41 protein-coding genes and 1 tRNA gene are annotated in these 41,269 nt (G+C 39.1%); 19 read left to right on the top strand and 23 right to left on the bottom strand.

All coding sequences use genetic code 11. The annotated features are described in order from the left end of the window. The 4 genes from O3C63_03050 to O3C63_03035 all read right to left on the bottom strand — a co-directional run. A partial coding sequence (locus O3C63_03050; GenBank protein MDA0771900.1) for a hypothetical protein occupies window positions 1-331 on the bottom strand: 331 nt, incomplete at its 3' end. After that, window positions 331-927 carry a hypothetical protein gene (locus O3C63_03045; protein ID MDA0771899.1) on the bottom strand — a complete coding sequence of 199 codons (597 nt, stop codon included), beginning with the start codon at window positions 925-927 and terminating at the stop codon, window positions 331-333. The genes O3C63_03050 and O3C63_03045, both read right to left, overlap by 1 nt. Window positions 928-934: 7 nt before the next feature. Next, the gene (locus tag O3C63_03040; GenBank protein ID MDA0771898.1) at window positions 935-1,891 is read right to left on the bottom strand and encodes a 2-dehydropantoate 2-reductase; all 957 of its coding nucleotides are present in this window, start codon (window positions 1,889-1,891) and stop codon (window positions 935-937) included. A 45-nt stretch (window positions 1,892-1,936) separates the two neighbouring features. Beyond that, window positions 1,937-2,662: a transporter gene (locus O3C63_03035; GenBank protein ID MDA0771897.1), complete on the bottom strand. Its 726-nt coding sequence runs from the start codon at window positions 2,660-2,662 to the stop codon at window positions 1,937-1,939. 49 nt (window positions 2,663-2,711) lie between these two features. On the opposite strand from O3C63_03035, the gene O3C63_03030 reads away from it, so the two are divergent. Then, window positions 2,712-3,770 (top strand): mechanosensitive ion channel family protein, encoded by a 1,059-nt coding sequence (locus O3C63_03030; protein MDA0771896.1) that lies wholly within the window; start codon window positions 2,712-2,714, stop codon window positions 3,768-3,770. Window positions 3,771-3,812: 42 nt separating this feature from the next. After that, window positions 3,813-4,793: a hypothetical protein gene (locus tag O3C63_03025; GenBank protein ID MDA0771895.1), complete on the top strand. Its 981-nt coding sequence runs from the start codon at window positions 3,813-3,815 to the stop codon at window positions 4,791-4,793. On the opposite strand, the gene O3C63_03020 is transcribed toward O3C63_03025, so the two are convergent. The 5 genes from O3C63_03020 to tsaB all read right to left on the bottom strand — a co-directional run bounded on the left by O3C63_03020 (window position 4,786) and on the right by tsaB (window position 7,958). Next, a complete protein-coding gene (locus O3C63_03020) occupies window positions 4,786-5,649 on the bottom strand; it encodes a MotA/TolQ/ExbB proton channel family protein (protein ID MDA0771894.1) in 864 nt (287 codons plus the stop codon). The two genes, O3C63_03025 and O3C63_03020, sit on opposite strands and share 8 nt — an antisense overlap. Before the next feature lie 9 nt (window positions 5,650-5,658). Continuing rightward, on the bottom strand, window positions 5,659-6,132 hold the full coding sequence (locus O3C63_03015; protein MDA0771893.1) for a flagellar protein FlgN: 474 nt from the start codon (window positions 6,130-6,132) through the stop codon (window positions 5,659-5,661). 7 nt (window positions 6,133-6,139) lie between these two features. Then, window positions 6,140-6,457: a hypothetical protein gene (locus O3C63_03010; protein MDA0771892.1), complete on the bottom strand. Its 318-nt coding sequence runs from the start codon at window positions 6,455-6,457 to the stop codon at window positions 6,140-6,142. 132 nt (window positions 6,458-6,589) lie between these two features. Next, window positions 6,590-7,285, bottom strand: coding sequence for a hypothetical protein (locus O3C63_03005; protein ID MDA0771891.1), 696 nt, complete (start codon window positions 7,283-7,285; stop codon window positions 6,590-6,592). Between the two features lie 88 nt (window positions 7,286-7,373). Then, entirely contained in the window at window positions 7,374-7,958 is a 585-nt protein-coding gene (gene tsaB / locus O3C63_03000) for a tRNA (adenosine(37)-N6)-threonylcarbamoyltransferase complex dimerization subunit type 1 TsaB (protein ID MDA0771890.1), read from the bottom strand. 64 nt (window positions 7,959-8,022) lie between these two features. On the opposite strand from tsaB, the gene O3C63_02995 reads away from it, so the two are divergent. From O3C63_02995 to O3C63_02985, 3 genes are all read left to right on the top strand, one after another. Further along, entirely contained in the window at window positions 8,023-8,505 is a 483-nt protein-coding gene (locus O3C63_02995; protein ID MDA0771889.1) for a hypothetical protein, read from the top strand. Between the two features lie 147 nt (window positions 8,506-8,652). Further along, complete coding sequence (gene lexA / locus O3C63_02990; GenBank protein MDA0771888.1) at window positions 8,653-9,360, top strand: transcriptional repressor LexA; 708 nt, start codon at window positions 8,653-8,655, stop codon at window positions 9,358-9,360. Between the two features lie 220 nt (window positions 9,361-9,580). Beyond that, the gene (locus O3C63_02985; GenBank protein ID MDA0771887.1) at window positions 9,581-9,847 is read left to right on the top strand and encodes a hypothetical protein; all 267 of its coding nucleotides are present in this window, start codon (window positions 9,581-9,583) and stop codon (window positions 9,845-9,847) included. On the opposite strand, the gene O3C63_02980 is transcribed toward O3C63_02985, so the two are convergent. The 3 genes from O3C63_02980 to O3C63_02970 are packed head-to-tail and all read right to left on the bottom strand — an operon-like array spanning window position 9,831 to window position 11,820. Then, window positions 9,831-10,613 (bottom strand): hypothetical protein, encoded by a 783-nt coding sequence (locus tag O3C63_02980; GenBank protein ID MDA0771886.1) that lies wholly within the window; start codon window positions 10,611-10,613, stop codon window positions 9,831-9,833. The two genes, O3C63_02985 and O3C63_02980, sit on opposite strands and share 17 nt — an antisense overlap. Beyond that, on the bottom strand, window positions 10,595-11,161 hold the full coding sequence (locus O3C63_02975; protein MDA0771885.1) for a hypothetical protein: 567 nt from the start codon (window positions 11,159-11,161) through the stop codon (window positions 10,595-10,597). Before O3C63_02975 ends, O3C63_02980 begins: the two co-directional genes overlap by 19 nt. Before the next feature lie 20 nt (window positions 11,162-11,181). Beyond that, entirely contained in the window at window positions 11,182-11,820 is a 639-nt protein-coding gene (locus O3C63_02970; GenBank protein MDA0771884.1) for a hypothetical protein, read from the bottom strand. 225 nt (window positions 11,821-12,045) lie between these two features. Between O3C63_02970 and atpD the strand changes: the two genes are divergently transcribed. From atpD to O3C63_02955, 3 genes are all read left to right on the top strand, one after another. Next, window positions 12,046-13,476: a F0F1 ATP synthase subunit beta gene (gene atpD / locus O3C63_02965; GenBank protein ID MDA0771883.1), complete on the top strand. Its 1,431-nt coding sequence runs from the start codon at window positions 12,046-12,048 to the stop codon at window positions 13,474-13,476. Between the two features lie 27 nt (window positions 13,477-13,503). Further along, window positions 13,504-14,454, top strand: coding sequence for a hypothetical protein (locus O3C63_02960; GenBank protein ID MDA0771882.1), 951 nt, complete (start codon window positions 13,504-13,506; stop codon window positions 14,452-14,454). Window positions 14,455-14,537: 83 nt separating this feature from the next. After that, entirely contained in the window at window positions 14,538-15,257 is a 720-nt protein-coding gene (locus tag O3C63_02955) for a hypothetical protein (GenBank protein MDA0771881.1), read from the top strand. On the opposite strand, the gene O3C63_02950 is transcribed toward O3C63_02955, so the two are convergent. The 4 genes from O3C63_02950 to folP form a co-directional block, all read right to left on the bottom strand. Beyond that, entirely contained in the window at window positions 15,254-16,408 is a 1,155-nt protein-coding gene (locus O3C63_02950) for a hypothetical protein (protein MDA0771880.1), read from the bottom strand. The genes O3C63_02955 and O3C63_02950 overlap by 4 nt on opposite strands. A gap of 67 nt (window positions 16,409-16,475) precedes the next feature. Further along, window positions 16,476-17,621 carry an ATP-binding protein gene (locus tag O3C63_02945; protein MDA0771879.1) on the bottom strand — a complete coding sequence of 382 codons (1,146 nt, stop codon included), beginning with the start codon at window positions 17,619-17,621 and terminating at the stop codon, window positions 16,476-16,478. An 86-nt stretch (window positions 17,622-17,707) separates the two neighbouring features. Next, the gene (pheS, locus tag O3C63_02940) at window positions 17,708-18,754 is read right to left on the bottom strand and encodes a phenylalanine--tRNA ligase subunit alpha (protein ID MDA0771878.1); all 1,047 of its coding nucleotides are present in this window, start codon (window positions 18,752-18,754) and stop codon (window positions 17,708-17,710) included. 4 nt (window positions 18,755-18,758) lie between these two features. Then, complete coding sequence (gene folP, locus O3C63_02935) at window positions 18,759-19,619, bottom strand: dihydropteroate synthase (GenBank protein MDA0771877.1); 861 nt, start codon at window positions 19,617-19,619, stop codon at window positions 18,759-18,761. Window positions 19,620-19,774: 155 nt separating this feature from the next. Between folP and O3C63_02930 the strand changes: the two genes are divergently transcribed. After that, on the top strand, window positions 19,775-19,978 hold the full coding sequence (locus O3C63_02930; GenBank protein MDA0771876.1) for a hypothetical protein: 204 nt from the start codon (window positions 19,775-19,777) through the stop codon (window positions 19,976-19,978). A gap of 55 nt (window positions 19,979-20,033) precedes the next feature. Here the strand turns inward: O3C63_02930 and O3C63_02925 are convergent, their stop codons facing one another. Beyond that, the gene (locus O3C63_02925) at window positions 20,034-23,390 is read right to left on the bottom strand and encodes a phosphoenolpyruvate carboxylase (protein ID MDA0771875.1); all 3,357 of its coding nucleotides are present in this window, start codon (window positions 23,388-23,390) and stop codon (window positions 20,034-20,036) included. 35 nt (window positions 23,391-23,425) lie between these two features. Further along, window positions 23,426-25,378, bottom strand: coding sequence for a hypothetical protein (locus O3C63_02920; GenBank protein MDA0771874.1), 1,953 nt, complete (start codon window positions 25,376-25,378; stop codon window positions 23,426-23,428). 96 nt (window positions 25,379-25,474) lie between these two features. On the opposite strand from O3C63_02920, the gene O3C63_02915 reads away from it, so the two are divergent. After that, window positions 25,475-26,293: a DNA-protecting protein DprA gene (locus O3C63_02915; protein ID MDA0771873.1), complete on the top strand. Its 819-nt coding sequence runs from the start codon at window positions 25,475-25,477 to the stop codon at window positions 26,291-26,293. 113 nt (window positions 26,294-26,406) lie between these two features. Here the strand turns inward: O3C63_02915 and sepF are convergent, their stop codons facing one another. Both sepF and O3C63_02905 read right to left on the bottom strand, forming a co-directional pair. Continuing rightward, window positions 26,407-27,051, bottom strand: coding sequence for a cell division protein SepF (gene sepF / locus O3C63_02910; GenBank protein ID MDA0771872.1), 645 nt, complete (start codon window positions 27,049-27,051; stop codon window positions 26,407-26,409). Window positions 27,052-27,057: 6 nt separating this feature from the next. Then, the gene (locus tag O3C63_02905; GenBank protein MDA0771871.1) at window positions 27,058-27,735 is read right to left on the bottom strand and encodes a YggS family pyridoxal phosphate-dependent enzyme; all 678 of its coding nucleotides are present in this window, start codon (window positions 27,733-27,735) and stop codon (window positions 27,058-27,060) included. Between the two features lie 159 nt (window positions 27,736-27,894). On the opposite strand from O3C63_02905, the gene O3C63_02900 reads away from it, so the two are divergent. From O3C63_02900 to O3C63_02890, 3 genes are all read left to right on the top strand, one after another. Further along, window positions 27,895-27,979, top strand: a tRNA-Leu gene (locus O3C63_02900). 299 nt (window positions 27,980-28,278) lie between these two features. Next, the gene (locus O3C63_02895; protein MDA0771870.1) at window positions 28,279-28,434 is read left to right on the top strand and encodes a hypothetical protein; all 156 of its coding nucleotides are present in this window, start codon (window positions 28,279-28,281) and stop codon (window positions 28,432-28,434) included. Between the two features lie 34 nt (window positions 28,435-28,468). Then, entirely contained in the window at window positions 28,469-29,173 is a 705-nt protein-coding gene (locus O3C63_02890) for a hypothetical protein (GenBank protein MDA0771869.1), read from the top strand. Here O3C63_02890 and O3C63_02885 read toward each other — a convergent pair. Together O3C63_02885 and O3C63_02880 are read right to left on the bottom strand one after the other, a co-directional pair. Further along, entirely contained in the window at window positions 29,170-29,766 is a 597-nt protein-coding gene (locus O3C63_02885; GenBank protein MDA0771868.1) for a hypothetical protein, read from the bottom strand. The two genes, O3C63_02890 and O3C63_02885, sit on opposite strands and share 4 nt — an antisense overlap. A 52-nt stretch (window positions 29,767-29,818) precedes the next feature. Beyond that, the gene (locus O3C63_02880; GenBank protein MDA0771867.1) at window positions 29,819-31,048 is read right to left on the bottom strand and encodes a heme-binding domain-containing protein; all 1,230 of its coding nucleotides are present in this window, start codon (window positions 31,046-31,048) and stop codon (window positions 29,819-29,821) included. A gap of 125 nt (window positions 31,049-31,173) precedes the next feature. On the opposite strand from O3C63_02880, the gene O3C63_02875 reads away from it, so the two are divergent. The 4 genes from O3C63_02875 to rplW all read left to right on the top strand — a co-directional run bounded on the left by O3C63_02875 (window position 31,174) and on the right by rplW (window position 34,365). Then, window positions 31,174-31,668 (top strand): hypothetical protein, encoded by a 495-nt coding sequence (locus O3C63_02875; GenBank protein MDA0771866.1) that lies wholly within the window; start codon window positions 31,174-31,176, stop codon window positions 31,666-31,668. 72 nt (window positions 31,669-31,740) lie between these two features. Next, window positions 31,741-33,267: a F0F1 ATP synthase subunit alpha gene (gene atpA / locus O3C63_02870; GenBank protein ID MDA0771865.1), complete on the top strand. Its 1,527-nt coding sequence runs from the start codon at window positions 31,741-31,743 to the stop codon at window positions 33,265-33,267. Window positions 33,268-33,431: 164 nt separating this feature from the next. Next, window positions 33,432-34,088: a 50S ribosomal protein L4 gene (gene rplD / locus O3C63_02865; protein MDA0771864.1), complete on the top strand. Its 657-nt coding sequence runs from the start codon at window positions 33,432-33,434 to the stop codon at window positions 34,086-34,088. Further along, on the top strand, window positions 34,072-34,365 hold the full coding sequence (gene rplW / locus O3C63_02860; protein ID MDA0771863.1) for a 50S ribosomal protein L23: 294 nt from the start codon (window positions 34,072-34,074) through the stop codon (window positions 34,363-34,365). The genes rplD and rplW overlap by 17 nt, the downstream gene beginning before the upstream one ends. A 27-nt stretch (window positions 34,366-34,392) precedes the next feature. Here the strand turns inward: rplW and O3C63_02855 are convergent, their stop codons facing one another. Then, complete coding sequence (locus tag O3C63_02855; protein ID MDA0771862.1) at window positions 34,393-34,806, bottom strand: hypothetical protein; 414 nt, start codon at window positions 34,804-34,806, stop codon at window positions 34,393-34,395. A gap of 163 nt (window positions 34,807-34,969) precedes the next feature. On the opposite strand from O3C63_02855, the gene O3C63_02850 reads away from it, so the two are divergent. Together O3C63_02850 and O3C63_02845 are read left to right on the top strand one after the other, a co-directional pair. Further along, window positions 34,970-37,429: a DHH family phosphoesterase gene (locus O3C63_02850; protein ID MDA0771861.1), complete on the top strand. Its 2,460-nt coding sequence runs from the start codon at window positions 34,970-34,972 to the stop codon at window positions 37,427-37,429. Continuing rightward, window positions 37,426-41,196: an ATP-dependent DNA helicase gene (locus tag O3C63_02845; GenBank protein ID MDA0771860.1), complete on the top strand. Its 3,771-nt coding sequence runs from the start codon at window positions 37,426-37,428 to the stop codon at window positions 41,194-41,196. The genes O3C63_02850 and O3C63_02845 overlap by 4 nt, the downstream gene beginning before the upstream one ends. Window positions 41,197-41,269 lie beyond the last annotated feature (73 nt).

Here is a 41,269-nt window from a genome sequence, read left to right as displayed (position 1 = left end):
CGATATTAGTTGCAAGTATCTTTGCTTGAATTTGTGGATCAAAGAAATCAAAACTTTTGACTGTATTGTTATTCAACGGAGTAAAAACCCAATCGTTTACTTCATTTGAAAACAGAAAATCATCTCCATCCTTAATAACTAACTTGACATCAGAGTCTGAGTATCCATTATTAGTTTTAAAGAGAAGCCAGTTCTTATTACCAGCTTGCATCAAACCATCTGGTCTCTCCTTGGCTTCTTTATAATGCTGTTTAAACTCAGTGACAATGGCTTCAGGCAACGCGGCTGAAGCTGGGAGATATATAAGTAGTAGGGCTATTAATAAACACATTAATTCAATGGAGCCCCATTAGCATCAAGTCCACACAGACTCAGGTCAACTTTGTCATATTCACTATAAATACTACAAGGAGAACCAGTATAAGTATAAAAAATTGTTTGCTCATCTAGACTATCAAAATCTATCTGGTAACAATCATTTACTAAAACTGCTGCACAACCAACAATCGTAGTATCATCAGCAACAAAAATTCTTAGAGCTATGGTCTCCGTTTCTAGACCATCACTGAGCTTAAACGGTCTCAGGTAAATAGTGGTAGCTTGTGGATTCACACGAACAGATGAAACTCTTAAATTAAAATCCACGACGCCTGTATCTGGCACCGTCTTGCTTCCTTCCGTTAAAATACGCAAGTATTTGTTACTCAAACCATAATCCTGCAATTGAACACTGCCAATAGTCTCTGGATCTAATCCCTTTACACGTAGTTTGACGATATTTTGTTTTTTATTAGGCTCAAGACTCACAAAATCAGTAACAGTACCAAGATCATATTCTAATAACCGATTCTCAAATCTGGTTTCCATAGCAAAACTAGGCAAAGCAAGAAAACAAACAAACAATAAACCAATTCGATACAAGTCCATACAAAAATTATACCAGTAAATCCTTATATAACTTAGTAGCATAAGGAGTATTAATCCCTTTCTTTTGCCCCTTACGTACTACAACTCCAAGCAAATCATCAAGTTCTATTGGCTTGCCATTTTGATGATCTTGCAGCATTGAAGTTCTAAAGCTATACCACTCGGGAGTATCTGTTCTTGCGATATGTTTTTGATCTACATCATCAGCCAAATCATATCCAAGTGCATGAGCTACTTGTTTCACTTCTTGCATTACTCCCACAATCACTTCTCTTATTTCTGGTTTCTCTAATAACTGCCCGACTGTCATTTGATACAAAACACTAGTCGGATTAAAACCAGCATTCCAAACTAATTTAGACCAAAGCTCTTGGTAAATATTCTCGCTAATGCGTGTATTGATTCCAGCAGCACGCAAAAGCTCCATTATTCGATCAAGCCTCTCACTTGAAGATCCATCAAGCTCACCAAGAACTAGACTATATTTGCCCTTATTAATATAACGACCTGGCTCTAGAACTTCTGCTGCAATATTTGTTAACGCTCCAATTGTTCGCTCCTTACCAAGCACTGAAGCAATCCGCTCTTCATTCTCCACACCGTTTTGGATAGACACAACCGCCATCCTCAGGAGCGAAGCAACGTTCGGGTCACCCAACAAAGACTGGCAAGCCTCAAGTGTATCCTTAGATTTCACACAAAGCAAAACTACTACTTGTTCATCAGTCTCAAAACCAATCTCACTAAAATCCTCAAAGCAATTTAAATTACTAATTTTGATTTCTTCATCACCATCAATCAATGTCGCGCCTTCACGCAAAGCCTCAAGTGTTTTGCCGCGTGCAATAAAACTCAAACGATAAACATCTGGCTTCTCCTGCAGATACTTTGCTAAACGTAAACCATAAAAGCCACCAACGGCCCCCATTCCCAGTACTACAAAATGTGTTTTAGTTTTTGACATCGATTAACACTAATTGGCTCCATAATAACATGTCACAGCCCCGTCTTAAAAACGATGGCTCATACCAAAACTAATTCCAATATCAGCAGCAGATTCATTCAATCCGTAGAAATTAGTAAAATCAATCCCGGTATCATCGGATAATAAATAAGTAAAACCATAAGCAAGTCCTAGAGGATTTCCAGCATCACCAGTCATAGACCAAGTACCAAAAACTTCTGCTAAGGCACTGAGTTTTGCGTTTAACTCATAATTCAAATCAAAAACATAAGGCAGATAGCTATCTGTATGTCCTTGATGGTTATCAAAATTTAAACTCAAGTTAGTCAAAAATTTGAGCTTCTCTTTCAATTCTTTATTAATCAGGAATTTATAGAAATGCGCAAAATTACCATCAAGCGGAATTGCAACATGAGAAATCAAATCAAGACTTGGTAGATGTCGCTGCTCTTTAAGCAAATTGACTTTAAAGCCAGGTGCAATATGATTAAAGTTCAAGCCATCATCGACAAACTCTAAGCCACTACCTAAAAACCGCAACTCAAATCTATCTTGAATTAAACCATAACGAAACAGACTAGTACCAAGAGTATAACTAGATTGATTTGTATTCGTATAATCAAGTAAACCAAATTCAAGTTGCAAAGACTTTGGTCGAACAATCCCTGGAGAATCAGAAATACCACCACGCTCAAAACTAATTGGCTCAGCGCCAATAGCTAAAGAATTAGTTACACAAAATAAAACAAATAATAGCCGAACAAGGTTCATTTAATGGGCTAAGTCTAACATCATTGGTCAAATTTGTTAAAATAATTCAATGAGCAATTACCAAGAACTATTAAATCAAGAATTTTTTGGAAACACAATTGAACAATATTTATATGCGATCGGAATCTTTATTGGGCTACTGATTCTATTTAGAATCTTTCGCAAAATTATTCTAGGCAGATTACGCAAAATAGCTGCTGCAACCCCAACCCACTTCGATGACACATTAGTTGAGATTTTGGATGCTATACATCCACGGTTTTATGATCTTACCGCTCTCTATTTTGCAAGCCATTCTTTGATCTTGGCTCAGTTTCTTAACAAGGGTATTCGTGGAATTTTCTTGGGGCTTTTTATGATCCAACTCATTAATGCTTCGCAAAAAATCCTTGAATATTTCTTAATCAAGGCACTCAAAAACAATCAAACGAATGAAGCTGACCAAATGGTATTTAGTGGTCTTAGTCTCTTTATCAAGATTGGTCTCTGGGCAGTTGGTATTTTACTATTCCTCTCAAACATGGGAGTGAATGTCACTTCATTAACTGCAAGTATGGGTATTGGTGGTATTGCCATTGCTCTTGCTGTACAAAATATACTCGGTGATATTTTCAGTTCTTTCTCTATCTATTTTGACAAACCTTTTGCTGTTGGTGATTTCATAACAGTCGGGGAGCACATGGGTACAGTTAAAAAGATCGGTATGAAAAGCACACGCCTGGAAGCACTTCAGGGAGAAGAGATTGTAATTTCCAACAAAGAACTAACAAGTGCTCGCGTGCAAAATTTCAAAAAAATGAATAAGCGCCGTATTCCCTTTACCATCGGTGTCACTTACGAGACTAGCTTAGATAAATGCAAACAGATTCCTGAAATCATCAAAACAATTTTCTCAGAAGTTGATAACGCTGATTTAGACAGAGTCAACTTCAAAGAGTTTGCAGCTTATAGTCTCAATTTTGAAATCGTCTACTATCACCTTTCTGGTGACTATATTGAATATATGCGTATTCGCGAAATCATCAATCTAAAAATCAAAGAAGAGTTTGAAAAAGCTAGTATTGATATGGCTTTCCCTACTCAGACTGTGATTGTTGAGAAAACATAAGAAACCCAAATCTCCTCTACATAATATGCGATTGTTTAATTAATGGCAATTGTTGTCTTTAATACCAGCGTCCCAATACGATCAGTGTTTAATCTTAGAAGACATGAAGTCCAGGCAAGAGAACTCAGTGAAAAAGAAAATCAGTATAGGACACAAATTCATGCAACAGTCTGCGGTGATAGACCAAATAGTTTTACAGACATCTGCACTAAACTAATTCGAACCACAAACAATATCTTAGGATCATCCTACCAAGTAACTAGTTCTCAAGCTCCTGCTCAAAACTATCATGGACCAATCCCAATCTTAATTTGTGAATATGATTCTCATAATTCAAGGACAGAATCTATACATAGAAAACTAAGTCATTGGCTAGACGCTTGTTACGTATCAATCTTCAATAGTGTCGTAGTGAATGATTCCAATTTTCAAACAACCCAATCAATAGACTCTCTCAGTAAACCAACAATTTTACCACTTGCAAATTTTTTGGATTATATCGACTATCTCATTATCGACACACTTGCAGAAAGAACCAAACAAGCCTGTAAGCCTCTTGATCAAGACGATACAAAACCAGCATCCAAATTAGATCAGAACACCAGATTACTTGCAAATTACATTAATCCCCAAAAGGATTCTGCTCTCAATTACAAAAAGAGAGTGGAATTAATTCGGAACTCAAACAGAAGACTCATCCACCTATTACTAAAACAAAATCCCAATCTCAAATCCGCTCTAGACTTCCACAGAGTCATAGCAAAGGCTTATGAATTTCAGTATCTCGGTCTAGTTCATATTGAACAAACAAACGAAAAGGATAAAGAACAAACCACCAGAGTAGTTGATGCTATCAACGCTGCCATCACAAAGATCTACCAAGCCAAGCTCGATGCCAAGACCAATCCAAAACAAGCTCTATATTTCCCACTCAATATCAATCCGTCTCAAAGAGAGTCTCTATGCCAAGACTTGACTACTCAAGGACTTCCTTATTTAGTTATTCATAAAAGACCTATCTAGGCCTAATCCCAGAAATAGCCTCTTCAAGTTCCAGACTACTTGGACGATTATAACTATGAATAGAACGGCGAGCTATCTCAACAGCTGCCATTGGTTCAGCTCCACCTAAATAAGTGATAAGCCCTTCTTTAAGACATTGAAAATATTGAGCTTCATCTTCACCAAGATATTCAATATGTTGTGCAATTGGTTGGCAATAACCATAAGCTGTAAAAATTCCGAGTAGTGTACCCGTCAATGCAGCTGATACTTTGTGTCCTAGCTCTGCAGGAGGACCATCAATATGAGCCATCGCAATAATTACACCAAGAACCGCAGCCACAATACCAACCGCTGGCATCGCATCCGCAACTCTATTAAGAGCGCCCGGTGCAATATGTGCTTCAGCATGATGCGCATCAAGCTCAACGTTCATTGCTTGTTCAACATCTTCTGGTTTTGAATTATAGTTAATGACTAACTTAAGTGAGTCACAGTAAAAATCAAGTGCGTGATGATTACCCAAAAAACTTGGATATTTCGAAAAAATAGAACTAGCTTCAGGGTTAGAAACATCTTTCTCTAAACTCAATAAGCCACTACGTTTAAGGTTAACAAAACTTTCGTACATTACTTTAAGAGCATCTGTATAAGTATCTTTTTCGTATTTAGAAGCAACAAAAGGACCGCTCATATAAGTACCAATATGCTTCAAAATTTTACTTGGCATCATAGCCAAAAAGATAAACGAACCAGAACCAAAAACAATTATATACTCTTGCCAAACAGAATAAATAGCATGAATCGGACCGCCCTCGAGCATGAAGCCACCGAAAACGCAGACCGAAACCAGCACTAAAAAAACAATGGTCATCATAACGTTGTTCTATCCTTGAATATCTGCAATTTTCCCCGCCTCAAACTTATTGGTCCCCTTTCCTGAATACGTCGCCGGCTTAGAACCATTGAGTGATGATGTAAAGATTTTAATCATATGATTTATATAATTAGATGACTGCTTCATAAGCGCCATATTGTTCTCAGTAAATTTTTTACACTGAGTAAGAACTTCTTTAAGACTAGCAGCTTTGGCAGTAAGCTCTTTTTGGTCTGCTTTGTCCAATTGAGGAACTAATTCACTCAATTGAATAGATGCTGGGAAACCTTGCTCACGTAAGAATTCAACACGAGCTGCTTCAAGAGCAAGTACCTTTGTTGACAAACCTTTTTCCTGATCAGTAATTAACTCAAGTGCATCGATATCATTTTCAATCAACGCTGTCTTTTTTTGAGTAGCAAGATCCAAGTAGTTTGTATAAACCTCAGTCTCTTTATCTAAAATATCTAATAAATGCTTCATAACAATCCTAAGTAACTAAAAACTCTCCATAACCATCCGCAAGTAAAGAATCCGCAATATCCGTTCCTTGATATGCTGCATTTAATTCACCAGCCAAAAATTGCTGACGTAATTCTGCGACCATCTTAGCTCTTGCTTGGTTTCCTGCTGCTCTAACTTCTGCTTTTACAGCATTAAAAACATCAGCCTGTGCTTGATCTAATCCTGGTGGCTCTATAGTAGATTGAGTCTTAGCTGCTTCTTTCGAACTTGACTTATTACCATAAAGCAAGATTTGCTCCATTGCATTGGTAGATTCATTTGAATTAATACCTTTGATATCCATAAATTGGGTCTCTTAATATATATATTCCCGCTATGTATGGCCAAGCTAGATAGGCCAAAAGGACTATTTAATAGCTCAGCTAGGCTATTTGTATTACGGATTAGCTAAATAAGGGTTAATATGCTGCTTTTGTCAGTGAATTTTCAACAATCTCTGGATTAAAGTACTACCTGGTAGCATTTTAGCTACTGTATTTAAGAAGGGTTTTGCCTTTTCAGGCATATCCAAAGCAAAATAAGCCATAGCCGACTTAAAATGAACCCCAGTATCATGTACAAATTTGCTTTTGGCTTCTTCTAAAAGGACAAGCGCTGTTTGATATTCTTTACGTGCTAAATACGCTGAACCAATATCTTTAAGCGTTTCTGGATAAACCTGAATGAGATCATTACGATGTCGCAAAAATTTATCAAAATAGTCCTTAAGATCGTAAGTCAAAAAATAACCAATCGTAGCTTCTGTGTACAATCTAAAAGTCAAGTAACCAGGACTAGCAATCGACAGCTTGTCATCACTTTGTAAAAACGCAATCAAAAACTCTCCCCACTTACGCGCTGGTGAATACTCCGCTTCTTTATATAGGCGAGTAGCACGTTCAAGATCCCGATTCAATATCGCCGCATAAGCCGCTTGACTATAGAGTTCTAGTTCTTCAAAAATCACACTAGCTTCTTGCGCTTGTTTCAATTCAAGCAAACAACGCGCCTTGAGTTCCTTAATTTTGTACAAATCTGCTTGATGTAGATCTTGTTCTAATTTGAGACAAGCATTGAGTGCAGCAGCAAAGTCTGCCTCTCTAAAATATTTGAGAGCTTGCTCTAAGGACATAGTCCTATTATAAGCCATCATTACGAAGATTCAGGAAGAATGGACAACCTTGGTCAACAGTACAGGAACTAAAGCCCCGCAGGGCAGCCTAACGTGGCAATCCAGTAGAAGTTTTTTGATTAACACTAGGCTCACGCAAATAATAAGGCTGGAGTTCTGTATATTTAATTGACTGGAGTTCTGGATGAGTCTGTATGTAGTCAATTATCAACTCAGCTGTGCTAGTCTCGGCCAAATCTAGCAAATCATAGCCCAAGGTCTCAAATGAAAACAAATTTGTCTCTGGATTATTATAATCATTATCTAAAGACAAAAAATAATCATTCTTGCCAGCATGCATCAAGACTGGATCTTGGGGGCTCAACTTGAATTTATGACGCAGTAAATCGAAATTGTTGACAGTTATAATTGGCAGATCCAATTGTGCAGCCATAGTTTTGACAATAGTGAGAGCCGTGCGAATCCCAGTAAATGAACCAGGTCCCACTGAGCAAGCAAGAAGCTCCAGTTCTTGGGGCTTGATACCGGCTCCCTCAAAGGCTTGAACCAAAGCAGGCATCAATTGTGATGATTTGTTTTGGGCACTAAGACTAAATAGAAATTTATTAGTTTCAGTATTAAATAAAGCAATTGATTGCTGTTTGCGACTTGAATCTAGGGCTAGGACTAACATCTGCTTTGTGATTATAACTTACACGATTTGCATATATCTCAGCCATGTTCTAGAATATACACTTATGTCCATTCAAGAAATTCTTAATCTCGTTCAATTACTAGCTTTGGTGATAATCAGTGGCGGCACTCTAGTTATCGGCGCATTAGTTGCACCAACTCTCTTTGCTAATCTCTGTCGAGAAGAAGCGAGCACTATCATGATTACGACTTTCGGCAAATTCGATTGCTGGATCAAATTCTCAGCACTTGCACTTGCTCTTGCCAAATTCGCTGAATTGATTTTCATACACAGTTTCAACTTCACTATAGAAACCGGTACAGGAGAGGCAATGACCAAAGTCATGAATGGAGATTTAATTAATTCAATACTCTTGGTAATTGCGATCACAGCTATCAGTCTCTATATCGCTTTTAAATTATCACCAGCAATAATTCAATCTTTTGAAGATGATTCAAATGAATTTAGAAGCCTTCACAAACAAAGTGAAATTATGCACCGTATTAATTTCCTGCTTAGTCTCTTGTTACTCACCTACTTTATATAGTTCAATAGACCTGTTTCGAAACAGATCTATTGCCTTGCGAGCGTCACATACAAGATAAATTCAAGAACCACTTGCCATCCATACATCTATATGCTACTATATAAGTAAGGGTCTTCTCGGTGAGACTCTCTCAAATAGGAGCAACAAATGGCCACACAATTATCCCCCAAACAAGAAGAAACAGCTGAAGTTATATACCAACTCACTAATCAATTCCATTATCCTCCAACCCTCGACGAGATCGCTGCACAAATGGGCATCACCAAGGGCACCCTCCAGTACCATATGACAGCACTTCGCAAGAAATTAGCTGTCACGTGGAACACTGGGTCAGCACGTTCAGTACAAATCTCAGATCAAGAAGTATTAGGACATTGCAGAGCAAAATTCCCAGAAATAAGCAAAGCTGATAAATTCAACGGCAACTTTGATTCTCGTTCTATTGAAGCTGGCGCTCCTGAGTTTAGTGTTGTACGTAGCCAGATTCCGATACTTGGCAAGATCGCCGCTGGAGCGCCGCTTGACGTTATGGAAAAAGCAAATGACTTTCTTGAGCTTGATACTTATTTTTCAGAAGGTTGCTACGCGCTCAGAGTCAAAGGTCAAAGCATGATAGATGCTTTAATCTCTGATGGTGACTTGGTACTTATTGAACCTAGAGACTCTGCTCACAATGGCGAGATTGTAGTTGCTCTAATTAATGATGAAGCTGCTACCCTCAAGCGTTATTACAAAGAAGATGGCAGAATAAGATTGCAACCAGAAAATCCAACAATGGAACCTATATACATTGATCCCAAATTAGACGATATCAAGATTCAAGGAGTGGTTAAAGGTGTTGTCAGGAAAACCTAAGTCCGACAAAACACTAGACCTGTATCTTCGCAACGCTGTTTCGAAGATACAGGTCGCTCAAAAGGTAGCAACCATACGGAACGCAGGTCTTGATCCTCTAGGAGCGTGTAACCCAGCCCATATTTATTAACTGAGATCTTTATATTTAGTAATTTGGGCTGGATGACAAGCTCCTAGAGAATTTCGACTTTCAGAACAAGTCTATTGATACAATAGAGTCATGGGACCACTAATCGATATCGCCTATGTAATCCCGGCAACAGTAGCAATAGGCTACTTCGTTGGCACTTGGCTTGAGAACAACCGTGAAGGCGATTATTTAGTTAACTCTATTCTTATTGCAGCAGCTTGTGGCTTAATACTGAGTATTGTCAAAATCAAACGCTATGTTGATCATATGAATAACTCACAAAAAAAGACAAAATCTAATCCCCAATCTGACATCTGCTCCACAGAGTCAGAAGCTCTTATCAAGGACCCGACTTAAAACTTCGTTTTAGCGTGTCCGTGAACAAACCTGCGCAAGACTCAAAAAAAGATAGTTCCACCAAACAGTCTAATACTTGATTATGCAAAATACTAATCATATCCCGACCTTGTTCATCCTTTACAAATAATCCAGGGCAACCAATAGTAGGCTGATCCACTCTGAGCCTGCCTTTGGCTTCTAGTTTACTAATCTCTACTTTAATCAAAGTCTTGACCTTGGTGCTTAAACACAAAACTAAATCATCCTCAAAATCAAAACACTCCGTATCAAAAAGATGCAACTTCGGGCTCAGTCCAGCATTGGTTTTACTGGTTGCAAAAATAAAAGCCCTAAAAACATCAAAATGGAACCTACTCAATTGATAACCAAGCACAAGAATATTGCCGGCAGCTTTGCGGTAATCTGCTGGGTCAATCTCGCGCGAGTATTTTTGCTTGTAGAGCTTCGGTATAAAAGCAATTGTCGAGAGGTAATAAAAAAACGCATTGCTAATTGCAAAAGCCATATGTTCTTTTTCAAAACCAGGGTTATAACAAAACTCAGAATGCTCTTCTTCAGCCTGATCCAATAGAGCCCAATAGACTTGCCAAAATCTTTCGTCAGTTTGTTTAATATACTGAGTCACCATTTCAAGAGCCAATCTGTTCAAACTCTCATCAGCACGTTCACTCAAAACAAAACCAGCACAATCAATCTTGACCAAAGGCAAAACTTCCTGCAAAGCCTTTGTCAATAATCCAAATCTTAGTTTTTTGATGTCCATTCTGCTAAAGCAGGCTCCCAATACTCTTTTAAAACCATTGCCATATATTTTCCAATGATTTCAGACAATGGTCTAAAAAGATTGGTTTGACTACAAATCTCTCCAAAATCAAATACTTCTTGTTCACAATTAAAAAAGTTGTCAGTCATTTCTCGTAAATCATCAGTTAATTTACGATAAGCAAGAGGTGCTAGCTCAAACAATTTTGCTAAACTATTTTGATTAGTAATTCTTAGAGAGCTCCCAGTCATCGAACGAGCAAGTGTTTTAGCTATAGGAATTAAAACCATATCTTGCAAAAAAACTGAACTAGCATAGTTCAATGGTTCTATAGCTTTGGTAATATCAGGCAAATCTTCTACAAGACCCTTACGAAGAATATAATCAACGTTCTCACACCAACCACAATCACCTTTGGCAAGAGACCTATTAAGGTCTCTTGGATCAAAACTCATGACTGCTGCTTCTAGCCTCTCTCTCCCTAATTCCAAAGCCTGATTATCAGCGGAAAGCAGAGGACCAGCTTGAATTGTGGAAACTAAGCTCATCTATCAATACAAGATAGCATTTATCGTTTCATCCTGTCGTTAAACAATGCCTGCAATTTAACCCGTTGCTCATCGGCTTTGGGGGCAATGATAGGCTCAGCAATGTCACCAGCGAGGCAGTACTGAGTAACGAATATCTCCAAATCTTTCTTTGCCTTTTCCAGATCCAAATCATAGTTCCATGCAAGAGACCACATCAAAAACCAAACCTCTTTAGAGAAGTCATTAAAATCATCAAGATGATCTTCTTTATTTTTAATGAAATCATGATCTGAATTTTCAGAAAGTTCCAAAAATTTATATGACAGAGCTTCAAAACGATCCCTATATGGTTCCAAATCTTCTTTATAGCTATCTAAGAGCTTCCGATCTTCAGTACCGAGACTATTAACTGAACCAGTAAGAAAACTAAGCACACTACGTAATGACCGTCTCGTTTGAGCTTCAGTAAGCGAAGGATTATATATCAACTTGCAAACCTTATGAGCAAAATAGAGAATCTGTCTCTCACCAAGATTGGCTTCATTAAGATTGTAATTAGCCTCTAACTCTTTTTTTATTCGTGAAACCATCCTAACTCTTTGAACAAAAGCATGATCCTGCTGAGCTCTAGGCACAACGGAACTAATAGTCGCTTTGCCAAGCTCGGTTCCGATCAAAGCAAGTGGACTAGGCGCAGCAAGACTCAGAGCAACTTTACTTGCTCCATCCCTAACTTTACGTAAAAAATCTCTTCTATTATCAATAGGATTTCAATCAAACGGCATTGTCTGACCTCCATCGAGAAGCATAGCAAGATTTTCTTAATAATTCAACGTAATACATATCTTTTCTTCAAAAAATCCCAAGATTTGCCGCCAATTTTCGATGCTAAAATTTGGGCTATGGCAACAGCAGAAAAAACAGCACTAGGTAAAATCGTTCAAGTTATTGGGCCAGTTATAGATGTGGAGTTTCCGTCAGGGCACTTACCAAAAATCCTTAACGCACTGAAGGTTCAATGTAAAAATCCAGCTGGACAAGAAATTAATCTAGTTGCAGAAGTTCAACTTATTCTTGGCGACAACAGAGTTCGTTCAATTGCAATGAGTTCTACTGAAGGACTGACTCGTGGAATGGCTGTTAGCGATACAGGAGCTCCAATTTCTGTTCCTGTTGGTGAAGCTACGCTCGGCAGAATCATGAATGTACTTGGCGAACCAGTTGACGAAGCTGGCGAAATCAAAGTCAAAAAACACAGTTCTATTCACCGTGACCCGCCTCCACTTTCTGAACAAAACACTGATATTACAGTTTTTGAAACTGGAATCAAAGTTATTGACTTACTTACACCTTACGTTAAGGGTGGCAAGATCGGACTCTTTGGCGGGGCTGGTGTTGGCAAGACCGTTTTGATTATGGAATTGATTAACAACATTGCAAAAGCTCACGATGGTATTTCTGTTTTCTCTGGAGTTGGTGAACGTACTCGTGAAGGTAACGACCTTTGGGAAGAGATGAAAGAATCTGGCGTTATCGACAAAGTGGCTCTAGTTTACGGACAGATGAATGAGCCTCCTGGAGCGCGTATGCGTGTTGCTCTTACTGGTCTTACTATGGCTGAGCATTTTCGTGATGAAGAAGGTAAAGATACGCTTCTTTTCGTTGACAATATTTTCCGTTTCACGCAAGCTGGTTCTGAAGTATCCGCTCTTCTTGGACGTATGCCTTCAGCGGTTGGTTATCAGCCAACTCTAGCTAACGAGATGGGTCAACTTCAAGAAAGAATCACTTCAACTCACAAAGGTTCGATCACTTCAGTGCAAGCTGTTTACGTTCCTGCCGATGACTTAACTGATCCGGCTCCCGCAACTACATTTGCTCACTTGGACGCTACTACAGTTCTTTCAAGACAAATTGCTGAGCTTGGAATTTATCCAGCAGTAGATCCTCTTGACTCAACTTCAGCAGCACTTAAGGCTGACATTGTTGGTGAAGAGCATTACGACATTGCTCGCAAAGTACAAAACATCTTGCAAAAATACAAAGAGCTTCAAGACATTATTGCAATTCTTGGTATGGATGAATTAACAGACGAAGACAAAGCTATCGTTTACCGTGCTCGTAAGATCCAGAAGTTCTTATCACAGCCGTTTCACGTAGCAGAGGTGTTCACTGGTTCACCTGGTAAGTACGTCAAACTTGAAGACACTATCAAATCATTCAAAGGTATTCTTGAAGGTAAGTACGATCATCTTCCTGAGCAAGCATTCTATATGGTTGCAAGTATTGAAGAAGCTATTGAGAAAGCTGAGAAGATGAAGACTAAGGCTTAGTTCTAGAATAAGCTATAATCTTATCTTATGAGCATGCTTCTCCAAGCAGCTAATAACTTACATGATGGTCTTTATTCCAGAGAGACTGTTTCAAGCCGTTCTAAATTAGAACCTTTAGTAGTAAAAGCAGAAACTACTCTTAGTCCTAAAGAAGATGGAGCTGTAAATCAATTTTTTACCAAGCATTTCCCCAAATACGGCTATTGGATCTCGTCAACAATGCATGCAATCACCGGACTAAATTGCCTGAAGAATTTCTTACCAAAACCTCTCACTGATTTTCTCAACACCAATACAGTCAGAGTCTCCAAAGCTGTAACTTCTATTCGTTATGCTCACCTAGCTGTTGAAGCCCTCAAGAATAACAAGGTCATTGATTTTATCGCTAGAGCACTCGACCCTCTCTTTGTACCTTGGATGAAATTGGAAGACATTCATCTAGCCAGGGGTATGAGTGCTGGAATGACTTTGCTTGACTTCACCCAAAATCACTTGGTAGGTGACAGGGTCATGAGCAAAGCTGATAACTTCTTTAAAAATATTAAAGCCGGCACCAAGATACTTGAAGAGATTATCCAGGGTGGTCTCGGTAAAAATAGAAAGATTTTTGTTGGAAGTGATAAAGACCAAGGACATACCATGGCTGTCTTTGGACATACTATCTTTGTTGGTTCCTTACTTGGTGTGATCTTCGGCGCCAACAAACGTAACTTCATGAACAAGCTAGGCGGACTGATTCGCAATATTGGTGGCTTTGCTGGTGATATTACAATGATTCAGCATCAAGATCCAGACATGAAAAAAGCCGGTATCTTCTACGCCGTCAATGCAGTGCTAGACGCCTTGCAACGCTTCCTACCACAAGAAATCATTGATCCAATTAATCACTTCAACATGATACTAAACAATATTGGTACCTATTTTTATGGACAGATTTCTCAAAATAGAAATGAGAATGTCTTGGTAGATTTTGCTTGATTTAAAAAATGTTAAAAACTAAAAGACTTGTTCCTGACTAAGTCAAATCAAGACAAAACGTTATAATCAATAGTGACAGAAATATGGCAACAATCACCTGGCAGCAAATACAAAATAGATTTATTAACCAAGCTCAAAGCTCAACAACAGAGCTAGATCAATTATTTACCAAAATCAGAAATCAACAAAGCCTAAATCAAAACTTCAATGACGGTTTTGCCGCTCGTATTAATTTCCACTATCAAGCTAATCAGAGCTTGGTATTAAGGCTTGAAGCTAAATCTGCAAAAACATTAATTGATGCAAGATACTCAAAAACTTCCATTGATGCAAAAAAAGCCAATGACGGTTCCAATAACTGGTCAGTCACAATCAAAGTTGTAGATGCTACTGGCATAGAACCCAAATCACATGAGACATCTACAAAGTTCACTGAAGACCAGCTCTTGGAATTACTCCAAGCAAAATTAGTTCATTACGCATATCAAGATAAGACACTGCTAGTAACCAAGCTTGTCGACAAGGTAGTAAGCAAAGCTAAATCACTCAAGATGGTAGAAGAGAATGATAATCACACATGGGCAGCTATTGACCCAGTGATTGCAGCCAAACTTGCTAAACCACTATGTGAATTCCAGCAATTTACTGATCTGCTGGAATTCATGAATGAAATAATTACATTCAAAGCTATCGAGCAAGGATCTAAAAAGATAGGGCTTAAAGAATTAGTACGGTCAGCAGTTGTATCTTTGTATAAGTCACTCGAACAACTACAAGCTGATTCACCAGAAACAAAACATTAGTTAGCTTCTTGATAGCCGCAAAGCCTAAAGCCATAGTTTTTAATAAAAGCAGATATACCTGGCTCGTGCACTGGATCTTGCGCTACTTTGATTTGATATATTTCTGGTATATCTATTAATTTATAATCTTCGTAGTCTGCAATTGCAGCATCAACAACGGTATTCAAATCATCAGAAATATCTGCCAAGGAATGACCTAAGATCACTGGTGCACCTGGCTGCACTTGTCCCATGATCAAATACATTGACTCACCAGGACTCGCTGTTTCACTGCATTTTTGCATATAACAATCACAAGGCTCCAAGTCTTCCAAAGCATCCGGTATCCAACCTTGGTGAAAAGACAATGTTCTTCCTTCTATAATCTCTTCTCCAGGATAAGCCCAATCAAAACTCACGCCATCAGCACATGCTTGTATATTCGTTGCAGCAAGTGCTTTGAGTTCATATAGTATCAGCAGCTCTCTGGGAATATCAAAGAAAGCCTCATCTGTAATCCAAAAACACTCTGCTCGCCTAGTTTCCAAAGTAGAGGCAAAAGTCTCGTCATACTGTTCAATAATTTTGTCTTTCAAATCATCTAAAGACATCTCAAAACAATCCTTGTATGCCTCTAAATTAATCGAATTACAATCGAATGCTTCTATTTTAGTTGCATTACTAATCAATAAAGCACTAGAAACATCAGCACCAAAACAACCATACCTCAAAAAGAAATCATCACTACCAGGATTAATCTGCTTGCGGTATTGCATCAAATAATTAGCATATGCCGGTTTTAACAAACCATTAGTTATAACCGGTTCTTGCTCTAATAATTTCATTTCAGTTGGAATATCAGACTCAAACCATTGATCAAGCCATGAGCACATATCAGGAAAAAATCCTTGCTTCGTATCTGCTTGCGCAACTTGGTATACAGTCTCATCTTGCTTCTTTGGATCGGCATTGAGTCTTTTCATACTCAAACGAGTATCATCATGCGTCCCATGAATATCAAAGAAGTATTTTTCACCAGCGAAGATAAGTGGTGAACCATAAGAATTTAACATCGAGCCATTTTTAAGAATACGTGCAATCTTAGATTCACCGAGACCTTTTTGCTCAGGCGACTTTCTCTCCAAAGAATAACGTGTTAAGCCAATTACCATAATGTGTTATCTTAACACATTGCCACTAAAACTGGTTCAAAAACCGCTGATCCCCATTAACCCTAACTCAAAGATACCTCAACAAACCAGGCAAAAACTCCTGAACCGGAATCACTTGAATCCCTTGATACTCTTGCTTAGCACTACCTAAATACAAAAGCATCAACTCCGCTTCTGGATAGTCCTTTTTAAAAGCCTTAAGCCCAGTAAAATCCTTAGGGTGGAATTTACTTGAGTGTTTAACTTCTATCGCTAGTAACTTCTTTGCTCCAAGCACAACAAAATCTACTTCTGTGCCATTAGTGGTACGCCAGTAAAATATTTGATAACCAAGTTTATTGTATTCATTAACAGCAAGCAGATCTTGCAAGACCAAAGTCTCCAAGCCAGCTCCATGCAACTCAGAAACAGAATCCAAAATACTTTTGGGTCTAAGATGATAATAAATACCAGCATCAAAAAAATAAAACTTGGGGTGAGCTACTAAACGCCTCTTGGCGCGCTTAGTAAAAACTGGCAAGCGATATGAAACTAGCATATCCTCAATTAAATCAAAATAGCCAGCAACCGTATTAGCTTTGACAGAAGCATCACGTGCAATCGCACTGATATTAAGGGTAGAACCTTGTGAGAAGCTTGCAGCTTCCAAGAAACGAGAAAACGCAGCAAGATCTCTTGCAAGCCCTTCCTGCATTACTTCTTCTTTAAGGTAGGTTTTGATATAGGAATTCAAATAATCTGTTTTATTTAAATCCAGTTTGTCATAAATACTAGGCATATGTCCAAACTCTAATGAATGAGCAAGATCAAACTGACAGCCAAGTTCAATCGCTGTCAGAGGAAATAATTTATAAGTTAAAGCTCGTCCAGCAAGTAAATTCACTCCTTCTCGTTTGAGCTTACGAGCACTAGAGCCAGTAAGAACAAATTTGCGAGAATCTTGTTCAATTAATTTATGAACCTCATCAAGTAGCTCAGGAAGCTTTTGTATCTCATCAATTACAATCCATTGATTAAGATCTTGACTAAGATACCTTCTCAATCTTGATAGATCTACCTCCAAATCAAAACGTATTTGACTATCCAGGAGATCAATGTACAAGGCTCCTGGCAGCTGCCTTGATAACCAGTAGCTCTTACCTACCCCTCTAGGGCCAAACAAAAATATACTTTGAGAGCCCTCTAATGGTAGCTTGAGTGATCTTTCTATCATCTAATATGAATTATACCCTATTTACCACAATGCTAATATGAAATTACATGCATTTTTCATATTAGTACCGATAAATTACATAAATACTAAAACTGATTCAAAAATCTTTGATCCCCATTAAACATAAATCTAATATCATTAATCTTGTATTTAAGCATCGCAAATCTATCTATTCCAAGACCAGCTGCAAAACCAGAATACTTCTCTGGATCTATTCCTGCCATCTCAAGAACCTTAGGATCAACCATACCGCAACCCATTAGCTCTAGCCAACCGCGGTTACCGCAAGTAGTGCAGCCATTGCCCTTACAAAAAACACACTGGGCATCAAGCTCAGCAGACGGCTCAGTAAACGGGAAAAAATCCGGACGGAATCTTGTCGGCAGCTCCTCTCCAAAAAACTGCTTGAGAAATTCATTAAGCACCCATTTCATATTACCAAAATTGACATTCTCTTCAATCATCATTACTTCAAGTTGATGAAAGAAGGGCATCTTGCGCGCGTTGACTTCTTCATTACGATAGACTCTGCCATGCCCAATAATTCTAAATGGTGGCTTGAGTCTCTCCATGGCACGAATTTGAATAGACGAGGTATGTGATCTAAGTAAAACATCGTCTCCAAGGCTAGTATAAAAAGTATCTTGCTCATCTCTTGCCGGATGATCTTCAGGCGTGTTGAGTGCCGTGAAGTTGTAATAAGTATTCTCAATCTCAGGACCATCTACCAAAGAAAAACCCATAGTTTCAAAAATCTTGACGATGTCATTCGTTACCATCGTCAATGGATGTAAATTACCGAGCTTTGTACCCAAGCCAGGTAGACTCGGATCTATTCTTTCTTTCTCAAGTTTGGCATTAAGTTCAGCAGTTTCGATTCTAGTTTTAGCAGTCTCAAAACTTGTTTGAATTACATTAAGAGTTTGGTTAATTAACTTACCAAACTCTGGTTTCTCTTCATTGGATACATGCTTCATATTACGGCGCAAATTAACAATAGTGCTTTTGTCACCAAGGTATTTCACTCTAATATCATTGAGTGTTTTAGAATCATTTGCACGAGGAAACTCACTTGCTGCCTCTGCTTCAAGCTTGCTTAATTCTTCACGTGTATCTTTGAGGGTCAGTTCCATCGGATCAATTATAACACTCTACGTCAGCGACTGGCAGAGCCGTAGCAATGACATGGTTTCTCAAATAATTTACTCCTTGTTTAACGGCAAGTTCATTATATTCTTGTGTCAATTGATCCTGCTCCTTACCTGGTTGAGTCGCGTCGTAGCGAAGCGAAGACGGGAGAGAAGACGCATGCCACAAAGCCAAAAAACTCTTACGACTAGCTCCAATCAATATAGGCAAAGCAAACTCTTGCTTAAGCTTGGGTATCAATTCAAGAATCTCTAAGGAATGATTTAAATTTTTACCAAAACCCAAACCCGGATCCAAAATCAAACGATCTGAATCAATACCAAACTCTTGGCAAGTCATGATTGTTTGATCCCAAAACCTTTTGAGATCTTCCAGTAAGCCCATTTCATAAAAATCATCCCTAATCTCTGCAGCTTTAATACTAGGTGGCACACCGCCTTTGGAGTGCATGCTAATGAGCTTCACCTTGGGATCAACTTGCTGGGCAACTACTTTAAGTAGCTCTCGATTTTGCAAACCAGTTACGTCATTGACAAAAGCAAAATGCTTGCTGTAGTCTTGAAAGACCTTCTGGATTACGTGTGGATTACGTGAGTCCAATGACAATCGCCCGCTCAGTTCCGAGCCCTGAGCCTCGAGTAGATCAAGAAAAGGTATTAGTCTTGCTAATTCTATTTCATGGTTTATTGTGTTTGCTCCTGGACGTGTCGACTCCGCTCCAATATCTATAAAATCAGCCCCTGTCTGCCTAAGCTCTTTTGCCTTAGCAAGCGAGCAAGACGCATCAAGATTGGTCTCATTACCATCCGAGAATGAGTCTGGTGTGATATTCAAGATAGCGAATTGCATAACCACCACACTATTGTAATCTTATCCATTCCGGGTTATTACGAAATTACACTTGTAAATACAGTAAATTCCTCTGTTTACAGTGCTTTTTATATTCAAGGGATGTTTAGGATACTCAAAAAATGGGTATAAATAGAAGATAAAGGCAGATAATCATGGTATACAATCCTATTTTCGAAGAAGAAATGGGTCGCAATAAAGAACTCGATGAGCTCAAAGGCGCAATCAAACGCAGAGCTGGTTCCGAAAAAGTTTTAGATCTATGCAGCAAATTTGGCAATTTTGTCAAAGCACATCCTATATTCACCACACTTGCGTTGGGAGTATTTGGAGCGGGCTTGGCTGGCAGGAAGAATTAGTAAACAAGGGAGCCTGTAAGGCGAGCACAACCAATTAGAACAAGCAAAGCTTGTTCTAATCTATACAGCCATTACCAAAGGTAGACGCCCCCGCTGCAAAAGCCTTCCTCAAAAGATCCAACATATTCTCCGGGATATTCTTACGATCAAGAGGATTTGAATTCTCTGCTTGAGTTTTCTTTAAAATTTCTGACATCGCCAAAGCAATAGCAAGTCTTGGTACTGCAGCATCATTACGTCTGGCAATTAACAAATCACGCAAATCTGGTTGATCTTGCATCAACTCTTCAATCTTCACTAGCATGGAATCCTCTATCTGATAGTTTTTGATCAAAGCAACAAAGTTCATTGTCTCTTGCTCGGCAATGGCAAGCTTGTTAATCAAAAGATCTTCAGTCACCTTATAATTAGCATCAGTCGCCTGCTCAATTATCGAATGTGCTTTTTTATAACAAGCCTGATCTGAACTAATAATCCCTTTCTCTAATGAATCAATTACATGCTTTATCAAACGGGATTCTTGAGAATCATCCTGATCATAAAAATATTTAATACTCTCGACAAGATCAGCATTTGCCATTAATTTACCAAAGCCATAAAAACTCACATGATTACCACCCAGTAAACTAAACATCGCAGCATAAGGAATTGCACGCACATCTCCAAGTATAGAAACTATCTCTGCAGTAGTTAATTTCTCTGCTAGTAAATCAAGCTGATTATGAAACTCTGGTTTATCAAGATACTCCTTAAGCTGGGAGCCTGACCTAGAAGTTGGTCGGGAAGCGATGTTGAAAAGATCCAGGAAAACCAAAGGTGACTTAATTACATGCCTAAAATAATTTCGCAAGATCGTTTCATCACTCACTTTGTGATCATCATCAAGATCCAATCCAAAGACCTCTGACCTTAATGACAGACGCAAGGACTGCACCATCCCATTCATCAATTTCGTGAATTTAGGATCTAACACAAAACTCTTCTTGTAAAAATCTTCTAGTTTCTTGGTCGTTAATTCTTCTTGATTAAAATCTCGCTGTCTAATTGCAATATCATAAACACCACTAATAAAATCCTGCGTCGCCTGCTTCGTTCTCAAGCCTGAAGCAAGTTGCTGCGCGCCACCTCCTTGCAAAGTTCGCTCGTAATAAGCAATCGAGCCAGTGGGCTGAGTGCACTTAACAGTATCACGAAACTCCAGTCCACCACCGCGTTCCACAGGTTCCCCCCAACCATCAAAATTGATCATTTTGACTTCTTTGAGTCCAGCCGCCTTCCACAAAATCTTGTCAAAGCAGTTCTCGCCCATTAGTACATCCACCTTAGGCTTGGCACTTGGTTTGCGATCAAAAAACTCATCAAAATCTTTTACAGCAATTGCAATAACTTCTATTTCGCTTTTTTGTTCATCATCAGTAAATTCAGCGCCGCTAGCAAGCTTGCGCCAAGCATCTAATTGTTTAGAATCACCATCTAATTGATGACGCAAATAAGCATTAAAAATCTTAACGACAATGGTATCCAATTGCTTAGATCTAAACATCTCCCACTGAGAGGCTGTAAATCCATTTTGTTTGCCACTATCCGAAGGACCACGCATCTTAATAAAACGTCCATCCTGGGAGATCAAATACTGATGCCAAGCTGGATTGGTTAAAGCATCAATCGTCACCCTATAAGAATTACGCAAATCACAAATCTGCTCGGTAAGCGGCACTATTTCAAGCCGCGAGAGAGGCAACTGCTCGCGCAAGGCAGGACTAAAAGCCTTCATCGTCTTAGCAATCACGAGCACATTGAGCATATCCTCAAAACTGCTATTCATACTAATTATTTGTCGCTTGATTGCACCTAACTCAGCGAGTACAAGCAAATCAAAAGTCTGTAACAATTTATGTTTTGCCTTGTCCGTTTCAGACATAAACTGAATTGTAATTTTGTTACGCAAAACTTGATAGTTCACAATTGGCTTGTAATCAGAGAATAATCTAATTGGCTTAGCACTCTTGGTGACCGTCTCTATATCCATCACATAATTAGTTTTATTAGCTACTTGACCATCCCAAAGCGCAGTCAGGTACTTGGTTAGCTTGGCAAGAATATCAGCTCCTTGCCTAGTGTGTCCCTGCGAACCGAAGTCCCCAAAGACCTTAGCTTTGCGAATCAATATATCAATTTCTTTGGTACTAATGTTACTAGCATTGGTAACTTTGTTAGCACGAATCAATTCTAGCGGGGCAATAATATCATTCTGCACATCAAAAGACGCAAATAGTTTAACTGAATCAGAATTCATGGCATCAATTTTGAGCAACTTATCTATCAAGACCTCTATTTTAAGTACAATTCCATAATGGATCACTACTCTGTAAGCCTGATGGGGATTAACAATCAAATTATCAAACTTCTTGATTAATTCATCATAAAGTGCCTTAAAGCTATCATCAACAAAAAATGTTTTCATCGGGTATGACTTGTCATTAGTAAAATCATCACCATAATTCTGCCAAAGCTTATCAAGTTCAAGCCTGTATTTAGTCAAGAAATGAATCCGTTCTTGGAAAATAGCTCCCAAATGCTCTTCTTCGCTAACACTAGGATTACCATCAATATCTCTAGCAACCCAACTATGCAGCTTAAAGAATTTTGCACTCAACTTAAATTCTTTACCTTGTGTTTTGCAAAGCTCTCTCTCAACGGCTTGTACATTAGCAGGAATAATATCCCAGGCTTCAGCAAGATTATCCAAAAAATTGCGACTCTCATCAACTGGTCGCAATTGATCACTATTATAAGGCTTGGCTCTAACCATGTGAGAGATTGAAATGCTCAAGTCCTCAAGTAAATCTTCAACTTGTTCATCCTTAAAATCAGACCAAGACTCAGGGTCTATTCTGTAACTCATCTCCTGAATAGTTTCAACCATGGCTTTAATGTGATGAATATAATCAGGTTGAATACCAGCAGTTGGATGTGCCGTAAGCACAAGGTTGGCAGAAAATTCATCTGCTAAGATCGAAGCTAATTCTTTATCTGCTCCCTTTATCAATTCAGCAGCAAAAACCCTCTCTGGCAACAAGGCATAAGGCTTAGTCACCTCAGCACATGCAGTACTAGACTGGTTTAATAATAAATACGCCTCAATAATCCAAGCGAGCAACTTGATATAACTGGCATTGTCTTTATTAGCTTCAAGTTTACTAATGACCTTAGCGACCTGATCAAAATCACGTGCGCCAGCAAGTTCTCCTCTCAATTCAGTAATTGTCTTAATAAAAAGTTTTGCCCAAGTCTCACGCGTCTCCTGATCTTGATTAAGCTGAGTATCTTGCTTAATACGATCGGCTATCTTGTTGCCGATTATATTTCCAATGCTTCGATAAAGCACACGTATAGATGCAGGTATAGCCACTATCATATTGTACCAAGCTTTTAGTAAAGAGCCTCTTAAGTCGAAACATAGGTTCTGGTATAACCCATCTGATATAAGATTTTTTCAGCCACTTGAGCATGGCGCCTATTTTCACTAACACAAAGCTCAATCAAAGGCTTGCGACAAAATTGTTTATTTGAACTCAAACATCGATAAACTTGCTTATGAAGCTCAGGGTCCCGCCTGCTAGAATCCAAATCCACAAGAATCGTCACCATCGTTTCCCAGTCTAATGACTTATGATCTTCATGTAAATTCAAGAGCTTGCTATTCGCTAACTCTTGAATTTGTTGCGTTGATTTTTGCAAATGCAACTTGTCTAAAAATAAAGCGGGCTTTGTAACAATCGCAGCAAGTATCTCAGTCACTAACCTAATTCTTTCAGGACTAGTATCATAATCATGCCTAAAATCATCTAGCTTGGTTAATAAATCCGGTACTATTCGAGTCCCCATTGCAATTAGTGAAGCTCTAATCTGTTGGTAATGAGCTCTTAATCGATGATCTTGCAAAGCATCAAGCAATCTCTGATGGTCATTCATTAATGCAAATAAACCAAGGGCATTTACCTGACCCGCCCTTGCAGATCCCGACAATGATTTTTCTAAACGACCAACAAAAGTGCCATAACTTCCTTGACCAAAATGATCTTCAAAGTTATCGACATCCGTCCTCCCTAGATATGCAGACAAAGCATGATCGTGAAGTCTCGGATTGCAAGTCTCTAAAGCAATTTGCCTTAGTTGATCTCGATCCAAAAGACTAGTAATCAATGAATACAACGCAGTACTACAAACATCGTCAGCTGAACGCCCACCGACCATTTGCATCAAATGCTCTTTAACTGTATCCATAACAACTGGATGACTATTAGCTAAGACCCTAATTGCCATTGCAGAGCTCTGAGCAATCTCTGGCGAACTACTCATTAAATACTCATCATTAAATAAACCAAGCGCAAAATTAACAAGTCCAGGACCATCGTAATAATCATCAACATCAATTATTTTTGATAATGCAAGTATGGTGTAATCTCGAATTGCATTTTTGTCAGCAGAACCATAGAACTGCAAACGAGCTTTAAGCTGCTCAGCCAAACTCTCACTAGCCACATTCCTCCACTGCATATTAGCTAGCGCTCGCAAAGCCAATTTCACTGTTGGCGCGTCATAGCCTGCTGTCCCACTTGCATAAATTATTGTTTCCAAACAAGATAGCAATCGAGGGCTTTCCTCCAACTGAGGCAAATTTCCTAAAATATGCAGGCTCATTTCAACCAACAATTCTGAACTTTCATCATCATTATTATTACGCAAAGCCATCTGTAAAATACTCGTGACAAAGGTTTTGAGCCGCTTGGAACTGAGCAACGTTAAGTTGCTAGTCAAATCAACTTGACTAAGCAAAGTCAAAGCTCTAATACTTTTATCAAAATCCTTATTAACATTAAATCCCGACAACTCAGAGATAGCTAAATTAGCATCAATTAAAGACATCGCTTGTACTAAACGATCCTTGCTCAACTTATCTTCTGGTGCGATTCTTACCAATGTATCAAAAGCCTCACTAATAGGTTTAACCAGTAATGTCTTCACAATAGAAGCAAGCCCAGAGCTTGACTCAGCGCGTGTGAGTTTTTTGGCTAAAGGCAATTGAAACAAACGCGCAAGTATATTAGCTACTTGTAGTTTTCTGTTAGTTTCATTATCAAAACAATCCTCTCTGTGCAAAAGCATCTTATCGATTTTGAACTTAAGGCTCTTAGCATTAGCAGAGCAAAGCACATCAATCATCAAGTCACGAGTAGCGTCTGTAGTCTTAGTATCCAACAATTTAGCCACTAAAGAATCTATATCATCAACCATTGCCTGCGCAGGAGCAGCAGTCATATCGACAGGAGTCGTGCCTTGCTCATTGCGCCAAGCAACAAATCTATTAACTTGGTCTGATAATGTGATTTTATTCATATCTTCAAGTGAGACTCAATATCTTATCTTGGTTTCGTGTCTATCTCGCTATATCTCATCAAATCCATATATTTCAAAGCTAAAATCAAAAGCCTTATGAAATATACCGATATTTACCAAAATGAATACCCACAAGTCCTCCGAGAGCTAGCTAAAGAGATGCCTCTAGAGCTATATTATTATGGCAATCTTGAACTCATAAATCCAGCCAATAGTCTAAGTATAGTTGGCACTCGCAAAGTAACCAAACTCGGAAGCAATTTCTGTTCGCAATTAATCAAAGATCTCGCTCCTGCACAAACAACAATAGTAAGCGGCTTAGCCTACGGAGTAGACAGTGCAGCCCATCAAGCAGCGCTCGACAATAACTTGCCAACTATTGCAGTACTTGGTTCTGGACTTGAAGCTTTTGATTATTTTGGCAGACAAAGATTGATTTTTAATGAGATGCGCCAACGCTCCAACTGCCTGATCCTTTCAGAACATCCACCAGAATTTCCAGCACTTGGCTGGACCTTTGCCAGACGCAACCGCATCATTGCAGCACTCAGTCAAACAACTCTAGTAGTTGAAGCCCCTCTCAAAAGCGGCGCATTAATCACGGCAGATTGGGCGCTGCTGCTCAAACGCAATCTCTGGCTGCTTCCTGGCTCAGGCAAGAACTACGAAGGTAGCAACAAATTAATCCAAGAGCATCCAGCACTGGCACTACAAAATCCACAACAACTACTCCAAGACTTTGGAATCCAAAAACACAATACGAAACAAGACCCGCTACTAGATTTACTTCCAAGTAGTTTTGATTTATTGCAAGAACAATTGAAAATAGATGGTCGAGATCTATCCGTACAATTGAGCCTGCTAGAAATAGCAGGGACAATTAAAAAAGAATTGGGGAGTTATTACTTAAGCTAAATTACAGAATAGACCTGTTTCAAAACAAGTCTAATGAAGACGCTTAATTTCAACCTCACTTGAAAGGTTCAAGGAACGATCACAACAAAGCTATTGAGCTTTCCAGGTAAATTTTAGCCGAAGGTCTTAGAAAAAAGATCTTTGTATGCCTTCATACCTTCGCTTTCTGTTTCCAAATTAGTATTCATTGAAGCAAAAATAAAGACACCATGTCCAACTCTTTCTTGGCTACCATCAAGTGCCAAAGTTGCACCACTTACAAAGTCTATTACTCTCTGTGACACATCTCTTTCAAGATACTGTAAATTAACAATCACAGTCTTGCGAGTTTTAAGATGATTTACAATCTCCAAGCTATCTTCAAAAGCTCTTGGTTCTGTAACAACAATGTTCATGCTTGAATTACCAGATTGCACTAACTGCAAACGACTCGCAACTGAAGAAGTATTTGTCTCTTGCTTAGTTTCAGTAGATGAGATACCGAATTCGATAATCTCTTCTGTAGTTTTGTCTTCTTTCTTTCCTTTAATCCACGATCCAAATACTGAGTCCATAGCTTCCTTAAATCCTTTTGCTTGTGTAAACCTTCCACCTACTATACTATCGCCTTCTTGCATTTTGTCCAATTGATTTTGAACAGTTAGTTCGGGCTCGGGAATTTTATAGTCCTGTTTGACTTTGAACAATTCGTCAAAACCCTCATTGAAATTTCTTTCATTAGGTCCCATCCAGAAATCATCCATTTTAAATTGCGCCATTATATTTTACACTTCTCCCTTATTAGCCTCGTTGCCTGAAAACAGTTTCCTACCTATTCGGATCATCGTTGAACCACAGTTGACTGCCAAAAGATAATCATTTGACATTCCCATGGATAACTCAAACACGCCAAGAGGGAAGCTCTGCATCATCTCCTCTTTCAGAAGACGCATGCGCTTGTAAATTGTTTCAGAGATTTTTGAAATTTCATAAGGCCCCATGGTCATAAATCCCCTTAGCTCGATATTTTCAAACTCATAAATCTGTCTAATGGCCTCAGGGACAGTCTCAAAGCAAAATCCATTTTTGTCACCGGTGCTATTAATTTGTAAAAATATTTTTTGTTTAATTCCCAAAAACCTAGCCCGCTGATCTATCAACTGAGCGAGCTCCAGATTATGCACCGATTGAATCACTTCAAAAGCACCAACTGCTTTATTGACTTTGTTCTTTTGTAAGGGTCCCAAAAGATGCCACTGCACTTCAGGCAAATCAAGCCGCTGCTGCCTGCGCAAAGCAGGTAATACATAATTCTCCCCAAACAGTCTTTGACCCAAATTGTATGCCTCAATTACTTGCTCATCCTGGGCATATTTAGAAACTGCAACAAGCTTGACCCTGGCTGAACTAAGAGCAGAGTCGAGATCTTGGTCTATTTTGGCTAATTGATCTTTGAGTATCATGCGCAAGAAGTCAGGTCAACGCATAATGAAGACTGACAAGTTAGGATCTCATTTTAACCCGATTAAATTTTTCTAGTGATTTTCACAAGGATCGAATATACGATCATTAAATATGGTAAATTTATGTGAAACCAGATTACATAGTCTGGTCTATCAGATGGGCTTGTGGCGGAATTGGTAGACGCGCTTGACTTAGGATCAAGTGCCGCAAGGCTTTAGAGTTCGAGTCTCTACAAGCCCACCATTACAAAAGAAAGCCCCCTCTTTGAGGGGGTTTTCTTTTGTAGGGAGCTTTGGAGAAACCCATGTCAAAAAACGATTATTAATCGTTTTTTGATTCTTTTCGCGGGTCTCTGTTTCGCCTGCAAAGTATCTGTGGCGCTGCTACCGCTAAACTACAAGCCCACCATTATAAAAATAAAGGACCCCACAAGGGGTCTTTTCTTTTTATGGGGGAGTTTTATACACAACCCATGTCAAAAAAAGATTATTAATCGTTTTTTGATTCTTTTCGCGGGTCTCTGTTTCGCCTGCAGAGTATCTGTGGCGCTGCTACCGCTAAACTACAAGCTCAAAACTCATATTATCCAGTATGCACTAAAAATACTTTCTAGCCATTTACCAGAATTTACCGGACCACTACTCTATCAAGATCCCGACAATCCACAAGCATGGCAAAACAACTTTGGTAATTATTAAGCTAACCTAAAGATTCTTTGCTATAATGATCATTATGGTAGCTATAGGCGATGCAGCCCCAATCTATATCAATTCAGATCATTCTCTAATCATTGGTGGAACAGAGCTACCCTCCCCTCGCCATCCAAAAAGCATTGGTGAACTCTTTAACACAAGGCCACCAAATGAAAATCTAGTCAGGCGCTTAGTCACAATAGACAGTGACCAACCACTAGGTTTCATTACAACAAGACTAGAAAAGTATTTTCAGAGCCCTAGTCCTAACACGCAACAAGGATTGTCCAATTATATATTAATCCATGCTGGGCTTATAGGTGAAATCAAAGATAGACGTTATGGACTTGCTAATGGTACAAGCACTGACTTAATTTCGATGATGACAAACAAAGTTGCAGAAGACACTTCACTTGAAGATGTACTACAACCATTTACTCGATTACTCAACCAAGTTTTTCATATTGCCAAGCTCCCAACTGATTTACTAACCAAAAAAAGCAAAGAAGACTTAAGATCACTTGCTCATGATCTCATTGATATTCATTTTAAGACTATCAATAAATACAAAGCAATGATGAGAGAAGATTTAAAAGATGAAGGTCTTAAAATAGAACTTGCTGTATTTAAGGCATTCAACAAGAGGCTCAGCGAAGCTTTAAACTCAGTACTACAGCAGCTTCCAAGCCAGAACTTTGCTGATGCTCACAAAGCTTTTGATTCTATAATGGAAAGGAAGAGTTAGGCGGCTTCATTTCCTGGTCTATAAACATGTAATGCTTTTGGCAACACAGATCGTCCATCTGCAACGTCAGCACTAAAATCTAACAACTTTCCAGAAGCATTAATTGATTTAGCTTCTTCAATATGAGTGTCACCATCATCAATCGTAAAATGAATAATATTTCGAGAGTCCGCATAATCATCATATTTTGCAGCGTAATCAATTCTAGCTTTAACCAAAAGCTTCTCTCTCCCTGAACCACTTTCTACTAAAACAACTTCTTGGTCCACTTCTGAAGCTCCAAAACTACTAGCCTTGACTTTCGCTGGGTCTTGTCGGTATTTCGATATAAGAGTTAACTTGCCATCACCTCTTCTAATTAGAACTCCGTGACTAGTCGCTTCTTCTAAAAGCTGATGCTTAGAATCAAGAATTTTAACTGTCTTAGCTTGTGGATCATAAGACAATATGCTAATCAAACCGAGAGCTTGATTACCTGAATCTACAATCTTTCTAATCGCATCCGCACTCAAATGCTGCCCATCCAAAGCAAACTCAGCATTACTTCGCTTTACTTGAGAAGCTGGTATTGTAGGCTCGCGGAAAACTTTCATAATAAACCTATATTAACACATCACACAAGATAAAATCAACGACTGAAAACCCCTAAAGTGTCTTCAAAAACTCAACTATAGCCTCAATATCTTTCTTATTGAGTTTTTTACCTACTTGATACTCGCCCATAATTGCAACCGCATCATTCAAGCTATTGACAGAGCCATCGTGAAAATACGGATAAGTATCTTTGATATTACGTAAGATCGGCACCTTGAATTTGTGCTTATCCATTGGATCCTTAGTGGCGTTAAAGCGACCATTGTCTTCAACTGAAAGCTCACGCCCAGCAAAGTAATCCTTAGTCAAACCCATCTTCTCAAAACTAGCACCGCCAACTGCAGCGCCGTTGTGACACTTGTTGCAATTGTGTTTTTTAAATAAGTTATAACCGTGACGCGCTTGTGCAGAAATTGCATTGGTGTCACCTGCTAAATATCGGTCAAAAGTATTGCCATTAGTAATTAATGATTTTTCAAACTCGGCGATTGCATTTGCAATTTGATCTCCACTTAGATTTCTCAATTCTCTATCGCGCTTCAATTTGCCAAGCACTTGATTCCAGTTAGAGCCCATCTCCATTGGGTTGTGCACCGGTCCATGAGCTTGTGCTTCAAGATCATCAGCACGTCCATCCCAAAACTGTTTCAAATTAAAACTCGAGTTGAATACTGTTGGTGAATTAATATGACCTTTGGCTCCGTTGATCCCTGTAGAATATTGCGCTTGGTCAGTTCCTCCTTTGGCAAGATCATGACAAGAGGCGCAAGAGAGACTGTTGTCTCCTGACAAACGTGTGTCATGAAATAATTTCTTGCCGAGTGCTACTTTGCTTTCATCCAAATTCAAAGTCGCTGGATCAGGCAATGGCTTAATAGCTGTTACGCTGTATTGATCCAACCATTCACCTAGAGCTTGCTTATCCTGCGGAGTCAAAACCTTGTCCCAGTGAGCGATACGATACTGCACTGGTGGCATTGAATCATTCTTGATTACGTCAGTGAGTCTTGCAAAAATATATTTGGGAAGATCTTTATCATCCTCTATTGCAAACAGTTCTTTCTCTAAATGAAAATATTTTTTACCTTTGTCGATATCAGCCTGAATTACAGACTGCACGATAGGAAGCTTGGAGTACCATGGGTAAACAGTTTGATCAGAATGACAGTCCATGCATTTCTTTGCAAGAATTGCTTCTGCTCTTTCGCGCTGCATTGATTTTGCTCCAACTATTTGCGTGCTTAGTAAAAGAACTAATAAGCTAAGGGAAATTTTTTGCATTTCTCAAGTATACGATTTCTACATCACCCTGAGCAGTCTCGACCAGTAGTCAGATAATTTAGTTAAGGTATCTAAAAAATATAAAGAAATAATTTAGGTAATCTGCTAGAATCATCTACATCATTATGAAAACTATTAATACCAGTGTAGCCGGGGTTTGCTATGTTGGCGTTGAGCATATCCACAAAAAGGATAGCTTCAACGCTGATATGGAGAGGTTGGATAAGCTTGGGCTCAGTGAAGCCCAGGCAGATAATCCTTCAGCCCAGCAGCACTTAGCCAATCTCAAAAAACTTGGACATGGCTATGTCAATGCGGTGATGCTTTTTATTGCTGATAGATCTTTTGCAAACGCCAAGAACTTACATCGAATCACCAATGCAGTTCGTGAAGAAATTACCAGCGCACAAAGTGATTTTCCCCAGGAACCAGCTTTTGCAAGGACCTCAGTAAGACCTATAGCCAACACAGAAAAAGAAATCAAAGCAGTAGAACATGTCGGCACTATCTTCAATTCAATTTTTGCGACATTTGCAAGCTCGACCTTTTTTCCAGAATACTTGAAGCACTATGCCAAACTTGAACGTAATCACGCATCCAAACAGCTTGAAGCCTTCTAGTTAATACAGGATGGTGAGGCTAATGATCTCTTCAGATTTTCTGCAGAATTAATCTGTTAAAATCTAGGGACTATGGCAATTAGACCTGACGAAATAACTAGAATTCTTAAAGAACAAATCGCGGAATACAAAGACTCAACTCAGATTACTGAAGAGGGTTCTGTACTTAGTGTGGGTGATGGTATCGCTCGTATCTATGGTTTGCAGTCAGCGATCAACGGTGAGTTGATTGAGTTTGATGATAACGAAAAAACTCAAGCCATGGTTATTAACCTTGAGGAAGACAACGTCGGGGTGGTTTTACTTAGTAAGGGTCTTAACATCCAGGAAGGTACAGCCGTGAAATCCACTGGCCGTATTGCTTCTATTGGAGTAAGTGATGAGATACTTGGTAGAGTGGTTGACCCAACAGGCGCAGCGCTTGACTCTAAGCCAGCCATCACCGTTGACAAATTTATGCCACTTGAAAAAGTAGCACCTGGGATTATCAAACGTAAGTCGGTGCACGAGCCACTTCAAACTGGAATTACGGCAATCGATTCAATGATTCCTATTGGTCGCGGGCAACGAGAGTTGATTATTGGTGATAGACAAACTGGTAAAACTGCAATTGCAATTGATACTATTTTGAATCAAAAAAATGTACCTGAAGCTGATAGACCAATCTGTATCTATGTTTCAATCGGACAAAAGAGTAGTTCTGTAGCGCAAATCGTCAAAAGACTTGAAGAAGAAGGCGCGATGGAATACTCAGTGGTAGTTCACGCAGGTTCAACTGATACAGCTGCTCAACAGTTCTTAGCTCCATTCGCTGGTGTTTCAATCGCTGAGTACTTCCTAGAAAAAGGCAGACACGTACTTTGTATCTATGATGATTTAACCAAACATGCATGGGCTTACCGTGCGATGTCACTTCTACTTAGAAGACCTCCTGGTCGCGAGGCTTATCCTGGTGATGTGTTCTATCTACACTCGCGTCTTCTTGAGCGCGCTTGCAAGGTCAATGACGAAATGGGTGCTGGTTCAATTACCGCGCTTCCTATTATTGAAACTCAAGCTGGTGACGTTTCTGCTTATATCCCTACTAACGTAATTTCAATTACGGATGGTCAAATCTTTTTGGAGACTAATTTATTTAACGCTGGAATTCGTCCTGCAATCAACGTTGGACTTTCTGTTTCACGTGTTGGCGGGGCAGCTCAAACCAAGTGTATGAAGAAGGTTGCTGGGCCACTTCGTCTTGGTCTTGCACAGTTCCGTGAGCTTGAAGCATTTGTACAGTTTGCTTCTGATCTTGATGAAGCTACTCAAGCACAAATCAATCGTGGACAAAAACTAGTTGAACTTCTTAAGCAAGCTCAATACGCACCGTTGACAGTTGGTCAAATGGTTAGTTTGATTTTTGCTGGTGATCGAGGCTTGCTTGATGATGTCGCGACAGACAAGATCTCTAGATTTAAAGAAGAATGGTTCCAATATTTTGAGTCTAATCATGCAGAGTTGAAGAAAACTCTTGATGCTGGTACTGGCCTTAACGACGATATTGTTAATGAGCTTACTGCTGCGCTGACCAAGTTTAAAGCTGATTTGTTTGCATAAAATGTGATTCAGATACCCCTGGGGTATATTACGTTATTAACGTTCTTCGCCATTGAATATACCCCAGGGGGGTATATTCTGCAATAAAACTTAAGCTATTACTAATTAGATATTAATTCCGTATTTGACATGCTAGGATAGACAATTCTAATCGAGACAAAACCATGGCTACAATTACATTACTAGACAAACAAGGCAAAAAATCATCAAAGGGTCAGGAGATCAGCGATGCATTATTTGGCCTTCAAATTAACGAACATCTTTTATACCTCGCAAAAGTTAGACAAGAGTCTAATGCTCGTGCGGGTACTGCACACTCTAAGACCAGAATGGAAGTTCGTGGTGGTGGTGCAAAACCATGGAAACAAAAAGGTACGGGTAGAGCTCGTGCTGGTAGTAAAACCTCTCCAATTTGGCGTGGTGGTGGAGTGATCTTTGGTCCTCGCAACACTGTCAACTGGACTAAAGGCATGAACAAAAAAGAATCTGCCAGAGCTATCGTTTCAGCTTTATTACTTTTACAAAAGAAGAGCAGATTAACTGCTATTGAAGATCTTGCAATTGCTAATGGCAAAACCAAAGAAATCGCAAGCCTAGTTGAAGCAAGCGGCTTTGCAGGACAAGAAGTTGTTTTTGTTGTTGAAACAGCAAACGACAACACTACGCTTCTTAAGAGAGCAGCTAAGAATTTAATCAAAACCAAAGTACTTCACGTTAACGAACTCAACGTGATAGACCTACTTAAGGCTGACCAAGTTATCGTTAGTAGCAAAGCTATTAGCCAAATTGAGGAGAGATTTGCAGATGTCACACGCGCTTGAAGAAGTATTAAAGAAACCACTAATCACAGAGAAATCTAGTATCGCTGCTAGTACTCTTGATAAGTACACTTTTGAAATCCCAAAATGGGCAACAAAAAACCACGTTAAAGAAGCTTTTACTAAGTACTTCCCAAATCACAAAATACTTAAAGTGAACACTGGATCTATTTTTGGTAAAGCTAAACGTAGTCGCAAAGGATACAGCAATCCTGTTGACCGCAAAAAAGCTATCATCACCGTTGAAGGTGAGCATATCGATTATTTTCCTGAGGTTTAGCTTTTAGTTAGTTTGTTATAGAAATTATCAAAGATGAATGCCGCCATTCTTGCTTGCTGCGTTACGGTCTTCAGTATCAGGGTCGTAACCGAAATTTCTAGGTTTTGGTTGCTTTGATTTCTTTTTAGCTTCAACAGCAGGGGCATCTTGAGTAGGCTTTTGATTTTTAGCGACAGGCTTAGCTTGAATCAAAGCTTGATTCGCAACAAAGAGCGCTTTGCAAATATCTTTTGCCGTGATGAGGTCTTCATCAGTACCAATTTCTTCATCCGGAGCATTTTTTGCACGAACTTCATCTCTTCGTTTTTGTAATGCAGCATATCTCGGAGTTCCATCTGGATTCAAATGGGCAAATTCACCAGACTCTGCTGCTTTAACCAGTGCCGGAGCTCTGGCTGCTGCCAAGACTTGATCTGAAAATAAGGATAATGGCTTAGACATAGTAATACAACTTATCTTATTAGCTAAGATTTACATGGAATTCTAGCATATCTAGGTATTAACACCCAAAAACCATGAATATTAAATTAAATATCCAATCAATATAAGACAGCTATAATAAACCACAGGACTCCTTATGTTACTCAATATCGGAGCAAAATTTATGAGATCCCACAAGGATTCCAGTCGTTCAGTGCCAGCAAGCACTAAACCAAACCTTGCCACGTCTCAACAAACACCAGCTTCCTTGTTTGCTGCTCAAGAAGAAAATGAAAATGGCAACCAAGCCATATATTTTCAGCTCAATCAATTCACCAATAGCTACCAAATTGGTGACGATATTACAGTCCAAGTGCTTGGACTGAAGGACATTGTTAAAGACCAGCAAGGACAAATCAAAGACTTAAGACTCGCGCTCAAAATCAGAATCAAGGATCCTAATAGCTACATCATCAGCCAGAAAGCAGGTCAAGCTGGTTACAATAGCAATGAAACAATCGAACATGATTTTCGTTCAGCAGGATCCGAGGATAATCCTGGACCAATATTTATTAGTATCAGCCCTCAAGACATCATTCTTATTGGCGATAAAACCAATAAACCATATGAAATAGAGCTCAGCCTAAGCAATGATTGCTACCAACAAATCAAGAACAAAAACCAAATCAAACTTATTGTTCATAGTGATAAAGAAATATTCAGCGGCGCCTACTCAGAACCGCATAAACGAACTCAATGGAATGCTTATGGCAAACCGGATACAAGCGCCTACCCTGATGAATTAAGTAGTTTTGCTCGAACACTACTAGCAAATAGAGGCTATAAGCCAGAAGAGAAGCTCGATTATTTCATGGTTGATAAGCCTGAATCAGTGCCAGGCACTGAGATTCCATACATGGATAAAGCTCTAAACAAAATCCTTACTGCAATGCAAGCAGGTAAAAAAATCGCTGTCTATGGTGACTATGATGTAGACGGAACTACTGCTGTCTCTATCTTACTAAGAACTTTTAAGCAGCTTGCTTACAGCGACAAAGTTAGCTTCTATGTCCCGCAAAGACACAAAGAAGGTTATGGCTTCAATCAAAAAGCAATTGACAAACTTGCTCAGGACTATGATTTACTTCTCAGTGTTGATCTTGGAACTAATAGCAATAAACTAATTCAACACGCACAAGAGCAAGGACTAGAAGTGATAGTTACTGACCATCATAATATTCGGCTTGAGGCTCCAAAGGGCGCTTTACTGGTAAACCCCAAAGCCTTAGACGATGACAAACACCCTCTCTATGAGCTGTCTGCTGCAGGGCAAGCACTCAAACTTGCAGAATTATTACTCAAAAAATTTAGGCAAGATGACTACTTAATCAATCTCAAAACACTTGCAGCCTTAAGTACAGTCGCTGACCAGGTCAATTGTGTTGGTGAGAACAGAAGCATAGTACAAGAAGGACTTTCAAGCCAAGCTGTTAACAAGGGCATGCAGGCAATACCTGGACTCAAAGCATTAATAGAAGAGGCTGGTGTGCATAGTAATCCAATACTTAGTGGCTATCATCCTGATGATGTTGCCTTTCGGCTTGGTCCTATCATTAATGCTGCTGGCAGGCTCGATCATGCCAAAGACATAGTTGAGATGTTTAGCTCTGATGATGAAGAACGAGTATTGAAACTAGCTAAAGAAGCTAAGTCCAATAATGATAAAAGAAAAAAACTAGAGAAGAAAGTCGTCAGTCAAGGTTTTGACGAGCTTGCTTGGACTTATAAGCCAGGCTCTGACAAAGTTATAGTCCTTGCCAATGAAGCTTGGAATAAGGGCGTCATTGGACTAGCAGCTGGGCGCATCATGGAATATCTACCTCTACCAGTGTTTGTTGGATTCATTGGCGAAGATCAAACTACTTTCTCCGCCCGTAATCCTTATGACTATCTTGGAATTGATATCACCGATGTATTAGCTCAAGTAGCTCAAGAATTTGAAGAATTGACTGGTAAGGAGCTTAAATACGGCGGGCACAAAGCAGCAGCAGGTTGTAGCTGTGATAATAAAGATCTTGAATCATTCAAAAACTTAGTACATAAACATTTTGCTCAAGCAATTCCAGATGATTACGAACCTATCCAGCAAATTAATATTGAGCATTGTATCGGACTTAAAGAACTAGTACCCCTGTTCAATCAAGAAGCTAAAGTTCTACCATTCGGCAATGGTTTTAATAAGCCCTACTACCTTACAATGCCGGTCACGGCAAAGCTTAGTGGCAGAAGCGCAAAAGCCGTTCTTGAAAATGGCCAGAGACCTGATGCTGTGCAACTAGAACTCTATGAGGAAGGATCTATCATCAAGCCCTTCTTAGAACAGATCAATAGAAGTCCAGAGCTTGGTAATTCATCCATAATAAGCACTCATGGTGATTACTCTGAATCAGCAGTCATGTTTCGTCGCGGTAAAGAATTCCTAGAAGACTTTCTTTGGCAGCAAAATAAACCATTCATGTTTGTATTAAGACCAAGCTTTAGTTCATATGATCAAAGCTTTCGCTTTCAAGTTGAAGACTGGAAAGTTTATGATCCTGAGAATTTAGACCCTGCTCTATACAGTAGACTGGAGCCTAGATCATGAGAGCAAATTTGTTTGACTGGGCAAAAGATCACCCAGAAAGGATTAGCAGTGATGCGTCAAGCCCAGTAGCAGCAAGTACTCCTGTGAGCCCAAAGCCTGCTCCTTCAGTTCAACCAATAAAAGAAGCCTCTCTTAATCCACCAGCCCTGCAAGCAGACCTTGATCGAGCTAACCCGAATCAACTCAGGGCAATCAAGAACTATCAAGGACCAATGTTTATTCAAGCAATTCCTGGTGCTGGTAAGACTGAAACAATTGCAACTAAAATTGCGTACTTATTAACTAGTAATGAAATTGATCCCAATGACAAACCAAACCCAGATGAAGTCCTAATACTTAGTTTCTCTGATGATGCTCGTCAGAATATGCAAGAAAGACTCAAATCTAAGCTTGATATTAAAACTGCTGAACAAATAGAAGTGAAGACCTATCATTCATTTGCAAGAAAAATTATTGCTGACAATCCTCAAATCAAACGCTTTGCTGCCATGGGCAGATTGATAGACGAAAATGAGAAGTTTGAGCTTATAGAATCAATCATTGATGATTTACCGAGCCTTATTGAGATCAATGAGACTGATAGAGTAGGGAAATATCAAAACCTTGAACGCAGTCCTAGGTTATATAGCAATAACAAAGAACTTGTTAAAGAAGCTTGCAAACATATCACCGAGCTTAAAAAACTTAACATCGATCCAGATCAGTTCTACTCAGCTTCATTTGCTGATGGTGGGGCTGATCTTCCAGCCAATGATTACCCAAGATTCCTGCGCAATGCAGCTCGCAATGAATTAATTAAGAACTTTGCACTTCAGCCATTAACCAAGACTGACAATTCTGATTGGCGTAAAGCCAAACAAAGACTAGAAGACGAAAAAGAAATCGAGATCTTCCTTTCTTTACTAGATGCTATCTCATATCGCCAGCGCTACCAAAAAGATAGTCAATATCTAGAAGCCCCTTACCGTAAGATGATTAGAGCACTTAAGGATAAAGCCATGCTAGACCAAGCTCAAGAAGGTGGCAGCCTGCGAAGACATTTTCGAGACTTACTCTTGAGTTTTTGTGGACTAGAAATCAAAACCAGAAGAAACAAAAGCAAAGCGAGAGGAGAAAAATATCTAAAATCTAATTGGATAGAGCATAAATTCAAACTTGAAGACCTTGCATTGGTCTATAGAGAATACATTAAAGAATTAAAGCAACACCAAGCCCATGATTTTGATGACCTAGTACCAAAAGTAGTAGCCGAATTGGCTCATAACCCTGAACTCAAAGAACTCTACTCTAACAAATATCAATATATTTTTGGAGATGAATTTCAAGATACCAACTCAGCTCAATATCAATTAATGAGAGAGATTGCTGCTCAAGATGAAGCTTCCATGAAATCAAGTAATGTTTGTGTAGTTGGTGATCCAGACCAATCAATATTTGGTTTTCAAGGAGCCGCTTCTGAGAACAGTTATAAGTTCATTCAAGACTTTAACCCACTGATAGTAAGGTCTAATCAAAATTACCGAAGCCAAGCAGCAATATTAGAGTCAGCTGATCATCTTCGAGGACATAATTATTTACAACACGATTTAGAGCAAGGATCAACAAAAACCGGTCTAGTGGCAGAGGCTAACTCACTAGAATATCCCTATAAGGCAGTAACTATAGATCATCATCAAGATATTGATACAAGCCTAGTTCATATCGCCAATCAAATTGAAACCATGATTGACCCTAATGGACAAGCTATTGATCCAAGTAGTATTGCAATATTATGCAGAGAAAATAGGGACTTAGCAGAAATCGCAAGAACTCTAGCTGCAAGAAAAATCCCTCACAGCGTAGAAGCCAAAACAAACCTACTCAGTGACAAGGATATAAATCTACTACATAAATTATTTCAAGTCATTGCAAGTCCAGATGCCAATAGTGATAAAGCTAACACTAACTTTGTTAGCTTACTACTGTCACCAGCTCTATTAAAATCCCAGGTCTACCTAGAACATGAAATCAAGACCAAAGATATACTGGAAGCTAGTGCCAGCTATAAACAAGCCATATTAGATCATCAATTTCAAGGCTCCTTGTTTGAATACTTGCAAGCTAATAGCACTAAGCTTGAACCAATAATTGATTTATTTCAAGACTATTCCAATAAGGTACACTATGCAGATTTTGGACAACTCTTTGCACATGCAATTAAAGATTTTGGGTATTTCAATCTGCTTTATAGTGATGCAAATAAATCACTTGATGCCACTGGTGCTGATCTAGAAAGCATATGGCAAAGAAGAACAAAGCTTCAGCGCTTAACGGAGTTTGCTCAGAGTATTGATGCTAGAACAATAACCAGAGTCAATAATGAAGAGCAGGCTAGAGGAATTGATAAATTTCTCCATCTGTTGAATTACCTGCAGGCTAAAGAACTTGGTATCAGGCTAAAGAACCCTGGCAATAAATCAGGTGTCAAAATCCTTACCGCACACAAATCCAAAGGCAAGGAATGGGATCATGTCATGATCTACAAAGCCAATAGAGGACATTGGGGTAATAAGAACAACAGTAATATGATCAAGATGCCACCTACTCTAGGGCGGGATCCAACTAGTATCGAGCAAGCTATTAGTGATGAAGAGGAAGAGCGCCGTCTCTTTTATGTCGCTATGACTAGAGCGCGCAAGACCTTAAGCATTCATAGCAACGCTGAGACCAAACTTGGTGAAAGCTGCCAGCCATCAAGCTTTGTGAATGAACTGATGACCAATCCAAAAGAAGATTCAATTCAATCTACTTATCATCAAGCAGATTACCGTACTGAACTATTAGCTGAATTAACAGGCAAGCGAGACGATAGACCATGGTCTGAGCAAGCAATGGCTATTGATCTTGACTATCTTAAAGCTAGAGTTGAGACAGTTAGACTCAATCCAACCAACCTAAACTTATTTGAAAATTGTGCTAGAAAGTTTGCATTACAAGAATTACTAGCGGGTGTACTTCAAATCAAATCCTTTGCATTTGGTAAGGCTATTCATGGTGCATTGGAGCGATATTTCACTGAGCTCAAGAGCTTACAAGAAGCGAATTTGAAGGCTGATGGTAAGTGGAAATCTGGCAAAGCGCCTATTTATAAAGATCTTGGCCAAAAATTACGCGATTATTATACTGAAATAATCAAATTACAAAACTGGCCAGCAAGCGAAGAAGAGAGCTACCTGGAACGAGGTCACACCATGCTAACTAACTACTTTAATAAACATAGCCGTGCTGACGACTCCAAGAGCCTCAAGATATTTAGAGATCTAAGAATAATAGATGTTGAAACTTCACTGCGCAATCGTTTTGAACATGAAGGTCTATCAATTCCTAGCAATGGACGTATTGATCTAATAGTCGAGATTGAAGACCAAGATGGTATCAAACAAAAAGTAGTTATTGACTTTAAAACCTTTGCGCCAGATCAAGATGATAAAACTAATCCTGGCGGCAAAATCCATACCCAAATGGGCTTGTACAATTTGCAACTAGAAGTAGAACAAGCAGCTGGCAAGATAGACTTTGTGCCACATAATTATCAAGTTCATTTTATGGAAGCTGACTCTAGAAATAATTTTCATGATAAGTCCGTCAAACCCAGTACTGAAGAATTATTAGAACTCAAGAAGAGAGCCGCTGATAGCTACCAAAAAATACAAAATCTAGAATTCCCCATGACTGATGATCACGCTAAATGTTTAGATTGTATTTTTAGGCTTGCATGTAATAGGTAGTTAAACAGCAATTCTTAATGAGAATATTCTCAACTAGCGGACTCTTACGGATGTAGGTCTGGCCAACTATGAA

It is taken from the genome of Cyanobacteriota bacterium, assembly GCA_027618255.1.
Lineage (GTDB): Bacteria > Cyanobacteriota > Vampirovibrionia > LMEP-6097 > LMEP-6097 > JABHOV01.
The sequence above is the reverse complement of the archived record's forward strand: the minus strand, read 5'-3'. Positions and strand labels throughout refer to the sequence as shown.

Bases quoted from the DNA above. Each gene is read 5' to 3' on its own strand.
- O3C63_03040 (MDA0771898.1), bottom strand. From the start codon at position 1,891: ATGTCAAAAACTAAAACACATTTTGTAGTACTGGGAATGGGGGCCGTT.
- folP (MDA0771877.1), bottom strand. From the start codon at position 19,619: ATGCAATTCGCTATCTTGAATATCACACCAGACTCATTCTCGGATGGT.
- O3C63_02955 (MDA0771881.1), top strand. From the start codon at position 14,538: ATGGCAACAATCACCTGGCAGCAAATACAAAATAGATTTATTAACCAA.
- O3C63_02915 (MDA0771873.1), top strand. From the start codon at position 25,475: ATGAAATATACCGATATTTACCAAAATGAATACCCACAAGTCCTCCGA.
- O3C63_03035 (MDA0771897.1), bottom strand. From the start codon at position 2,662: ATGAACCTTGTTCGGCTATTATTTGTTTTATTTTGTGTAACTAATTCT.
- O3C63_02995 (MDA0771889.1), top strand. From the start codon at position 8,023: ATGTCCATTCAAGAAATTCTTAATCTCGTTCAATTACTAGCTTTGGTG.
- atpA (MDA0771865.1), top strand. From the start codon at position 31,741: ATGGCAATTAGACCTGACGAAATAACTAGAATTCTTAAAGAACAAATC.
- O3C63_02975 (MDA0771885.1), bottom strand. From the start codon at position 11,161: ATGAGCTTAGTTTCCACAATTCAAGCTGGTCCTCTGCTTTCCGCTGAT.
- O3C63_02905 (MDA0771871.1), bottom strand. From the start codon at position 27,735: ATGATACTCAAAGATCAATTAGCCAAAATAGACCAAGATCTCGACTCT.
- O3C63_02850 (MDA0771861.1), top strand. From the start codon at position 34,970: ATGAGATCCCACAAGGATTCCAGTCGTTCAGTGCCAGCAAGCACTAAA.
- O3C63_02950 (MDA0771880.1), bottom strand. From the start codon at position 16,408: ATGGTAATTGGCTTAACACGTTATTCTTTGGAGAGAAAGTCGCCTGAG.
- O3C63_02985 (MDA0771887.1), top strand. From the start codon at position 9,581: ATGGGACCACTAATCGATATCGCCTATGTAATCCCGGCAACAGTAGCA.
- O3C63_03005 (MDA0771891.1), bottom strand. From the start codon at position 7,285: ATGTCCTTAGAGCAAGCTCTCAAATATTTTAGAGAGGCAGACTTTGCT.
- rplD (MDA0771864.1), top strand. From the start codon at position 33,432: ATGGCTACAATTACATTACTAGACAAACAAGGCAAAAAATCATCAAAG.
- O3C63_02875 (MDA0771866.1), top strand. From the start codon at position 31,174: ATGAAAACTATTAATACCAGTGTAGCCGGGGTTTGCTATGTTGGCGTT.
- O3C63_02885 (MDA0771868.1), bottom strand. From the start codon at position 29,766: ATGAAAGTTTTCCGCGAGCCTACAATACCAGCTTCTCAAGTAAAGCGA.
- O3C63_02960 (MDA0771882.1), top strand. From the start codon at position 13,504: ATGAGCATGCTTCTCCAAGCAGCTAATAACTTACATGATGGTCTTTAT.
- pheS (MDA0771878.1), bottom strand. From the start codon at position 18,754: ATGGAACTGACCCTCAAAGATACACGTGAAGAATTAAGCAAGCTTGAA.
- O3C63_02945 (MDA0771879.1), bottom strand. From the start codon at position 17,621: ATGATAGAAAGATCACTCAAGCTACCATTAGAGGGCTCTCAAAGTATA.
- O3C63_03030 (MDA0771896.1), top strand. From the start codon at position 2,712: ATGAGCAATTACCAAGAACTATTAAATCAAGAATTTTTTGGAAACACA.
- lexA (MDA0771888.1), top strand. From the start codon at position 8,653: ATGGCCACACAATTATCCCCCAAACAAGAAGAAACAGCTGAAGTTATA.
- sepF (MDA0771872.1), bottom strand. From the start codon at position 27,051: ATGGCGCAATTTAAAATGGATGATTTCTGGATGGGACCTAATGAAAGA.
- O3C63_02890 (MDA0771869.1), top strand. From the start codon at position 28,469: ATGGTAGCTATAGGCGATGCAGCCCCAATCTATATCAATTCAGATCAT.
- rplW (MDA0771863.1), top strand. From the start codon at position 34,072: ATGTCACACGCGCTTGAAGAAGTATTAAAGAAACCACTAATCACAGAG.
- O3C63_02880 (MDA0771867.1), bottom strand. From the start codon at position 31,048: ATGCAAAAAATTTCCCTTAGCTTATTAGTTCTTTTACTAAGCACGCAA.
- O3C63_03025 (MDA0771895.1), top strand. From the start codon at position 3,813: ATGGCAATTGTTGTCTTTAATACCAGCGTCCCAATACGATCAGTGTTT.
- O3C63_02930 (MDA0771876.1), top strand. From the start codon at position 19,775: ATGGTATACAATCCTATTTTCGAAGAAGAAATGGGTCGCAATAAAGAA.
- O3C63_03020 (MDA0771894.1), bottom strand. From the start codon at position 5,649: ATGATGACCATTGTTTTTTTAGTGCTGGTTTCGGTCTGCGTTTTCGGT.
- atpD (MDA0771883.1), top strand. From the start codon at position 12,046: ATGGCAACAGCAGAAAAAACAGCACTAGGTAAAATCGTTCAAGTTATT.
- O3C63_02920 (MDA0771874.1), bottom strand. From the start codon at position 25,378: ATGAATAAAATCACATTATCAGACCAAGTTAATAGATTTGTTGCTTGG.
- O3C63_02845 (MDA0771860.1), top strand. From the start codon at position 37,426: ATGAGAGCAAATTTGTTTGACTGGGCAAAAGATCACCCAGAAAGGATT.
- O3C63_03010 (MDA0771892.1), bottom strand. From the start codon at position 6,457: ATGGATATCAAAGGTATTAATTCAAATGAATCTACCAATGCAATGGAG.
- tsaB (MDA0771890.1), bottom strand. From the start codon at position 7,958: ATGTTAGTCCTAGCCCTAGATTCAAGTCGCAAACAGCAATCAATTGCT.
- O3C63_02855 (MDA0771862.1), bottom strand. From the start codon at position 34,806: ATGTCTAAGCCATTATCCTTATTTTCAGATCAAGTCTTGGCAGCAGCC.
- O3C63_02980 (MDA0771886.1), bottom strand. From the start codon at position 10,613: ATGGACATCAAAAAACTAAGATTTGGATTATTGACAAAGGCTTTGCAG.
- O3C63_03045 (MDA0771899.1), bottom strand. From the start codon at position 927: ATGGACTTGTATCGAATTGGTTTATTGTTTGTTTGTTTTCTTGCTTTG.
- O3C63_03015 (MDA0771893.1), bottom strand. From the start codon at position 6,132: ATGAAGCATTTATTAGATATTTTAGATAAAGAGACTGAGGTTTATACA.